This window comes from Pseudarthrobacter cellobiosi (assembly GCF_023913755.1).
GTDB classification, from domain to species: domain Bacteria; phylum Actinomycetota; class Actinomycetes; order Actinomycetales; family Micrococcaceae; genus Arthrobacter; species Arthrobacter cellobiosi.
Genome location: NZ_JAMXBJ010000049.1, coordinates 57,672 through 115,342 on the forward strand (window position 1 = coordinate 57,672; position 57,671 = coordinate 115,342).

A 57,671-nucleotide genomic window follows, 5' to 3' on the forward strand; every position below is an offset into this window, starting at 1 on the left:
TGGAGGAAGTGGGCGCGATTGCCGCGCTCACCCAGTGCCTGGTGGACGAGTTCTCCACCACGCTGGACAACGGCGGCACCATCCCCACGATGCCGCCGTGGCACGTCCAGGAGAACAAGTGGCGGGCCGCCCGCTACGGCATGGAGGCCATTATCATCCTCGACGCCGCCGGCAACGAACAGCTGGTCACCGACCACCTGCTGGAGACTTTGAACCGGCTTGAGCCGGTGGCCGCGAAACTCGGCTGCCCCGACGAACTGGCCGACGTCGAGAAGATCATCCGCCGCGGCGCCGGGTACCAGCGGCAGCGCCGCGTCGCTGCCGCTCACGGCGGCGACCTGCAGGCCGTGGTGCTGGACCTGGTCAAGCAGATGCGGAACGGGCCGACGGGGTAAATCCCCCCCGTTGCTCTATCAGTTCGAGTCGCTAAACCTGTGGGTTAGGGACCACAACTGATAGAGCAAGTGGGTTTCGACAGGCTCAACCACCGAAGGCGGGGAGGGACACCGCGGTGACCGGCATCGAGGAGTCCGGGGCGAAGCGGATGCCGCTGGGCCCGATCCCGGCCATCACCAGCTGCGCACCGAGGGCCGCCACCATGGCGCCGTTGTCCGTGCACAGGTCCAGCGGCGGCACGTGGAGTTTGATTCCAGCTGACGCACAGCGCTGACCGGTGAGTTCCCGCAACCTGGAGTTGGCCGCCACTCCCCCGCCCAAGAGAACGTCTTTGATGCCGTGCTCGCGGCAGGCCAGGACGGCCTTGGACGTGATCACGTCCACCACCGCTTCCTGGAAGGCTGCGGCAATGTCGGCCACCGGCACCTCTTCGCCACGGGCCTCGAACTGCTCGACGCACCGTGCCACTGCCGTCTTCAGGCCGCTGAAAGACCAGTCGTAGCGGTGTTTTCCCGGTTCCTCGGCGGTGCCCATGTACTTGGGCTGGCTGAGGCCGCGCGGGAACCGGATGGCTTTGGGGTTGCCGTTGCGGGCCAGCTTGTCGATGGCCGGGCCGCCCGGGTAGCCGAGGCCCAGGATGCGGGCCACTTTGTCGTAGGCTTCGCCGGCGGCGTCGTCGATGGTGGAGCCGAGGAGCTGGACGTCGCTGGTGATGCTGTTGATCTTCAGGATCTCGGTGTGCCCGCCGGAGACCAGCAGGGCACCCAGGTTTTCCGGGAGACGGCGGGCGTGGCCGAGCCCTGCGGCAAGCCCGGACGCAGCGCCGGCGGAACGGCCGGCCACGCGGCCGGCGGCAGCACCGCCGTCGGGGTTTCCGTCCAGCAGCCCGACGCCGACATGCGCCACAAGGTGGTTGATGGCATACAGCGGCTTGCCGGTGGCCACGGCAAGGGCTTTCGCGGCGCAGACCCCCACCATCAGGGCGCCCGCAAGCCCGGGCCCGGAGGTGACGGCAAGGGCATCCACGTCCTCCAGCGTTACGTCGGCGTCGGCCAGGGCCTGGCGCAGCGTGGGCACAAAGGCATCAAGGTGCGCGCGGGAGGCGATCTCGGGGATCACGCCGCCGAAGCGGACGTGCTCGTCCATCGAGGAGGACACCGTGTTGGTGAGCAGCGTGGTACCGCGGACGATGCCAACGCCGGTTTCGTCGCAGGAGGATTCGATGCCCAGCACCAGGGGCTGCGAGCGGTTCATGCCTGGCCTGCTTCTGTGGTGGCATCGGATTGGGTTATGGGATCGGCTTCGGGGGCCAGCTGCAGCCGCATGATGAGGGCGTCGACGCCGTCGCGGTAATACCCCCGGCGGACGTGGATCTGTTCGAAGCCGAACCGCACGTACAGCTGCTGCGCCCGGGGGTTGTCCGCGCGGACCTCGAGGAGGACGTCCGCGGCCCCGCGGAGCCGGGCTTCCGTGATCAGCCGGGTCAGGAGCGTTGAGCCGATCCCTTGGCCTTCGAATTCAGGCACGACGGCGATGGTCTGGACGTCCGCGATGGGCTCGATGCACATCAGGCCGGCGTAGCCCACGATGTCCCCGCCGCTTTCGGCCACCAGGTAGCGGCGCGTTTCCGGCTGGGACAGTTCGGACAGGAACATGTGCAGCGGCCACGCGTCCGCCGGGAACAGCCGCTGTTCGAGGGCGTCCACGGCGGGCACGTCCTCCAGGGTCATGTCCCGGAAAACCACTCCGTCAGCGCTGGTCGGCATGCTCACAGGGCCCGCTTCCGTGGGCCGGGGACCTGGGCGTCCGATTCCCGGAGGTACAGGGGCGTGGAGTCGAGCAGCTGCCCGCCGGCTGCGAGCCGGGCCAAGGCGAACTGTCCGAGGTAGAGGGCGTCGGGCTGTTCGTTGCTGAAGCCGGGGTCTGCGCGCAGCACGTCACTGTAGAGTCCGGCGCCGGCGCCGTAGGCCGGGAGGTCCGGCAGGTCGGCCGCGAAGCTGACGTGCGGGCCGTCCTCAAGCTGCGGCAACTGGCCGTCGGCGAGGCTGTACCGCGCCCAGTAGACCTCCTTGCGCCGGGCGTCCGTGACCACCAGGAATTCGGCCGCGGCATCGGTGGACTCAGCCACTTCCAGTGCCACGGCGTCCAGGCTCATCAGCCCGTACAGCGGTTTGTCCCAGACGAAGGCGAGCGTCCGGGCGGTTGCGATCCCCGAGCGCAGGCCGGTGAACGGGCCGGGGCCCACGCCTGTCACGATCGCGTCGATGTCCCCGCCGGTGACGCCCGCAGAGGCCAGCAGGTCCTCGATGCCGGGGGCCAGCACTTCGGCGTGGCTGCGCGTGTCCTCGGTGGAGAAGCTGGCCACCACGCCTTCGAGGGCGTCGTCCGAGACGAGTGCCGCACTGGCCACGGCGGAGGTGTCGATGGCGAGAATGAGCATCAGGGTGTCCCTTCGATGGCGCCGCCCAGGGCAGGCTTGGTGCTCCAGCGGGGACCAAACCCGCGCAGCACGATGGTGCGGGGTTCGTCGAAGTCCTCGGTGTCAAAGTCGAGGATTTCGGTGTGGCCGGGCATTGGTTCCGCAGCGCCTAGAGCGTCCAGCCCGATCGCCCGGTGCAGGTCCACTTCCAGCCGGCTCTCGCTAAGGCGCTCCACCCGGCCGCGTCCCCACTCCACCACGGTCACGGACGAGTCCAGCGTGTTTTCCAGGTCAATGTCGTCAATTTCCGACGCCGATCCCAGCCGGTACGCGTCCACGTGCACCAGATCAGGGCCACCGGGCCGCGGGCCGTCGGTCAGGTTGGGATGGATGCGGACCAGGACGAAGGTGGGCGAAATGATGCCCGCGCGCACGCCCAAGCCTTCGCCGAGGCCCTGCGTGAAGGTGGTTTTCCCGGCACCCAGCTCGCCGGTCAGCACCAACAGGTCCCCGGCCTGCAGCCCCGCCCCCAAAGCGGCGGCGAGCGCGTGAGTCTGGTCCGCCGTCGTGACTCTCAGCGTCTCTTCCCAGTGGGGCATCTCTGCCGCGGGCACGCTCACGGTGTTGCCTGCCCGGCGTCGGGATTGCCAACGGCAGAACGCCCGGCGCCAGGAGCGTCGCCGGCTGGGCGGCTGCCGGAAGGCTCGACGGCGGGACTGTCGTTGATGAACCGGCGCGGCACGCGCGGGCTGATCCGGGTCACGATCTCGTAGTTGTTGGTGCCGGCGGCGATCGCCCAGTCATCCGCCGTGGGCCCGCCGTCGTCCCCGTCGCCGAACAGCACCGCCTCGGCGCCGAAGAGCTCCGCGCCGGCGGGGCCGATGTTGCCGAGGTCGATGACCATCTGGTCCATGGCGATGCGGCCCACCACGGGGTAGGTCCGGCCAGCCACCCGGACGGGACCGCCGGTGGCAATGCGGGGCACACCGTCGGCGTAGCCCAGCGGGATCAGCGCCAGGGTGCTGGGGCCGCTGGTGCGGTAGCGCAGGCCGTAGGAGACGCCCTGCCCGTCGGGGACCTGCTTGCATTGGGACACCAGGGTGCGCAGGGTCATCGCAGGCCGGAGGCCCAGTTCGGCGGACGTCTGGCCTTCGAAGGGCGAGAGGCCGTAGATGCCCAGGCCCACGCGGACCAGGTCAAAGTGCGTATCGGGGCGGGACAGCGTGGCCGGGGTGTTGGCCAGGTGGCGGACTTCGGGGTCCACGCCCGCGTCCTCGGCCACGGCCAGCACCTCGCGGAAGGCGGCCAACTGTTCGTCGGTTTCCGGCCGTTCGGGTTCGTCCGCCACGGACAGGTGGGAGAAGATGCCCACCACGCGCAGGAGGCCCTGGTCCTGGTACTCCATGGCTTCGCCCAGCAGCTGGTCCCAGGCATCGAGCGCTACGCCGTTCCGGCCCAGGCCCGTGTCCACTTTCAGGTGGATCCGCGCGGGACGTTCCTGGTCACGCGCGGCGGCCACAATCCGGTCCAGTTCCCAGCCGGAGCAGCCGATGTCGACGCCGGCAGCCACCGCCGCCGCAAAGTTGCTTTCGGCCGTGTGCAGCCAGGCCAGCAAGGGGGCGTCGATGCCCGCGGCCCGCAGTGCCAGTGCTTCGGAGATGTGCGCGACGCCCAGCCAGGACGCGCCGGCTTCGAGGGCGGCCCGGGCCACCGGAACCGCGCCGTGTCCATACGCGTCGGCCTTAACCACGGCCATGACCTTGGCGGGTGAGGCCGCGTCCGCCAGCCGCCGCACGTTATGGCGGACGGCGTCCAGGTCGATGACGGCGGACCGCTCGGACAGAGGATCAGGTCCTGAGGCCGCGCGGAAGTCACCGGTTGTTACGGGATAAGTCACGTTAGTGATTCTAGTGCGGGCGCTCAGGTCGGGATAATCGCGCCGCGTTCCGGCTCAGGACGTCAGGCGTCGGAAAGGTGCGCGATGGTGGCGGTGGCGCGGCGCTGCGCCGCGAGTGGGACGTCGCTGATAATGTCCTCCAGAAAACCGAAGCGGCGAAGCCACTGGCTGCTCTGGCGTTCCGGCCGGGAGTTGGCCCGCTTCCACCAGTCGGCGATATCTCCCCAGCCGGGCGCTGCCAGCGATCCGCCCACTTCCTGTACGGCCAGGGAGGCGCAAAGGTTGGCGAAGCGGAGCCGGTTTCCCAGCGGCCAGCCGGCCAAGCTGCCCACGATGAACGCTGCATCAAAGCAGTCGCCGGCTCCGGTGGGATCAAAGGCAGTCACCGGCAACGACGGCACCCACTCCTCCTCACCGGTTTCCGAGTCCACGGCCATGGCACCCTGCGCACCGAGTGTCACCACGGCCACGGGCACGCGGTCCGCCAGCGCATACAGCGCGGACCACGGATTGTCCTTCCCCGTGAAGGCCATGGCCTCGCGCTGGTTGGGCAGGAAGGCGTGGAAATACTGCAGGTTCTCGAGCCGGACCGGTGACCACTTCCCGCTGGGGTCCCAGCCCACGTCCCCGAACAGTCTCACGCCGGCCTGGTGCGCGGCCACGGCCCAAGGTTCAATCTCCTCGTCGAGCGCGGCAATGCCGGCGAGCGCAGTGGGCGGCGAACCGATCAGTTCCGACGACGTCACGGGGGCCGGGTGGCCGTGAGTCACCAGGGAACGGTCGTTGTGGACGCTGAGCGAGACGGTGACCGGGGAATGCCACCCCGGGATGCGGCGGGACAGGCTCAGGTCCACGTGTTCCTGCCCGGCCAGGATTTTCCAGTTGTAGTCGCCGTAGCCGTCGTCCCCGAAGGCGGCAGCCAGTCCCGTGCGCAGTCCCAGCCTCGCCGCGGCAATGGCCTGGTTCGCGACGCCGCCGGGGCAGCTGCCCATGCCCTCGCTCCAGATTTCCGTGCCGGGCTCGGGCGCGTGCGGCAGCCCTGTGAAGATGATGTCCTGGAAAACCGTGCCGGCCAGCAGCAGGTCGAACCCGCCGTCGGACGGTGTGCGGACGGTTGAGAGCGGATCGAAGCGGCGGTCCGGGATGGCGTCCATGTCCGGCAGACTACGCCCTGCCGCGGCCCCACGGTAGGGGCGCGCCCGGCGGCCCCCTAGACTGCTGACTATGCGGCTTATGATTGCCGGCGGCGGCGGATTCCGCGTTCCGCTTGTCTACCGGGCGCTGGCGTCCGGCGCGTTTGCGGGGCTGGTCAGCGAACTGGTGCTGTTCGACGTCGATCCCGCCCGCCTGAGCGCCATCACCGCGGTTCTGCGCGCCATGCCGGAATCCGACGGCGGCCCTCACTCCGGCCCGAACGCAGGTGTCCAGCCGCCCGCCGTGCGCACCACGACGTCCCTGCCGGAGGCCCTGGCGGGTACAGACCTGGTGTTCGCGGCCATCCGTCCCGGCGGCACGGCCGGCCGGATCAACGACGAACGCGTGGCCCAGGACCTTGGCCTGCTCGGCCAGGAAACCACCGGCGCGGGCGGCATTTCCTACGCCCTGCGCACCATCCCCGAGATGCTGCACCTGGCGCGGCAGATGGGGGAGTTCTGCCCGGACGCCTGGCTAATCAACTTCACCAACCCGGCCGGCATGGTCACCGAAGCCTTGCTGCCGGTCCTTGGCCGGCGGGTCATCGGGATCTGCGATTCCGCGGGCGGGCTGGTGCACCGGGCGGCCCGGGCGGCCGGCCTGCCGCTGCCGGACGGAACGCTCGACGGCGTGGGCTACTACGGGCTGAACCACCTGGGCTGGCTCCACCGGCTGGAGTCCGGCGGCGGGGATCTGCTGCCCGCGCTGCTGTCAGACGCCGCTGCCCTCAGCACCTTCGAGGAAGGCCGGCTCTTCCCGCAGCCGTTCCTCCAGGACCTTGGCGCCCTGCCCAACGAGTACCTCTATTACTATTACCAGCGGGACGGCGCCGTCGCGGCCATGCGCGCCATGGCCCAGACGCGTGGCGAGTCCATCCACCACCAGCAGGCGGAGCTGTACCCGCTGCTCGCCTCAGCCGGGGCGGATGCCTACACATTGTGGGACGCCGCCCGCCGCTCGCGGGAGGAAGGCTACCTCGCCGAGGCGCGGACCCACGGTGAGCAGCGCGACGAGGACGACCTCGCCGGCGGCGGCTACGAACGCGTCGCCCTGGCCGTGATGCGCGCGTTGGCGGGGGCCGGGGACGCCCAACTCATCCTCAATACACCCAACATGCTTCCGACCGGTACTGGCGGGGCGCCCGCCTCCGGAAGTACCACGCCGGAACCGGCCATTCCGGGACTGCCGGCGGACGCCGTCGTCGAGGTCCCCTGCACCGTAACGCCCGACGGCGCCGTGCCGCTTGCGCAGTCAGCCCCGGGACCGGAGCAACTCACCCTCCTCCAAAGGGTCAAGGAGGTGGAGCGGCTCGCTGTCCGGGCAGCGACGCACGGAGACCGGGCGGCCGCCGTCGACGCTTTCAGCCGGCATCCCCTGGTGGACTCCCCCGCTCTCGGTGCCAAGTTGCTGGCCGGCTACGAGCACGCCTTCCCTAGGCTGCGCGGGCTTTGGCGCGGCTAGAGCTTACGGTACATCACGTGCAGACCCACGTATCCGAGGGTCGGGTGATTGAACGCTTCGGGGATGGTGCCGAGTATTTCGAAGCCCATCCCCTGCCAGGCGGCCACCGCGCGGACGTTGCTTTCCACCACGGCGTTGAACTGCATGGCCCGGAAGCCAGCATCCCGTGCCGCGTCCAGGGAGTAGGCGCACAGTGCCCGTGCCACGCCTTTGCCACCGTGGCCGCCGTGGACCATGTAGCCGGCGTTGGCCACATGGCTGCCGGCGCCGCCCTGGTTGGGGTGCAGCTCGCCGGTGCCGATCACGCCGCCGTCGGCCGTCACTGCCACAAACGCCTGGCCGGGGGCGTCCTTGAACCAGCGGGCCCGGGCGTCGGCCTCTGTTGTGTCCTGGTCCCAGGTGAATGTCTCGCCGGACCGGATGACCGGCTCCAGCACCGCCCACATGCCGGGCCAGTCGGCGGCCGTGGCGGGGCGGATCGAGAATTCTGCGGAACTGGGCGGATTTGTTGCTGCATTCACACGCGCCACGTTAGCAGCCGGCCAAGTACCGGGAGGCCGCCCGGGAGGGGCTGGAGTAGTGTTTTACCGAGTGGGCAACAGCGGGGCCCGCGCCGCGCCAGGGCTGGGAAGGAGAAGCCATGACATTGATCCGCAGGGTCGCTTTACTCTCCCTCCACACCTCCCCCATGGAGCAGCCAGGCTCCGGCGACGCCGGCGGGATGAACGTCTACATCCGGGAGCTGGCCTCGGCGCTGGCCGAGACCGGAGTGGAGGTGGAGATCTTCACGCGCTCCACGTCAGCCAAGCAGGCCGCCGTCGAACATCCGGACCCCGGCGTGTGCGTCCACAACGTTCTGGCCGGCCCGCCGCGGAAGATCCCCAAGGAAGAACTGCCGGCGCTGCTCCACAGCATGGTGGCGGAGATCGACCAGATCCGACAGCGCCAGCCGCACGGCCGCTACGACGTCATCCATTCGCACTACTGGGTGTCCGGGATCGCCGGCCTGGAGCTCTCGGAGCTCTGGGGTGTGCCGCTCGTCCACACCATGCACACGATGGCCAAGGTCAAGAACCTCCTGCTGGAGTCCGGCGAACAGCCCGAGCCGCGGCGGCGAGAGGAGGGCGAGCACCGGATCGTCGACGGCGCCGCCCGCCTGATCGCCAACACCACCGCCGAAGCCGAAGAGCTGGTGTCCCACTACGGTGCCGATTACGACCGCATCGATGTGGCACCGCCGGGCGTTGACCTCAGCACGTTCACACCCGCGTTCCGCGCGCGGTCCCGGGCAGAGCGGGGAGTTTCACCGGAGACGTTCCACCTGGTGTTCGCCGGCCGGATCCAGCGGCTTAAGGGCCCGCAGGTCCTGCTCAAGGCCGCGGCCCTGCTCCGCGCCCGGCGGCCCGAGATCGACCTCCGGCTCACCATCCTGGGCGCCCTCAGCGGCAACAAGGACTTCAACCTCCGGCACCTGATCGCAGAGTCCGGAATGGACGACGTCGTCACGCACCTTCCCCCGGTCATCGCGGCTGACCTGGCGTCCTGGTTCCGGGCGGCCGACGTTGTGGTGATGCCGTCCTACAGCGAATCGTTCGGGCTGGTGGCCATCGAGGCGCAGGCCTGCGGGACACCCGTGGTGGGCACCCGGGTGGGCGGACTGTCCCGCGCCATCTGCCATGGCCGGACCGGGCTGCTGGTGGACGGGCACCACGCCTCGGACTGGGCGGACGCGCTCGAAGCCATGTACGACGATCCGGACACCCGCGCCGATATGGGGCGGGCCGCGGCCATCCGGGCGGAGAACCTCGGGTGGAACCGCACTGCCGCCATCACGCTTGAGACCTACCACGCCGCTGTCGAACAGCAGCTGGCCAGCAGGCTGATCCCCGCTTCCCCAACCCTCTCTCACCTTTGAACCGTTTCCCCCCAACCCTCTCTCACCTTTGAACCGTCGGCTGATAGATTGTCGCGCACAGTGTTCCGCACAGAGCCAAAGGACATCGATGTCTGAAAACAAGGTCCTCACCGATCTTGAGATCGCGCAAAAGGCCGCCATCCTGCCCATCGGGGAGATCGCGGAGCAGGCCGGTATCAATGCCGATGCCGTGGAGCCGTACGGACGGTACAAGGCGAAAATCGACCCCGCCCGGCTGCGGCTCCCCGCGGGAAAGACCGCCGGGAAAGTGGTCCTCGTCTCGGCAATGTCCCCCACCCCGGCCGGCGAGGGGAAGTCCACCACCACGGTGGGTCTGGCCGATTCCCTGGCACGGGCGGGCCACAAGGTCATGATCGCGCTGCGCGAACCGTCCCTGGGCCCCATCCTGGGCATGAAGGGCGGTGCGGCGGGCGGCGGCTATTCCCAGGTCCTGCCCATGGACGAGATCAACCTGCACTTCACCGGCGACTTCCACGCGATCACCTCGGCTAACAACGCGCTCATGGCCCTCGTGGACAACCACATTTTCCAGGGGAATGAGCTCAACATCGATCCGCGGCGCATGACGTTCAAGCGGGTCCTGGACATGAACGACCGCTCGCTGCGCGAGGTGATCATCGGCCTCGGCGGACCGGCGCAGGGCGTGCCGCGCCAGGACAGTTTCGACATCACAGCGGCCTCCGAGATCATGGCCGTCTTCTGCCTGGCCACGGACCTGGACGATCTGCGCGAGCGCATGGGCCGCATCACTGTGGGCTACAGCTACGACCGCCAGCCGGTCACGGTGGCGGATCTGGGTGTCCATGGCGCGCTGACCATGCTGCTCAAGGATGCCCTCAAGCCCAACCTCGTCCAGTCCATCGCCGGAACGCCGGCCCTGGTCCACGGCGGCCCATTCGCGAACATCGCGCACGGCTGCAACTCCCTCATCGCCACCCGCACAGCGCAGCAGCTGGCCGACATCGTGGTCACGGAAGCCGGCTTCGGCGCGGACCTTGGCGCCGAAAAGTACATGGACATCAAGGCGCGCATCGCTGACGTGGCGCCATCCGCCGTCGTAGTTGTGGCAACCATCCGCGCGCTCAAGATGCACGGCGGCGTCCCGAAGGACCAGCTAAAGGAGCCGAACGTCGAGGCGCTCGCCGCCGGCGTCGGGAACCTGAAGCGGCACGTGCACAACGTCGAGAAGTTCGGCATCGTGCCGGTGGTGGCCATCAACAAGTTCGCCACAGACACGCCTGAGGAGCTGCAGTGGCTGCTCGCCTGGTGCGCCCAGGAGGGTGTGCAGGCCGCGGTCGCCGACGTCTGGGGCCGGGGCGGAGGTGGCGACGGCGGCGATAAGCTCGCGGCGAAGGTCGCCGCCGTCGTGGCAGCGCCGTCGGACTTCCGGCATCTGTATCCGCTGAACCTGTCGGTGGAGGACAAGATCCGGACGATCGTGCAGGAGATCTACGGGGCAGACGGCGTGGAATTCTCGGTGCCGGCACTCAAAAGGCTGGCCGACATTGAGAAGAACGGCTGGGGCGGAATGCCCGTGTGCATGGCGAAGACGCAGTATTCCTTCACCGACGACGCCTCGCAACTGGGCGCACCCAAGGGCTTCACCATCCACGTCCGCGACCTCATTCCCAAGACTGGCGCCGGCTTCATCGTGGCCCTGACCGGTGCCGTCATGACCATGCCCGGCCTGCCCAAAGAGCCCGCCGCGATGCGCATGGACGTCGACGCGCACGGCAACCCGGTCGGCCTCTTCTGACCTATCCCTCTCCCCCACCCCGGACGCTCTCTCACATATGGCGGGTTTCCATCGAACCCTCTCTCACCTTTGGGGCCTTTCCAGGCAACGCTCTCTCACCTGTGGATAACTTCTGCGGGCACCGGCCACTCTGAGGAACAATGCCGGTATGCACACGCAGACTGCGCTTCCCACCACATTGGCATCCGGCCCGTTCACACTCACGGACGCCACAGCAGAAGGCGTCCCTCGGAATCGTCTCCTCCGGCCCGACGTCGCGCATGTCAGCCGCGGACTGTACCGTCCCGCAGACTGGGATTTCGAACTTGAGGCTGCCGCCCGTGCGCTCTCGGCAGCCACTCCGGGTGCCTGGATCTCGCACGTGACGGCGGCACGCCTTCGCAGCTCGTGCCTTCCACCGTGGCTCTCCGACTCCACGGAACTGCATCTCAGCAAACCGCGGTCCTTGCCGAGCGTTCGCCGCAAAGGCGTGATCGGGCATACCGTGACCGCGGCTGATGACGAGGTCGAATCGGCTGACGGAATCCGCATCAGCACGCGGCCACGCACGTGGCTGGACATGGCCCGCGTGCTGCCGTTGAAGGACCTCGTCTGCCTCGGTGATGAGTTGATCCGGCTGCCCCGGCAGGAGTTTGAAGGCCGCGACGCACCATTTGCCACCGTTGAGAAGCTGCGCGCCCTGACGGATCTGCACAAAAACCTGCAGGGAATCGTCCGCGCCCGCGAAGCCCTGGAACTCATGCGCGTGGGAGCGGATTCCGGCCCGGAGACCCTGCTCCGGCTGGCAATGCTTGACGCCGGGGTCCCCGAGCCCCAGCTTCAGCTCAGGCTGCGCGAGGCAGACCCGCTGTCGCCGTCGGCGGATCTGGGATACCGCCATCGGCGCGTGGCCATCCAGTACGACGGCGGCCATCACCTCGTGCCCAAACAGCGGCTCAGCGATCGGCGACGGGACAAAGCCTTTGAAGCCGCTGGCTGGACGGTCCTCATTTTCGATAAGGATCATCTGGCCGACGGATTCGAACGCGCCGTCAGGATGATCAAAAGGGAGCTGCGGTCCGCCTGGGTGGATCCCGCCGTCGTGTCCGGCTTTTCGCGCTCGATGTAGTGAGAGAGCGTCCGTCAGAAACGCCCCAAAAGTGAGAGAGCGTCGCAAGGGGCGTTAAACGCCGGACGCTCCCCCACCAAAGTGAGAGAGCGTCCGCAATGCAGGGTGTCGCGGGGTCAGCGCTCGAGGTCTCCGCGGATGAAGGCCTCGACCTTTTCACGGGCGAGGTCGTCGTTGAACTGCTCCGGCGGGGACTTCATGAAGTAGCTCGAGGCGGAGAGCAGCGGGCCGCCGATGCCGCGGTCCAGGCCGATCTTGGCTGCGCGGATGGCGTCGATGATCACGCCTGCGGAGTTGGGTGAGTCCCAGACTTCGAGCTTGTATTCCAGCGACACGGGGGCGTCACCGAAGTTGCGGCCCTCAAGGCGGACGAAGGCCCATTTGCGGTCGTCGAGCCACTGGACGTAGTCGGACGGGCCGATGTGGACGTTGCGCGGCGCAATGTCGGCTTCGACGTTGGAGGTCACGGCCTGGGTCTTGGAGATCTTCTTGGACTCCAGGCGGTCGCGCTCCAGCATGTTCTTGAAGTCCATGTTGCCGCCGACGTTCAGCTGGTACGTGCGGTCCAGCGTGACGCCGCGGTCCTCGAAGAGCTTGGCCATAACGCGGTGCGTGATGGTTGCACCGATCTGGCTCTTGATGTCGTCGCCCACGATCGGGACACCGGCGGCGGTGAACTTGTCGGCCCATTCCTTGGTGCCGGCGATGAACACGGGGAGGGCGTTGACGAACGCCACGCCGGCGTCGATGGCAGCCTGCGCGTAGAAGTGCGCAGCATCCTCGGAACCAACCGGGAGGTAGCAGACCATAACGTCTGCCTTGGACTCGCGGAGCGCGGCGACGATGTCAACGGGCTCTTCAGCGGACTGTTCGATGGTCTCGAGGTAATACTTGCCGAGGCCGTCGAGGGTGTGGCCGCGCTGGACGGTCACGCCGGTCGGGGGAACCTCGGCGATCTTGATGGTGTTGTTCTCGCTGGCCAGAATGGCGTCGGCGAGGTCCACGCCCACCTTCTTGCCGTCAACATCAAAAGCGGCAACAAACTGGACATCGTTGACGTGGTACTTGCCGAACTCCACGTGCATCAGACCCGGGATCGTGGCCTGGGGATCGGCATCACGGTAATACTGCACGCCCTGGACGAGCGAGGCGGCGCAGTTACCCACACCAACGATGGCAACACGAATCGGATTTGCAGACACGGAACTCCTTTGAAGACAACTTCAGCCGCCAGAACGGTCAGTACCGGAAAGTACGACGGCGGCACGCTGGCAGTGCGCCATTCGGCGCCATTTCATCTTACCCAACCAAGCGGGGGCCGGGATTGTTCCCGGCCCCCACCAGAGAAGCATTACGTGGTTACTCTTGCTTCCACAGGTTGATGTCCGACTCGACGGCGAACTCGTCGATGGCAGTGACCTCGTCGGCGGTGAAGTCCAGGTTGTTGATGGCGGACAGGGTGTCTTCCAGCTGCCGGACGCTGGAAGCGCCGACGAGTGCAGAAGTCACCGAGGAGCCCTTGCCCTGCTCGCGGAGGATCCAGCCGATCGCCATTTGCGCCAGCGTCTGGCCCCGGCCCTCAGCGATCCGGTTGAGCCCGCGCACGCGGTCCAGGTTCTCCGGAGTGATCATGGCTTCGTCCAGTGACTTTTGCTGCGCTGCCCGGGAATCCGCGGGCACGCCGTTGAGGTAGCGTCCCGTGAGCATCCCCTGGGCCAGCGGCGAGAAGGCGATGCAGCCGGCGCCCACCTCCTCCAAGGCCTCGTAGAGGTTGGGGCTGCCGTTCTCGGTCCAGCGGTTAAGCATGGAGTAGCTTGGCTGGTGAATCAGCAGCGGCGTGCCCAGTTCCTTCAGGATCCGCGCGGCCTCGAGGGTCTGCTGCGGGGTGTAGGACGAGATGCCCGCATACAGTGCCTTGCCCGAGCGGACTGCGTGGTCCAGCGCGCCCATGGTCTCTTCCATCGGCGTTTCCGGGTCCGGGCGGTGGCTGTAGAAGATGTCCACGTAGTCCAGGCCCATGCGCTCCAGGGACTGGTCCAGGCTGGCCAGCAGGTACTTGCGGGAGCCAAAGTTGCCGTACGGGCCCGGCCACATGTCGTAGCCGGCCTTGCTGGAGATGATGAGTTCGTCGCGGTACGGCTTGAAGTCGTCCTTGAAGTGGCGGCCGAAGTTGGTCTCGGCGGCGCCGTAGGGCGGTCCGTAGTTGTTCGCGAGGTCGAAGTGGGTGACGCCCAGATCGAAGGCGCGGCGCAGGATGGCGCGCTGCACTTCGAAGGGCTTGTCGTCGCCGAAGTTGTGCCACAGTCCCAGGGAAATGGCCGGCAGTTTCAGTCCGCTGCGTCCGACGCGGCGGTAGGGCATGGATTCATAGCGGTCTTCCGCGGCTGAATAAGTCATACATACCATCCTGCCATCTGTGACGCGCGCTACAGACCGCAAGGCCCCGGGTTACGGCCTCGGGGCCGGCAGGGAATTGACGACGGCGGCAATCGCCTCGTCGTATTGGGGCGCCTGCAGGTAGTCGCTGTGGCTGACCACGAGGAACTGGTACGTGAACGGATCCATCTCCTGCGCGTAGCGGTCCGGAATGCTCCCCACGTTCTCGGCACCTCCCGGACCCTGATAGAGGACCGGGAAACCGAGGTAATCGGTCTTGCGGTAGAGGTTCACCCAGCGATTCGGGCCGGCCCCGAGGACGTGGCTGAGATTCACGTCGAACTGAACCGTCGGCTCGCCCGTGACAACGCGCTCATCGTCCGGACTTCCGGCGGCGGTGAGTTTTGTCCGGCCCACCGGTGCTGTGGCGAGCACGGCCGGCCCCAGGAGTTCCGGAAAGAACCGGCCAAAATAGGACCTCAGCTGCGTGCCGTAGGTCAGCAAGCCGATCCTGTTAAACGGCAGGTCAGGCCGCGTTGACTTTAGATGGAACAGCGCACTGACGGCGATCACCGCGCCCAGGCTGTGCGCCGAGATCGCCACCATGCCGGTTTTGGCGGCCGGCGCGCCGTCCATGCCATCCAGCCACGCCGCGATCCTGGCGGCAAATTCCGGGACCGCCCGCTCGCCGTAGCTGGGGGGACCGAACGGGTGGGCGGTCTTGGGCATAAAGCACATCAGATCCCAGAGGAGTGCCAGCGGCCGGGAGTTCGGTTTGGCCGACATCACGGCCAGCGCAACAATCGTGGCGCCAGCCGCAGCCAGGCCCAGGGCTCCCATGCTTTCGATCAGCCGGTAAAGTCCCGCCGCAGGGCCGGCATTCCACCAGTCCTTGAAGGTGCCCAGAATCAAGGCTGACAGCAGCCCCAGGAAAATGAGGATGGCCAGCAGCGACACCACGGCCTCCGCCCGGTGAGCCAGGGAAGCGGTCCGCCGGGCAGCCACCAGTTTGCGGCCCGCCGCTTCCTGCTGCGGCAAGGGCGGAGCGGCAGAGTAGGCGGAGAGCAACTCAGACACTGCGGCTTCCTGCGTGTTCCACGTCATCGAACGCACGGCCCGCCACGTGCACAATCCCCACGCGACAGCGCCCGCGACGATCACTCCCAGCAGCAGCCCGCTGAAGAGCGAAAACACCGACGGCGGCATCAGGACGTCACCGGCCATGGACCCGTATCGCCACATCCCGTCAGCCGTGGCAGCCCGCCGTTCGAGGTTGCGCTGGAGTACGGTGGCGGCAGCCCCCACAATTGCGCAGCTCAGAATGGTTGCCGCTCCCAGAGCAAGGGTGGAGAAGACCGCCGAGCCCTTGCCATGCCAGCCGAGAGTCCGTTTGTCGTAGCCCTCCCTTCGGAGCTGGCTCATGGTGAGGATCAGCACCAGCATCACGAACATGAGCCCGGCCGGGGCCGTGCCCAGGCCCAGCATTCGCGTCGCGCCCGGGACCTCGCCGTCGGGAGCACCTGAGAGAACGGCTGCCAGCCCGGCCGCAAGGACGCTGATGATGGCTCCGCCGGAAATCCAACCCATCAATGATGATCCGTCCCGGGACGGCATGTCCGGATTGTCCGGGGACTTCCGGACCGTCTCAATCCCCGCCAGCACCACCGCGCCGGCCGCGACCAGCCACGCGAAGGCCATCGCGATGCCAGTCAGGTCGATTCGCCCGGGCGCCATGCTAAGGGCGCACTCCGTGAAGAACGTGCCCAGGCTTCCACAGGCAATGCCGTCGATCCGTGTCCAGAGCCCGTCCCAGGCGATGATGGCGCCAACCGCGGCCAGCGCCGCCCACACGTGCAGCCACCCGTTATAGCGGATCTCCTTCCGCGCTTCCCACAGATTCCGGATCATCAGTGTGGGGAGCGCTGATATTTCCTCGGCACCCGCGCCGGCCGCCTCCTGGGCAGCGGTGCCCAGATTCGGTCTGGGGTGGAACCGGGTCCGCGCCAAGTAGGCGATGGCTGCCAGGACGGCCACCGACACAATGGGAATCAGGGCGAACACCACGATGCGCTGGCCGCGGGTCCAGCCGGCCAGCCCGTCCAGGAACGCCGGCAGCGCAGAGCAGACGCGGCGTTCCTGGCCCGGAACGTCGGCCGGAAAGCATTGGACGGCGATGAGGTCCATCGAGACCACGGCCGCCGTCACCACAAAGTAGAGGGTCAGAACCAGCGCGAAGAGCCTGATCCGTCCCGCGCCGTCGCGCCCGTGCCCTACTCCGTCGGCGTAGTCGATGCGCGGTTCCGCCTGCCCGGACGCCGGATCGGTAACCACCTGCTGCTTAACGGCCGGCAGGGGCCGGCTCCAGTACGCGGCGTTGGTCAGTCCGAACGGCATCAGCAGGAACCAGGCCGTCCGGACTGCGGCGTCGGCGACCTTCCCGGCCATTCCTACTCCAGTGAAGCGAGCCAGCCGCCCCCACGAATACGCCTCCACCACCCGAGGGCTGCCACCGTTTGCCGCGGCACCGGCACCGGAGTCCACGACGGCGCCCGCCCCGACTTTGGCCCGGTAGAAGCCGGCAAGCTCATCACCCCAGGACAGCTCGACGTCGTCGGGCTTGAGTGACCGCTTCCCCGATCGGAGGAGCTCATGGGGCGGGGTATTGCGGATGCCATGGATCCGGAGTTCGAGCGTGGCAGGAACCTTCGGCGCATTTTCCGCTGGGTCACCCATAACGGCCTCCATCGCCCGTACACCACCGAGCCGCCCATCACGGCTGGTCAGTACGCGAATAGTACGCCCGCGTCACTCCAGTGTCTACGTTAACTCGAGGCTACTTCTGCCCCTGTAGTAAGAACCGCCCCACTGTGTCCTGCCAGCACCAACGAATCGCCGTCGAGCAGGGTGGTCCCGTCCGTCGACAGCAGCACCGTGCCCCCCACACCGTCCAGCCGCACCGGCGATGCCGAGAAGTTCAGCAGCACCTCCACCGACCCGCGCCGGAAGCGCAACCAGCCGGCGTCGTCGTCGAACATCACGTCCATTTCCGCGAACCCCAGGCCGGCCAGTTCGGGGTAAGCGCGCCGCAACGCGGTCAGCGCGCGGTACAGCGACAGGAGTCGCGCGTGGTCACCGTCCGCGGCTTCGGCCCAGTTGAGCTTGGATCGCCGGAACGTTTCGGGATCCTGCGGATCGGGGACGACGGCGGGATCCCACCCCATGCGCTCGAACTCGCGGATCCTGCCCTCCGCCGTCGCCTTGCCCAGCTCCGGCTCGGGGTGCGAGGTGAAGAACTGCCACGGCGTGGAGGCACCGAATTCCTCGCCCATAAACAGCATGGGCGTAAACGGCGAGGTCAGCGTCAGCACAGCGGTCACGGCCAGCGGACCGTACGGCAGGGACTGGGACAGCCTGTCCCCGATGGCCCGGTTGCCGATCTGGTCGTGGTTCTGGCTGCACACCACCAGGGCCGCGGGGTGGACCAGCGAGGTGTTGATGGGCCGGCCATGATGGCGTCCGCGGAAGCTGGAGTAGCTGCCGTCGTGCAGGAATCCGTCCTTGAGGACCTTGGCCAGCACGCCGAGCGACGCGAAGTCGCCGTAATACCCCGCGGTCTCCCCGCTGACATTGACGTGCACCGCGTGGTGGAAGTCGTCGCTCCACTGCCCGGCGAGGCCGTAGCCGTTGGCATCGCGGGGGTAGATCAGCCGCGGATTGTTGAGGTCCGATTCGGCGATGAGGGTCTTGGGCAGCCCCGTCTCCGCGGAGATGGCATCGCCCAGCGCGCCGAGCTCCTCCAGGAGGTGCACGGCGCGCTCGTCACGGAGTGCATGGACGGCATCCAGGCGCAGCCCGTCCACGTGATAATCGCGCAGCCACAGCGCGGCGTTGTCCAGGATGTATTCACGGACGACGTCGGACCCCGGGCCATCGAGGTTGACCGAATCGCCCCACGTGTTGGCGTCGCCCTGCTTGAGGTACGGGCCGAACCTCGCCAGGTAGTTCCCGCTGGGCCCGAGGTGGTTGTAGACAACGTCCTGGATGACGCCCATCCCGGCTGCGTGGGCGGCGTCCACAAAACGCTGGTAGGCCGCAGGACCGCCGTAGCCTTCGTGGACCGCGAACCACTGGACACCGTCGTAGCCCCAGTTGTGGGTGCCGTTGAACCCGTTGACCGGCAGCAGCTCCACAAAATCGATGCCGAGGTCCGCGAGGTAGCCGAGTTTGTCCGTGGCTGCATCGAGTGTTCCCGCGGGCGTGAAGGTTCCCACGTGGAGTTCGTAGATGACCGAGCCGCGCAGTTCCTTCCCCTGCCAGCCGGCGTCCTGCCAGGCGTAGGAGGCGGGATCGTACGTGCGGGACAGCGCGTGGACGCCGTCCGGGAGGCGGCGGGACCGGGGGTCGGGCAACGGGTGGGCGTCGCCGTCGAGCAGGTAGCCGTAATCCACGTCGGCGTCAGCCGGCGCGTCCGGCGCGGACCACCAGCCATCCGCGCCGGGGGCTCCCGCCACCTGCTTCATGGGGTAGTGGTGCCCGTTGGCGAGCAGCGAGACGGCCGAGGCGTCCGGGGCCCATACGTCGAACCGGCCGGAACCGTGGTGCGTCAGGCTCATGCGTTGTCTCCGTTCACGGGCGCGAGCAGCGCCACAGGGTATTGCTGGAGGATGCCGGCCACCGGCACCGGGCCGGGGCCGTGCGTCCGTCCCGTGAGTTCGTCCCGCATGGCGGTGGAAAGTTCGACGGCGGTATCCCGCCACCCGCCAGCGCGTTCCAGTCCGACGGGAAGCCGCGTCGCAAGGGTCAACGCACCGGGCGCGCCGCCAGTTCTGCTGCCGTCCGCCCCGCGGTCGAAGGCCACCAGGTGGTCCGCCGCAGCGTGGGAAGCCAGAACGGGCCGGTAGCCCTGGAAGAGGTCCGGCCGGTTCCGGCGGAGCCGGAGCGCCCGGGAGGTCACCAGCAGTTTGGTGGCCTCGTCCCGAAAGTCCGCCGGACTCGTGCCGGCATCCAGTGCGGCCAGGGCGGTTTCGCGGCGTTCGAAGTCAAATGCCCGCCTATTGTCCGGATCCGCCAACGAGCGGTCCCAGAATTCGGTGCCCTGGTAGACGTCCGGCACTCCCGGCATGGTCAGCTGGAGCAGCTTCAGGGACAGCGAGTTGGCGGCGGCAAACCGATCCGTCCTGGCGACGAAGTCCTCGATCACCGTGGCGACCCGAGCGTCGTCGAACACTGCATCCACCGCTGCCTTGACCCGTGATTCGAACTCCTCGTCCGGATCCGTCCAGGTGGTGGAGTTGGCTGCTTCCCGCGCAGCCTTCTCAGCATAGGCCTGCAGGCGCTCCCGCGACGCTGGCCACGCACCGATGACCGCCTGCCACAGCAGGTTCTCGAACGGGCCGTCGGGCACCGGGGCTAGCCCGCGAAGGGTGTCCAAAGTCGCTGCCCACTGGTCCGGCAGCTCGGCGATGACGGAGATCCGTGCCCGCGTGTCCTCGCTGCGTTTGGTGTCGTGGGTGGTCAACGTGGTCATGGACAGCGGCAAAGACTCCTGGCGCTCGGCCATCCGCCGGTGGAATTCGTCCAGGGCGAGCGAGAAGTGGGACGGGTCCGCTCCCACTTCGGTCAGTGTCCCCAGCCGGGTGTAGCGGTAGAACGCCGTATCCTCAACGCCCTTGGCCATCACCATGCCGGACGTCTGCTGGAAACGTCGGCCCAGTTCAGTCTCGGGCTTCAGCAGCAGGGGCAGCAGCGCGTCCAGCACGTCGGCCAGGTCAGGGCGCTGGCGAGCCGCAGCCGCGCATGCCTCGCGCAGCACTTCCTCACCCGTGGGCAGGTACGTGCGGTACACGGGGAAGGCCGCGATGACCTGCGCCAGGGCATCCGCTGCGACGTCCTCGGACAGACTCGCGGAAGCGGGAACAAGGCGTGCCAGCCGCAGGATCTCGGACCGCAGCATGCCGTCCGCCACGGCACGCTTGGTCCCCAGGATCATGGCCGCATAGTCCGCAGGCTCGCCGGAGCGCAGCTGTGCATCAAGTGCGTCCAACGCAGCCTCGCCGGCCGGGTCCACCAGCAGGCGGTCCAGGTCGGCCAGGGCGTCGTAGCCGGTTGTGCCTTCGCAGGCGAATTCCGCCGGCAGCTCCTCCCCCGGCTCCAGGATCTTCTCCACCAGGACGTAGGCTCCGCCGCTGAGGTCCTTAAGCCAGCGAAGGTACCCGGCAGGATCCGCCAGGCCGTCCGGGTGGTCCACACGCAGCCCGTCAACCAAGCCGTCGTCGAACCAGCGCTTCACCTCGGCATGGGCCTGGTCGAAGACCCAGCGGTCCTCCACCCGGATGCCCGCCAGGGTGTTGACCGCGAAGAACCGCCGGTAGTTCAGCTCGCTGTCCGCCCGGCGCCAGGAGACGAGCTCGTAATGCTGCCGGTCATGCACAGCCCGCGGAGAGTCGCCGTCGGAGTATGAACCTGCGGCCAACGGAAAGCGGTGGCCGTAATAGCGGAGCTCGCCATCTGCAACCTCCAGAAGTCCAAGGTCATCGTCGCTGCCCAGGACGGGGATCCGGATCCGGCCGGCACCAAGGTCCCAGTCGACGTCGAACGCTTCCGCGTAAGGCGAGCCGCGCCCCTCCTGCAGCAGCGACCACCACCACGGGTTCTGCGCCGGCGAGGCCACGCCCACATGGTTGGGGACGATGTCCACCAGCACGCCCATGCCATGCTCCCGCGCGGCTGAAGAGAGTGCCAGCAGGCCTTCCGGGCCGCCCCGCTCCGGGTCCACCAACGACGGATCCGTCACGTCATAGCCGTGATCGGACCCACGCTCCGCCGTCAGGATCGGAGACAGGTAGACCCAATCAACACCTAATGACTTCAGGTAAGGAACGGTAGCAGCAGCATCAAAGAGCGTGAAACTGCTGCGGATCTGGAGCCGGTAGGTGGACGCCGGTGTCTTCACTTTGCCTGGTCTTTCGGTTTGCTGACCTTTTTCGTTTTCTTGGGCTCGGGCACGGTGGGCGTACTGAGGGCCTCAGTTTCACTGGTGCTGGTCTGCGTCAGGGCAGCCAGCGATGCAGCTACTGAGTGGTCCGGCTCCGCTTCCTGCATCATGTGCGCTCTGAGGACCACCAGTGACTTGGCATCCACAGGAAGGGTCTGGCCGGCTTTCACCGGAGCAGTGTCCGCGTTATGCCCGGCGGTGTCGATGATGATGTCCCACGCCGGTGCGTACTCGTCGTTTGGAAGGGTGAAGTCCACCATGTCGTCGTGCGCGTTGAAGTACAGCACGAAGTTCACGTCGGTAATCCGGCGGCCTCGGGCGTCCTTGCCCTGGATGCCGTCGCCGTTGAGGAATACACCTACCGAGCGGCCGAAACCGCTGTCCCAGTCCTCCGGCTTCATGGTGTCGCCGTCGAGGTCCAGCCATACGATGTCCGGCAGCCGCTCACCTTCGCCTCTGCGGACAGGGCGGCCGTCGAAGAACCTGCTCCGGCGGAAGGTGGGGTGCTTGGCGCGGAGCGCGTTGACGGCGGCGGTGAATTCGACGAGCGGCTGGTCGATGTTCTCCCAGTTGATCCAGGTCAGTTCCGAATCCTGGCAGTAGCCGTTGTTGTTGCCCTGCTGGGTGCGGCCCAGTTCGTCACCGTGCAGCAGCATGGGCACACCCTGGGACAGCAGCAGCGAGGCGATGAAGTTCCGCTGCTGGCGGGCGCGCAGCCCCAGGACAGCCGGATCGTCGGTGGGGCCTTCGGCGCCGCAGTTCCAGGACCGGTTGTGGGATTCGCCGTCGTTGTTGTCCTCGCCGTTGGCGTCGTTGTGCTTCTCGTTGTAGGACACCAGGTCCGCCAGGGTGAAGCCGTCATGGGCGGTGACAAAGTTGATCGATGCCACGGGCCGGCGGCCCGAGTGCTCGTACAGGTCAGCGGACCCGGTGATGCGGGAGGCGAATTCGCCCAGGGTGGCCGGTTCACCGCGCCAGAAGTCGCGGACGGTGTCGCGGTACTGGCCGTTCCACTCCGTCCACTGCGGCGGGAAGTTGCCCACCTGGTAGCCGCCGGGACCCACATCCCAGGGCTCGGCGATGAGCTTGACCTGGGAAACCACCGGGTCCTGCTGGATGAGTTCGAAGAAGGTGGAGAGTTTGTCCACATCGTAGAACTCGCGCGCCAGGGTGGACGCGAGGTCGAAGCGGAAGCCGTCGACGTGCATTTCGGTGACCCAGTACCGCAAGGAATCCATGAGCAGCTGCAGCGAGTGCGGCTGGCGGACATTGAGCGAGTTGCCCGTGCCCGTGTAGTCCATGTAATGCTTCTCGTCGCCCTCCATGAGCCGGTAATAGGAGGCGTTGTCGATGCCCTTGAAGGAGAGCGTGGGGCCCAGGTGGTTGCCCTCGGCGGTGTGGTTGTAGACCACGTCCAGGATTACCTCGATGCCCGCACGGTGCAGGCTGCGGACCATGGCCTTGAAGTCCTGGACCTGCTGGCCCGTGTCGCCGGTGGAACTATAGGTGTTCTGCGGCGCGAAGAAGCCGATGGTGTTGTAGCCCCAGTAGTTGCTCAGGCCCTTGTCTTTCAAGGTGCCCTCGTTGACGAACTGGTGCACGGGCATCAGTTCGATGGCGGTGACGCCCAGCTTCTGCAGGTGCGAGATAACCGATGGGTGCGCAACGCCGGCATAGGTGCCCCGCTGCTCCTCGGGGATCTCGGGGTGGAGTTGGGTCAGGCCCTTGACGTGGGCCTCGTAAATGACCGACTTGTGATATGGAATGCGCAGGTTATGGTCGCCGTCCCAGTCGAAGAACGGGTTGATCACCACGCCCATCATCATGTGCGGCGCGGAGTCCTCATTGTTGATAGAGTCCGGCTCGCCCAGGTTGTAGGAGAAAAGTGCCGGCTCCCAGTCCATCTGCCCGTGCACGGCCTTGGCGTACGGGTCCAGGAGCAGTTTGTTGGGGTTGAAGCGGTTGCCGGAGTCCGGGTCGTAGGGCCCGTGGACGCGGTAGCCGTATTTCTGGCCGGGCTGGACCTGCGGGACGTAGCCGTGCCACACATAGCCGTCCACCTCATCGAGCCTGAACCGGGTTTCCACGCCGTCGTCATCGAAGAGGCACAGCTCCACCTTTTCGGCGCGTTCGCTGAACAAAGCGAAGTTCGTGCCGGTCCCGTCAAAAGTGGCGCCAAGCGGATATGCCGTTCCGGGCCAGATTTCCATGCGTGCTCCTCATCGTTGTTCGACAGCGGGTGTGTGGACACAAAACCGCCCCTGCCGGTACAAAACCTATGCCCACGGTAGCGGGTGGGTGTGACTATTACGTTTCCGGCCCGCCGGTTTACTAAGCAGGCTGACTTTATACCAAACGTCTGGTATTGCGTCCGCAATCCGGCCGGCCGTTAGCGGCCCGCTGCCGGAGGCGGCCGCTCCCGCGCGGCCGTGGAGGCTGGCCCCGAGGGCGGCAATCGCCGCCCAGCGCTCGTCCGGATCGATGCCCGCATCACGGAAGCGCCCGACGTCGGACCCCAGTTGGGCGAGCAGCGCACCGATGATCCCGGCCAGGACGTCGCCGCTTCCGGCGGTGGCGAGCCACGCCGTGCCGTCCGCCTGGCTGTAGAAATCCTGGAAGGGCGACGCGACCAGGGTGGTGGCACCCTTCAGCAGGACGGTGGCCTCGGTGAGCACGGCGGCATGCCGGGCCGCGCCGAGGGTGGAGGACTCGACGGCGGTACGGCTCGGGGCGGGATCAAAGTCCGGGCTGTCCGGGGACGAGGCGAGCCGCTGGAGGAGGGCCGCCAGCTCGCCGGCGTGCGGCGTGAGCACCACCTGCGGCCCCAGGACCGCGGGCAGGGCAGGCAGCGCCCCGGCGTCGGCGATCACGGGCAGGCCGGATTCCACGGCATCGTGGGCGCGCTGGAGCTGTTCGGTGTCCCCGGGACCCATGCCGGAACCCACCAGCCACGCCTGGACGTGCGTCTCCGCGACAGAGCCCGTGCTGCACACAACCTCCGGGCACGACTGCCGCACCAGGTCGGCCACCTCGGGCGGGCCCACGTAGCGGACCATCCCCGCGCCGGCAGCCAGCGCACCCCGACAGGCCAGTACGGCGGCGCCCGGATAGTCGGCGGATCCGGCCACGACGCCCAGGACGCCGCGGGAATACTTGTGCGAGCGCCTCCCGGGCTGCGGCAGAAGCCGGGCCAGGTCCACCGGCTCAAACCTGCGCAGCGCCGGCCAGGGCAGCTCGTCTTCGATGCCGATAGGCACCACGTGGATGCGGCCGGCGTGATCGGCGCCCGGGTCCGCCAGCAGCCCCACCTTGGCTGCGGCGAAAGTGACAGTCACATCCGCGGACAGCACCGGCCCATAGGCTTCGCCGGTGTCGGCATCAACGCCGCTGGGGATATCGCAGGCCACCACAATGGCCCGCTCCCCGGCCGCCAGCCGCGAATCCGAAAGGCCGCTCACCAGGCCGGCTGCAGCTCCGCGAAGGCCGCCGCGGGCGCCAGTTCCCAACATTGCGTCCATCACGACGTCGGCACTCGCGAAGTGTGCCGCCAGCTGGCTGGCGTTGAATTCAGTGAGGAGGTGCACGCGCCCGCCGGCGCGCTCAAAAGCAGCCAGCGCCTCGGGGTGCGCCGCTCCGGCGGTGAGCACCGCCGTCGTACGCATCCCCCTGGCCGCCAGGAACGAGGCGGCGAAGAGGCCGTCTCCCCCGTTGTTACCCTTGCCTGCGAGGACGGCCACGCTGGCGCCGTAAAGCCGCCAGCTGCGTGCTTGAAGCTCGTGGACCACTGCGTTGGCGAGCCCGTAGGAGGCACGCTGCATCAGTACATCGCCCATCCCGGCAGCCAGGAACGGCTGTTCTGCCGCCCTGATCTGGGTTCCGGTATAGGCGCTGATCATGGTGTCAGGTCCGTCGTTGGGCGGAGCAGTAAGTGACTCAGCCTTCGGCCAGGACCGTGGCGGTGGCGATGCCGCCGTCGTGACTCATGGAGACGTGCCAGCGTTTGACGCCCTTGGACTCGGCCACCGCAAGGACGGTGCCTTTGACCTGGATGATGGGTCCGTGCTGGTCCAGGCCGATCCAGCAGTCCTGCCAGTTCATGCCGGCCGGCGCGCCGAGGACCTTGGCCACGGCTTCCTTGGCGGCGAACCTCGCGGCGAGCGAGCGGGTGTTCAGCTCGCGTTCCGCGGGCACGAACAGCCGGTCCCGGAGCCCCGGGGTCCGCTCAAGCTGGCGGCCGAACCGCTCGATGTCTACAACGTCTACGCCAATGCCAACGATCATGGCGCTATTCTACGGGGACGCTCACCGCCTGCCGTGCACACGGCGCCCCGCGATTACGTTTTCGTAATCACGCTGGTATGATTACGAAAAGGTAATCACCATGAACCTATTACGAGTAACTCATCAAGGAGGCCGCGTGCACGGCGTCATGAAGTCAGTGGCCGACCTGGGCCTGATGGTCTACGGCGTCCGCCAGCGCAGCGGGCTCTCCCAGCGCGAGCTGGCCAGCCGGCTCGGAGTCAGCCAGCGGTACCTCTCCGAACTGGAGACGGGCAAGCCCAAGGTGCTCAACGACCAGTTCTTCGCCGTCATGGAAAAACTCGGAATCGAACTGACGTTCCGGGAAGGCGCCGACCGTGGCTGAAGTGCAGGATGTCCACCTCTTCGGCACCGTCATCGGGCGCATGGTCCGCCACGGCGCGACCACAGTGACGTTCGCATCCTCCGACGCCGGGATGGCCCGGTTCGGGATCGGATCGCGGATCCTGTCCGCCAACCTGCCACTTGGGCCCCGCCCCTCGACCCCGGAGGCGGCCACTGCGTTCTTCGGTGGACTGCTGCCGGAAGGATCTGGCAGGTCGAACCTTGCCAAACAGGCACAGGCCAGCCGCGATGATGTCTTCGCGCTGGTGTCGTATGCCGGCCGCGACGTCGCCGGTGCGATCCGCGTCGGTGGGGACCCCGAAGAACCGGCCGAATCCTATGAGGCACTGACCGATGAGCAGGTCGCCGAGAGGTTAACCCTTATCAACGACTATGCGCTTGGTGCCGTGGGCGGCGGCGGCTCTCTGGCCGGATACCAGCCCAAAACCACGCTTGCCCTGCTGGACGGGGTGTGGCACGCGGGGGTCGACGGCGCCGCCTCCACCCACATCCTCAAGCCGGTGGCGGGCGGAAACGAAGGCGCCCTGCACGCCGAGGCGTTCTGCCTGGAGCTTGCGCGGCGGATCGGGCTGACCACGTTCGCCAGCGACGTGCGCACCTTTGCAGGCCGGACCGTCCTCGTCCTGGAACGCTACGACCGCCGCGTCTCTGGCCGGAGCGTGGAGCGTATCCACCAAGAGGACGGCGCCCAAGCCCTTGGCCTGGCTTGGGACACGGACAGCAAGTTCGAAGGTGTCAATGCCGCCGCAAACCTGAAGAACCTCGCCGGACTTCTGCGACGACGCCGGGACATCCTCGGCGCCGGGCCCGACGACCGCGAGACGCTGCTCGCGCACACGGCCTTCAACACCGCCATCGGCAACACCGACGCCCACGCCAAGAACTTTTCCACCCTCCGAAGCCCCGACGGTGCCGTCCGGCTGGCGCCGCTCTACGACGTGTCAACGCACGCCCTGGCGCCCAACGGCCAGCTGAACATGTCCCTCCGGATCAACTCCCGCGCCTATCAGCCGTCGTTAACAATGGAGGACCTGGTTGCAGAAGGCGTCTCCTGGGGACTCGATGAACGGCATGCATGGCGCGCAGTCACCGGAACGCTCGAAGAGCTGGCGCACGCCCTCGAACAGGTCGACGGATCGGCCGTCGGGGAAAAAGTGGCACGGTACATCGGGCACGGGACGAGGAATCTTCTGGACGGCAAAGCCGCCGGGATGGGCGGCGTACACCCGTCTTTGGTCACACTCGGTCCGGTTCCTGGCTCTAGCTGAGCCGGCGGTATTCATCGATCAGTGATGAAGGCACCGGCGTGACGCCAGGAAGTTCTTTGTCCCGGGTGAAATTCGGCTTGTGCAGGCGGAGCAGGGCCACGCCGTCGTGCTCCCAGCGGAATCCGGGGCTGGACAAGGCAGCCCGGTAGGCGGCGTCGACCGTGTCCGGGTATTTCGCTGCCAGGTCCTCAAGGACGTAACCGGGAACCGTCTTGTCCTCCACATAGCCACGCAGGACTTCCGCAGCGGGGTCCTCCGCATTGGCCGGCGGCGTACGGTGGGCTGCCTCGACCTGCCCGTAGCAGACGAGGAAGGACACACCCATCAGCGGATGATGGTAGAGCGCTACGTCGTCGGACTCTGCCAAATCCGGCGGGAAGGAATCATCCGGTGCGATCTGTTCGGCCGCGGTCACCAGAGCGGAAGCCTTGGGATTTGCAGCGACAGACGCCTCGCTGCAAGCATCCAGGAAACCGCGGTACGCCGCGATGATGTCGGCCCCGGTACCGCTCACCATATGCGCGTCAAAGAGGTTCAGGAACGTGGTGTGGTGCTCTCCGACGATCCTGCGTCCCTGCTCGACCTTCGCCGGATTATTGAATACCAAGGTGGGAAAGCGTTTGAGCAGGGACGCCGCAAGCGTCTTGACCCCGGGGAGGTCCCGCGGGCCGAACAGGCGCATGGTCCCGCTGATCGTCCAGAGATCCCCGATGGGCACCAGACGCGTCATGACGTAGCCGCCTCGCTGGACGAAGCTGATTGCCTCCGCCCCGGCGGTGGCGTAGGAATCGTAATCCATCTGATCGATGAGGTTATGCAGGCTAAGCCGGGCACCTTTGCGGGCATCGACGCGGAAGACGCCGATAACATTACGCTCCCGCCAACCCTCGTAGACGAGTCGCTCATCAGGCTCAATATTCTTGTTGGTGCGCAGATAGCGGTCGAGTAGCGGCTCGCGTCCGCCCTGGTCCGGGTCATAGAGCAGCGACTCGACGGCCTCCGCCTATTGATTCTGTTCCCCACCCCCAAGCCCAGAGAAGTCTGACATGGCCTGCGAAAGACGCCGGGCGAACCCCGGTGAGGATGCGTAGACGACCAGCGCTTCCTTGAGGTTCCCCGCCCGGTCCAACAGTTCGTCGATGCCCATCAGTCCGCGGCTACTCTACGGTGACGCTCTTGGCGAGGTTGCGGGGCTGGTCCACGTCGTAGCCCTTGGCCGAGGCCAGGGCCAGGGCGAAGATCTGCAGCGGGACCGTGCTGAGCAGCGGGGCCAGCAGCGTGGGGGTTTCCGGGATGTAGAAGACGTGCTCGGCGTACGCCTTGACTGCCTCGTCGCCTTCTTCGGCGATCACAATGGTCTTGGCGCCGCGCGCCCGGACTTCCTGGATGTTGGAGACAACCTTGGCGTGCAGCGAGTCGCGGCCGCGCGGGGACGGGACCACCACAAACACGGGCTGGCCTTCCTCGATCAGCGCGATCGGGCCGTGCTTGAGCTCACCGGCGGCGAAGCCCTCGGCGTGGATGTACGCGAGCTCCTTGAGCTTCAGCGCACCTTCCATGGCCACCGGGAAGCCGACGTGGCGGCCCAGGAACAGCACAGACTTCGCGTCCGCCATGGACACGCCGAGTTCCTTGATCTGGCCCTCGTTGTCCAGGATCCGCTGGATCTTGGCGGGGATCTTGTTCAGGTCCGCCAGGATGTCCTTGATCTCGCCCTGGAACTTGTTCCCGCGCAGCTGCGCCAGGTACAGGCCCAGCAGGTACGCCGCGGTGATCTGCGCCAGGAACGCCTTGGTGGAAGCGACGGCGATTTCCGGGCCGGCGTGCGTATAGAGCACGGCGTCGGATTCACGCGGGATGGTGGACCCGTTGGTGTTGCAGATGGACACGGTCTTGGCGCCCTGTTCCTTGGCGTAGCGGACGGCCATCAGGGTGTCCATGGTCTCCCCGGACTGGGAGATGGAGACGATCAGGGTGTTCTCGTCCACGATCGGGTCGCGGTAACGGAACTCGTGGGAGAGCTCCACCTCGGTGGCGATCCGGCACCAGTGCTCGATGGCGTACTTGGCCACCTGCCCGGCGTACGCGGACGTGCCGCAGGCCAGCACAATGATCTTGTCGATGTTCCTGAGCAGCTGCGGGTCAATGCGGAGCTCATCCAGGGTCAGTTTGCCGTTGACGTCCGAGCGGCCCAGCAGGGTCTGCAGCACGGCGTCGGGCTGGTCATGGATTTCCTTCTCCATGAAGGACGGGAAACCGCCCTTTTCCGCCGATTCCGGATCCCAGTCCACGTGGTATTCCTTGCCCTCGGCCGGGGCGCCGTAGAAATCGGTGATCTCCACCGTGTCCGCGGTGATGGTGACAATCTGGTCCTGGCCCAGCTCCACCGCGCGGCGGGTGTAATCGATGAACCCGGACACGTCCGAGCCCAGGAAGTTTTCGCCCTCGCCCAGGCCCACCACCAGGGGTGAGTTACGGCGGGCGGCAACCACAACGTCGGGCTGGTCCGCGTGGACCGCCAGCAGCGTGAAAGCACCCTCAAGGCGCTGGCAGGCGAGCTGCATGGCCTCCGTCAGGCCGCCGTCGGACGCCACACCACCCAGCTTGTTGCGGAAGATATCGCCCAGCAGCACGGCCGCGACCTCGGTGTCGGTCTCGGACTCGAAGGCGTAGCCCTTGGCCACGAGCTCCAGCTTGAGCTCGGCGAAGTTCTCGATGATGCCGTTGTGGATCAGGGCCAGCTTGCCGCCGTCGGCCAGGTGCGGGTGCGCGTTCTGGTCCGTGGGGCCGCCGTGCGTGGCCCAGCGGGTGTGGCCGATACCGGTGAACGTCTCCGGCAGCGGGTGCGCCTCCAACTCGGCGAGGAGGTTGCTCAGCTTGCCTGACTTCTTCCGGGACTCGATGGCACCTTGCGAGACCACCGCAACCCCCGCAGAGTCATAACCCCGGTACTCCAGACGGCGCAATCCTTCAAGGACTACATCCAACGCACTGTGACCGGCATTCACACGGCCAGCAGAATGGCCCACATATCCCACGATTCCACACATGGGCTCCAGCTTATCGGCAGCCGGGTTGAGATCTAAACTTAGCGTGCTCCATTTCGCTCTCAGCCGCGCGAGGGGCAGAATCTCTAAGGTGACTTTGCAACGCAATGAAGCGAACGGTGACGGTGTCTCCCCGTTCGTTGAGCTGGACCGCCAGACCTGGTCCCGGCTCGCCGCCCAGATGGAGCAGCCCCTTAACGAAGAGGACATTGTCCGTCTGCGTGGCCTCGGCGATCCCCTGGACATGAAGGAGATCCGCGAGGTCTACCTGCCCCTGTCGCGGCTCCTGCACCTTTACGTGGAGGCCGCGGGCCAGCTTCATTCGGCCACCACCACCTTCCTGGGAGAGCAGACCCAGCGCACTCCGTTTGTCATCGGCGTGGCCGGCTCGGTGGCCGTGGGAAAGTCCACCATCGCCCGCGTGCTCCGGGAGATGCTGCGGCGCTGGCCCGGCACGCCGAACGTTGAACTGATCACCACAGACGGATTCCTCTACCCCCTGGCCGAGCTCAAGCGGCGCCAGCTGCTGGAACGCAAGGGCTTCCCCGAGTCGTACGACCGCCGCGCGCTGCTGCGTTTTGTGAGCGAGATAAAGGGCGGCGCGGAGGAAGTCCGGGCACCCTGGTACTCCCACGTCACCTATGACATCGTGCCGGACAAGGAAGTGGTGGTCCGGCGCCCGGACGTGCTGATTGTGGAGGGCCTGAACGTGCTGGCCCCCGCCCGCCCGCGCCACGATGGCAAGCAGGGGCTGGCGCTGAGCGACTTCTTCGACTTCTCCATCTATGTGGACGCCAAAACCTCCTACATTGAGGAGTGGTACGTGGAGCGGTTCCGCAAGCTCCAGAGCACCGCGTTCGCGCAGCCGGAGTCCTACTTCCACCGCTATGCGACACTGTCCGAGGCCGAAGCGGAGACCACTGCCCGGGACATCTGGAAGCGCATCAACGAGCCCAACCTGGAGGAAAACGTCCTCCCCACCCGTGGCCGCGCCCAGCTGGTTCTGACCAAGGACGCGGACCACTCCATCCGCCGCATGCTCCTGAGGAAGGTTTAACACACGTGTGCCACAGCTGCGTGGCAGGCGGCGTCCACTCTGGGGCCAGCCGCCGGTCCTTCGCCCGCTTCCTCGCCGCCGGGGCCGGACTGACTGTCCTGGCAGCGTGCACGCCGGAGGCACCGGCCGGGGTGGCGCTGTCGTCGTCCTCCCTTGCCCCATCGGCGACCTCCGCGTCCCCCTCCCCTGTAGCGGTCCCCTCAGTGGAAAGCACGACGGCGGCCGCTGAGCCGCCCGCGCAGGTTCCCGCATCGCCGTCGGGAGCACTGCCCCGTCAGTTCTCGCTGACCGATCCGGCCAGCCCGTGGCTGGTGGTCAACAAACACCGTCCACTGGCGCCAGCGGACTACCTTCCGGCGGATCTGGTCCAGCCCAACGTCCCGCTGGCTGTTTCCGGCGAGGCAGCCCTGCTGAACAGCACGACGGCGGCTGCCGCGGAAGCGATGTTCGCCGCGGCCGCTCTGGACGGCGTGAGCATGACGCTGGCGAGCGGATACCGCTCTTATGGCACGCAGGTGGCAACGTACAACGGTTACGTGGCGGCCCGCGGCCTGGCCGATGCCGATACAGCCAGCGCCCGGCCCGGTTACTCGGAACACCAGACCGGCTGGTCGTTCGACATCGGCGACGGCGGCGGGGCGTGCGGCTTCCAGCCATGCTTCGCGGATCAGCCGGCGGCCGTATGGGCGAAGGCGAACGGCCACCGCTTCGGATTTGTGGTGCGGTATCCATGGATGTTCCACCCGATCACCGGCTACTACTACGAGCCGTGGCACCTGCGGTACATCGGAGTGGAGACCGCCGCCGACATGGCGAACCGGGGCATCAGCACCGTGGAGGAGTACTTCGGGGTGGAAGCCGCTCCCGGTTACCCCTGAACACCGTGCTGATGTGTTGCAGGGGCGTCATCCCCTGTTAACGGCGATGCGCTAGCTTGGTAATCATGCTGACAGGATTCAAGAATTTCATTATGAGGGGCAATGTCGTTGACCTTGCCGTAGCCGTTGTGATGGGTGCCGCATTCAGCTCCGTCGTGACCTCTATCGTCCAGGGCCTGCTGACGCCCCTGATCGGACGTCTGTTCAGTGCCAAGGGCGTTGAAGAGATGCAGTGGGAGGGATTCATGTATGGGTCCGTCATCTCCTCCATCATTTCTTTCGTGCTGGTGGCCGCCTCCATCTACTTCGTGGTGGTACTTCCCATGAACCACATGATCGAGCTCCGTAACCGCAAGCTGGGAATCAACAAGGACGTCAAGGAAGAGGCTGCGGAAGACCCGCAGATCGCCCTGCTTACCGAAATCCGGGATGCGCTGAAGGTCAGCGACCGCTGACCAAGGAGAATGGCCAGTCTCCCTGCGGAGGCCGGCCATTCTTTTTTGGTGCTTTCCGGGTCAGTCCGCCACGAGCTCGAGGGCAAGTTGGGTCCTGACCACCTGGGCAAGGCGCTCGGCGACGGACTGGGCCGTGGCTTCGTCGCCGGCCTCCACCATGACCCGGACAACGGGTTCGGTGCCGGAGGGCCGCAGCAGGACCCGTCCGGTGTCGCCAAGCTCCGCCTCGGCTAGGGCCACGGCCGCCGTCAGTGCCTCAGAGCTGCCCACGCGGGTGCGGTCCACGCCCCTGACGTTGATCAATGTCTGAGGAAGCTTGGTCATCACGGTGGCCAGTTCCTTGAGCGGCCGGCCTGTCAGGGCGACCTGCGCAGCCAGTTGGAGCCCGGTGAGGACGCCGTCGCCTGTAGTGGCGTAGTCAGCGAAGATCACGTGGCCGGACTGCTCGCCGCCGAGGTTGTATCCGCCGTCGCGCATCTCCTCAAGGACATAGCGGTCCCCGACGCCCGTTTCGCGGATGGTGATGCCTGCCTCGCGCAGTGCGATCTTGAGGCCGAGGTTGCTCATGACAGTGGCCACCAGGACGTCGTCGATGAGTTTGCCTGAGGCTTTGAGGGCGACGGCCAGGATTGCCATGATCTGGTCGCCGTCCACTTCGGTGCCTTCGTGGTCCACGGCGAGGCAGCGGTCGGCGTCGCCGTCGTGGGCGATGCCGAGGTCGGCTCCGTGCTTCAGGACCGCGGCCTTGAGCGGGCCCAGGTGTGTGGACCCGACGCCGTCGTTGATGTTGTGGCCGTCCGGCTCGGCGCCGATCACGATGACGTCAGCGCCGGCGTCCTTGAAGACCTGGGGTGAGCAGCCGCTGGCGGCGCCGTGGGCGCAGTCCAGCACTACCTTCAGCCCGTCCAGTCGGTGCGGGAGGGTGCGCAGGAGGTGCACAATGTAGCGGTCCTCGGCGTCCGAGAAGCGCTGGATCCTGCCCACGTCGCTGCCGACCGGCCGCACGGGTTCCTTGCTCATCTGTTCTTCGATGGCGTTCTCGACATCGTCGGGGAGCTTCTGGCCGCCGCGGGCGAAGAACTTAATGCCGTTGTCCGGTGCCGGATTGTGAGAGGCCGAGATCATGACGCCGAAGTCAGCGTCTAGGTCTGCCACGAGGTAGGCCGCGGCCGGCGTCGGGAGAACACCGGCGTCATAAACATCAATACCGGAACTGGACAGCCCTGCCTCGACGGCGGCGGCGATGAATTCCCCGCTGGCACGGGGGTCGCGCGCCACCACGGCGCGGGGCCGCGTGCCGTTGGTATTGCGGTCATGACCAAGCACGACGGCGGCCGCCTGGGCCAGGTTCATCGCCAGCTCGGCAGTCAACAGGCCGTTAGCAAGGCCCCGGACACCATCTGTTCCAAATAATCTAGACATCGTGGACAAGTCTAGAGGATGGGGCGAAGGGAGCTTGAACCGGCTGGTCAGCGGGCCGCCAGCTTTGCTGAGCGGAGCGACGTATTAAAGGCAGAAGCCCGCCCCACCAACGGTGGGACGGGCTCCTGTGTAAGCGGATTTAGCGCTTGGAGTACTGCTGAGCCTTACGGGCCTTCTTGAGACCGGCCTTCTTACGCTCGATGACGCGTGCGTCACGGCGCAGGTAACCGGCCTTCTTCAGGGTGGCTCGGTTGTTCTCGGTGTCGATCTCGTTCAGTGAACGGGCGATGCCGAGGCGCAGGGCACCGGCCTGGCCGGAGATGCCGCCACCGTGGATGCGGGCAATAACGTCGTAGGCGCCATCAAGATCAAGGATCTTGAAGGGCTCGTTGACGTCCTGCTGGTGCAGCTTGTTCGGGAAGTAGTTGTCCAGCGCGCGGCCGTTGATGGTCCACTTGCCTGTACCGGGCACGATGCGTACGCGGGCAACAGCTTCCTTGCGACGGCCAACTGCGGCGCCGGCAACGGTCAGTGCCGGGCGTTCCTTCTTCGGCGCTTCTGCTTCCGCAGGACCGCTCTCCGAGGTGTAGCTGGTCGGGTTTTCCTCAGCCACAACGGCCTCGGTGGTCTCTTCGTTCTGAGCCACGATTCTCCTTGTATAGATAAGTTGTTTGGTGGCCAGGACTACTGGGCGACCTGGGAAATTTCGAACGTCTTGGGCTGCTGGGCGGCGTGCGGGTGCTCTGCACCGCGGTACACCTTCAGCTTGCCCAGCTGCTGTGCAGCGAGGGAGTTCTTAGGGAGCATGCCCTTGATGGCCTTCTCAACGGCGCGGACCGGGTTGGATTCCAGGAGTTCCGCGTAGTTGACGGAAGTCAGGCCGCCCGGGTAACCAGAGTGGCGGTATGCGCGCTTCTGCTCCAGCTTGGCGCCGGTCAGGGCTACCTTCTCAGCGTTGATGATGATGACGAAATCGCCCATGTCCATGTGGGACGCAAAGGTGGCCTTGTGCTTGCCGCGCAGCAGGATTGCGGTCTGGCTCGCGAGACGACCAAGGACAACGTCTGTGGCGTCAATGACGTGCCACTGGCGGTTGATATCGCCGGGCTTCGGGGTGTACGTACGCACGGTTTTTGCCTCGTTCTTGTTCTGGCGTTCTTGTTTAGGTGTCACTCAAGCGTGTGCACCTACTATCTATGCGCTACCGGAACAGAGGTGAGGGCTCCATGTAACCAGTCATCCTGAAGTCCCGAATGTGCTCGTTGAGTAGTTATCCTGCAACCGGATTCTCAAGCGGGCACGCATCATCGAGAAAGGACACGCACAACGACTACCAATGTTAGCTTGAACCGGGCCTCAGGGTCAAAATGGGGTAGCCGGACACTCATCCATCAATCCGCCGGCCCGACGTAAGCAGGGGATGCAGTGACTTCTTGGGGCGACGCTGGCTCAGCAGGACCGCTGTTAGTGGCCGCCATTGGCCTCTTGGGACTCATTCTCTCACCGTTGGCCGAGCTGCTCATTGCCAGACTTCTCCCCCGCGTTGGCCCGATGCCTGGCATGCGCGCAAGGATCACGACGGCGGCGATCACCGCCACCCTCTTCGCTGCCTTCGCATTCCGGTTCGGCGTCGCCCCAGGATTGCCGGCATTCCTCCTCCTCGCTGTTCTTGGTGTGCAGCTGGCGAGAATTGACGTCTCGCTCCATTTGCTGCCGAACCCTTTGGTTCTTTCCCTCTTAGTAGGCGGTCTTGGGTGCCTTCTTGCGGCAACGTTGGGTGGGCATCTCTGGGCTGACCTCGTTCGCGGAATGGCCGGCGCTGCAATTCTCTTTGTCATCTACCTGATTTTGGCGTTAATTTCGCCTGCGGGCTTGGGAATGGGCGACGTCAAGCTCGCTGCTCCAGTTGGCCTCTACTTGGGGTACCTAGGTTGGAGCCAACTCCTATATGGAGGACTGCTGGGGTTCATTCTGAACGGCCTTGTTACCGTGCTTGTGGTGGCACGAAACCGCAAAGAACGCACGTCAGAGGTGGCTCATGGGCCGTCGATGATCGGCGCCGCCATCGGTAGCGGGCTTTTGTTTTTCTAGTCCTGGGATCGGACAAAACCGCAATCCTAAGCTGCCCGCGCAGCAGTAATCCAAGTAGCCGCGCATGGATGCGTCCACCTAGCTGAGTACTCGCACATAGGTTCCGAGTACCCGCTGAAAAGGCCCCTGAAAAATTCGAGTACCACTACGCATTGTTGCCTAGAACCGCCAGTGACAATCTCTTCTTAGCGAAGTCCAGCCGCTAAGAATTATGGGGGCAGCTGGAAATTCGTTGAAACATCACAAAAATCACTTTCATCGAATTAAGGAAAATACAATGACTTCTCTTATGGTCTCCATGATGGCTTTTGTTGCCGGCGTGAAGGATCGCCTCTCTTCCGAAAAGGGCGCAACAGCAACTGAGTATTCGCTGCTGATTGCGTTTATTGCTTTCATCATCATCGTCGGCGTCACGGTCTTCGGCAACGCTCTCAGTGCCTGGTTCACCGCTCTGGGCACCGAAGTGGGCACCTGGGTCGCTCCGTAGCCAGCACACAGCTGTCCGCAGCCGGGCGCAAAGGCCGGCGGGTCTTTACAACACGGGGTGTGCCGCGTCCGCCGAACGCGGGCGCGGCTCACCTCTTCGTCATTCAACCCTCATTACTTCGTTTCTTCGAGCTGCAACCGTCCCATGGGGAGATCCAGTGAAACGCAGCAATTCAAATGCCAGCGAGCGTGCCCGCGGCGCCGTCGCCGTCGAGTTTGCCCTCGTTGCGCCCATACTTTTGGCTCTGGTTGCCGGCATCGTCGAATTCTCACACGCGTACAACCTGCAGATTTCCGTTACACAGGCTGCGCGTGAAGCGGCTAGGACCATGGCCATCACTAACAGCCAGGCTGAAGCGCAGATTGCCGCGGCCGATGGTGCTCCCGGCCTCAACACAGCCGCGTTCGTATACGATTTCGACCCGGCAACGTGTGCTGCAGGGGAGAACGCAGGCGTGACTATTTCTTATACGACAGGGACGATGACCGGCCTCTTTGGCACGACGGTCACGCTCACAGGAGTAGGAGCCATGCGATGTGGCGGCTGACGCAACCCAAGACTGACAATCAACGTGGGGCGGCCGGCGTTACGGTAGCAGTCACGATGCTGGTGCTCATCGGAGCAGGCGCCATGGCTGTGGATGTTGGGCAAATCTATTCAGAGCGAGCTCAACTCCAGAACGGTGCGGATGCGGGAGCGATCGCAGTGGTCCAAGCCTGCTACAAGACGGGCTGCAGCCAGGCAGAGGCCGACTCGATTGCCGCAACGTTAGCAGACGCCAACGCCAATGACGCCGGATCCAACGTACTGGAAGTCGATCTGTCGGTTCCGAACCAAGTCACCGTTAGAACATCCACCAGGAACGGAGCCACCGGCGCTGGTTTCCTCACTCAGATGTTCTCCAGCGCACTCAATACAACGCCTGCAACGGTGGGCGCCTACGCCGTCGCAACCGCCGAACCGCCGTCGTCAGGGAGCGCTTTTCCGCTGGCCTTGTCCGAATGCCAATACGACCTATCGGAGGGCGAGCTAGAAGGGGAGGTCCAGCTCGTCCGCTATAAGCCAGGAATGGACGACTGCACGTCAACCTCGGGTCACGTTATTCCTGGCGGGTTCGGCTGGCTGGATCAATCCAATCCGTGCGTGGCTACCACCGATGCTGATGCCATTGTCTCCTCCGACACCGGAGCCGACTATGCCGCAGAGTGCGATGCGATTCTCAATTCCTGGATTGCGGAGATCAACAGTGGAGGTCAGGCGCTGGCTACCTTTCCTGTCTATGACGAGGCAGGTGGTTCAGGCACCGGCGGTTGGTTCCACATTCGCGGCTACGCCACCTTTGACATCCAGGGCTGGAAATTCGGCGGAGGCTCGAATGCACCGCGTTCCTTCCACAATAAGGCCCCCTACGTTACTGACCCAGCTGACGCGTGCACAGGATCTTGCCTCGGAATTATCGGGCAATTCATTAGGTACGAGTCCATCGAAACCTACGGGGGAGGTGGGGGTGTCGGAGACGACATGGGAACAGTTGAAATTCGGCTCATCGATTAGGAGCACTCCGCACATTCAGTTGATATTAGTCAATTTCTAAGGGGAATATACAGTGAAAACTCGCCTACTGGGAGGCATCGCTGCACTACTTGTGGCGATTATTGGAACCGTGTTACTCATCTCGTACGTCCAAACTGCAGATAAACGAGCCTTTGCGAATACCGAAACAGAAACGATCTACATCGTTGAGAAGGCCATCGCGGCCGGTACCAGCGTGGACAAATTGGCAGACTACGTTGTCAAGAAGGATGTTCCGAAGCTGGCCTTGGCCTCGGACAGCGTGACCGATCTTAACGACCTAGGCGACAAGGTCACTGCCGTCTCTCTGATGGCAGGAGAACAATTGCTCTCAACGCGGATGGTGGAACCCAACGCCTTCCTAGGTTCAGCGAGGGTCCAGGTTCCCGAGGGCTTGCAGGAGATCACGCTGAAACTGCCCATTGAGCGCGTTGTGGGCGGAACTATCAAAGCCGGCGACACCGTTGGAGTATTTGTCTCCGTGGAGAACGCAACAGCCAATGCTGCGACCGGCGAAACCTTATCTACATCGGCCGGGACGCAGTTGACCTTCCACAAGGTCCTGGTCACGGCTGCCCAATACAGCAACGGCAGCGCTGCCAAGTCGCAGACCAACCCTGTTGAGGAGAACCCAGCCGAGGGATCATTGTCTGCCAAGAAGGACACTGCCAGCGACGGCACCTACCTCATCACTTTGGCCCGCAACTCCGCAGACGCCGAACGGATCGTCTTTGCCACAGAGTTCGGCAACGTCTATCTCTCGAAGGAACCTGAGAATGCGGTGGAGAACACCAGTGGCGTCGTAGACAAGTCACGGCTATTCCGATGAGCCGCTTCGTACTCATCACGCCAAATAGTGATTTCGAGCACCGTGCCCGCATGGCCACGTCGGGGATGCACGGTTCCCTCCAGACCTTCCAGGCCGATTACCTCCCGGAAGGCCCGCAGGACTTCCTCCGGCAGCTCGTGGGCGAACCCCCAGAGGTGCTCATTCTCGGCCCTGGTCTACCTGTCGAGGACAGCCTGAAGCTAGCCTCGTTGATGGACCTACAGTATCCCGAGATCAGCGTAGTACTGGTGGTCTCGGAATCATCCGAAGTGGTTATCAAGGCCATGCGGTCCGGGGTCCGGGACTTGTTGGACCCCTCAGCCGATCCAGACGCCATCCGGATAATGCTTGAACGGGCCAGTCTTGCCGCTGCCAGCCGTCGTCGTGGCCTCGCCCCCGGCACCTCCGAGCACGCGGATCATGGCGAACGTGGCCGCGTAATCGCTGTAATGTCACCGAAAGGTGGTGTCGGCAAGACAACCGTGGCGACCAACCTCGCTATCGGCCTAGGTCACGCGTCACCAATGAAAGTTGTCATTGTCGACCTTGACCTCCAATTCGGTGATGTCGCTAGCGGGCTGATGCTTGAGCCCGAACACACGATTACTGATGCCGTCGTGGGAGCGGCAAGTCAGGATTCCATGGTTCTGAAGACGTATCTCACAGTCCATCCCGCAGGCATCTACGCCCTGTGTGCCCCGCGCAATCCCGTGGAGATGGACAAGATCACCGGCGAACATGTCTCACGGCTGCTCACGCAGCTCCGTGAGGAGTTCCATTACATCATCGTGGACACGGCGCCCGGGCTGGGGGAACACGTCCTAGCAACTCTGGAACACGCTACCGATGCGGTATGGATCTGCGGGATGGATATTCCCAGCATCCGAGGTCTCCGCACCGGATTCCAAATCCTGAACGAATTGAACCTCATGCCGGCCCAGCGCCATGTTGTCCTGAATATGGCAGACCGCAGGGGAGGGCTAACACTCCAGGATGTCGAGGCAACCATCAATGCACCGGTTGATGTCGTTCTTCCCAGGTCCAAGTCGCTACCGTACTCAACCAACAAGGGGATTCCCGTCCTTCAGGACGGCAGCCGCGACCCGGCTGCCAAGGGGCTGCGAAAACTCGTGGACCGCTTCAAACCCGATTGGGAAGAAAGAACCCATAAGCAGCTGCACAGAAGGGCGGTAGTACAGTGAGCCTCACCGATCGGTTCCAGCAGCTTCGAGGCGAGGTCAAGCCAGATCCGGAGCTCAAGCAGCACAATCCGTACGAGGGCGCGTATCAAACACCGCCGGCGCCAACCACTTTGGGTAGGATCCAGGAAGCCAAGACAGCTGAAGCGGCCGCAAGTGCAGTAGTGACCTTGGACATGCCGCAGACTGCGGCGGTGGCTAGTGAGGCACTCAACGCGTTGAAGGAACGAGCAAGCCAGGCACTCTATGAGCGGCTTGGTTCCCGCATCACTGATTCTTCCCTAGAAGAGGCCGAACTCCACCAGTACGTGCGGGATGAACTTAAAATCGTCGTCGACGAAGAACAGGTTCCGCTCTCCGGCCCTGAGCGGCAACGGCTTATTAGAGAGATCATTGATGACGTCCTGGGCCACGGCCCCATTCAGCGTTTCCTTGATGATCCCTCGATCACAGAAGTGATGGTCAACCGCTTTGATCAGGTCTACGTGGAACGCGAAGGCCGGCTCTTTCTGACCGACACCAAGTTCAGTTCTGACGAAGCCCTACGACGCGTCATAGAGCGGATAGTTTCCAAAGTGGGAAGGCGCATCGATGAATCGTCGCCGCTCGTGGATGCTAGGCTCGCGGACGGTTCCCGAGTCAACGCAATTATCCCTCCGCTTGCCGTCAACGGACCAGCCCTCACCATCCGGAAATTCGGCAGGGACCCGCTGACTGTCCATAACCTCATCGCTCTCGGCAGCCTCTCCCCCGAGATGGCTGAACTCCTCCAGGCGTGTGTGCTGGCCAGAATGAACATCATAGTGTCTGGCGGTACCGGCACCGGCAAAACAACGCTACTCAACGTTCTGTCCTCGTTCATTCCTGCCGATGACAGGATCGTCACGATTGAGGATGCCGTGGAGCTTCAACTCCAGCAGGACCATGTGGTTCGTCTGGAGAGCCGTCCTCACAATATTGAGGGTAAGGGTGAAGTTTCCATTCGCGACTTGGTGCGGAACTCGCTCCGCATGAGGCCGGACCGAATTGTGGTTGGCGAAGTTCGTGGCGGCGAGTGCCTTGACATGCTGCAGGCTATGAACACCGGCCACGATGGATCAATCTCTACGGTCCACGCGAATACGCCGCGGGACGCAATCGCAAGGCTGGAAACCCTCGTGTTGATGGCGGGCATGGACATTCCGCTGCGGGCGGTCCGCGAGCAGGTGGCATCCGCCGTCAACCTGATAGTGCACATCTCCAGGCTCCGCGATGGGACCCGCCGCGTCACCCACATAACCGAGGTCCAGGGCATGGAAGGCGACGTCGTCACTCTTCAAGACGCCTTTGTCTTCGATTACTCCGCCGGAGTGGACGCTAATGGCCGCTTCTTAGGCAAACCCGTGCCGACTGGAGTGCGGCCGCGCTTTACCGATCGCTTTGCCGAATTGGGCATTCAAATCTCGCCATCGGTGTTCGGCGCCCAAATGGCCGGTTCTCCCAGATCGAGGGGGCGGTAGCCGTGCTTGAGAAAGACTCCCCCTCGATCCTTGTGATTGGGCTGTTCCTAGTCTATCTTGCGCTATTTTTGATCGGATGGGTTGCATTCAAGACTAGTTCCGGCATACCACTCTCACGGCGCCGCCCGGATGCCATGGTCCACGCCTCTGGGCTGACCCGGTTGACAGAACATGCGGTCGGTGCCCTGAACAAGAGCGTGAGGGAGCGCGGTAACCGCTTCCTCAGTCGAGACCGCCTCGACGAGTGCGGACTCAAGAAGGACCCGGGCGACTATCTCCTAATGGCCGGCGTCGCTACTCTTCTAGCCGCAGTTTTCGGGTTCTTCCTCGGCGGATTGGTCCCAGCAATTTTGCTCTCTTTGGTATCACCGCTCATCTTTCATCTGGTACTGAATATGCTCGCCGCTCGACGAAGGCGGCAGTTTGATGAACAAGTTCCGGACACCCTCCAGATGCTGGCCGGCGGTTTGCGTGCCGGCCATAGCCTACTGCGGGCAGTCGATGCGGCCGCTCAGGAAAGTCAACCTCCAATGGCCGAAGAACTGAGCCGCATCGTAAATGAGACCAGGATTGGCCGAGACTTGGGCGAGTCCTTGGCTGAAGTGGCCCGGCGAACCGAGAGCGAAGACTTTATGGCGATTGCCCAGGCAATCGAGATTCACAGGGAGGTAGGCGGTGACTTGGCCGAGGTTCTGGACCACCTCGGCGACACCGTGCGGGACCGAAATCAGGTGCGTGGACAGATCCGTGCCCTGAGCGCGGAGGGACGGATGTCAGCGATCGTACTGATGGCCTTGCCTGTAGTTATGTTCATCGGCTTGACACTGTTCAACGATCTGTACTCCCGCGTTTTCCTAACCACTGTCTCCGGCTTCGTCTTGATTGCCGTCGCCATTGTCCTCCTCACTGTAGGCGGCTTGTGGCTTAGGCAGCTCGTCAAGCCCAAGTTCTAGAAAGCAGGTGATTCTCGATGCAAGTGATCGCATACGCCGGAATTCTGGCCATCGTGGCCCCGGTTAGCGTCCTGACCTTCCTCGTCTTCACCGGCGACAGGGCTGGTCTCCGCAACATACAAGCCAACCTCGGCCGGAAGACCAGCTCGGACCCCCGAGGCGGGGACTTCAAGGAGAGACTGACGTACGTGAGTCAGCGCCTCACGCCTAAGGGCTATGCCGGTTGGCTGGACAAACAGCTGGCAGGGGCCGGACGCCCAAAGGAATGGCCGCTGGGACGGATTATCATGATCAAACCCATGCTTGCACTCGTGGGTGCTGGCCTCGGATTCCTGTTCTTCATGAGTTCTCCCAAGGCCGCCAACTTCCTGATCCTGATAGCCGTCACGGCTCTGAGCTACTTCATACCCGATCTCCTTATCAGAAGTAGTGCACAGAAACGTCGGGAAGCCATCCGGACAGAGTTGCCGAATGCCCTGGACCAGATGCTGATCTCCGTACAGGCCGGCTTGGGCTTTGAAATGGCCATGGGACGGGCCGGAACCAATGGAACAGGGCCTCTGGCCGACGAGCTCATACGCACGCTGCAGGATATTCAAGTGGGCCGGTCCCGGAAGGATGCCTACCTGGCGATGTCCGAGCGGATCGACGTTCCTGATGTTCGCAGTTTCATCCGGGCTGTTGTCCAAGCTGATGCCTATGGCATTGCCATCGCTGGTGTTCTCAAGGCCCAGGCCCGGGACATGCGTGTTAAGCGGAAGCAACGGGCTGAAGAACACGCCATGAAGATGCCCGTCAAGATGCTCTTCCCGCTGATCTTCTTCATCTTGCCCACACTTTTCGTAGTGGTTCTCGGGCCAACAGTACTGAGCATCATGGAGATGTTTTCGCAGGGGGCGACATGATCTGGTTCAAAAGGCTTGCCGATGAGGAACACGGAGCCACCGCCACTGAGTATGGAATTCTCATGGCGTTCATCGTGATGATCACTATGGCAGCGGTGACCCTCTTCGGGCTCGAGTTGCTTGGCTGGTACGACGAGTTGGCTGTCCACCTGAAACTGCTGCTGGGCATCCCCTGACCTCTGCACTGCGCACCAGGCACTTTGTATAGACGTCGCTCGCCCCGCGCCAACCGGCGCCCTAAATACCGGACCCCCTCGGCACCCAGAACCGAGGGGGTCCGTTGCGTGAAGCGCAGCCCTTCCGCAGGATTCACACATCTTGCCAAGACTTACCACAGGATGTCGCAAAGCCCGGATTGGCGGGGACTTAGGGCTGTTATCTTTCTTGAGGGCTGGTGCTGGGCCAGCTTCCCCCCACTCACCAGGAGTTCACAGTGCTTTCCAGCTTCAACGACCTTGCCACACGCTTTCGCCGCGACCAGCGGGGCGCCACCGCCGTGGAGTACGGCATCATGGTTTCCCTCATCGCAGTTGTCATCATCGTCGCCGTGACACTCCTCGGCGGGAATCTCAAGGTCACGTTCGATAAAACCGCCTGCAGTGTCAGCGGAAAGACCTACACAGCGGCCACACCCGCCAGCGGTACCACTGCCGCTACGCTCGCCAGCTGCGCATAGACCCCGGTCTACTCAAGTCACACTCAATGGGTGGTGGCAACGTAGGTTGCCACCACCCATTCTGGTTGCATTGCAGCCCACGCACGCCCCGGATCGGGACCAACCCTGGAAGGGCGTCGGTTCCTGCCTGTGATTAAGTGGAGTCCGCTCAAGTTGGAACAGGCCATTCAGTGTGGTCAAGACAGCGCGTCATTGGTTGTATCTGTGCAGCCAGGCATTAGCGGACGCTTGGCTGGTCGCTGCGTGGCGCGGCTGGCGGGTTCACTGGGCCGTGGATGCGGTCCTCGAATCTCTGCGTAACTAAAGCCTCCAACTTGCGCCACACCGGCACGGATGAGCCACTGTCGTTACGGGACCACCGCCGCCGGCGCGGTCCAGCCCCACGCCCCGTTTCACTGTCAGCCAGCGGCACTTCGACTAGTCAATGCCCAACGACCCCGGCGGCAAAAGCGCAGGAAACCCACACCAAAAGCGCACTTTGTGAAGGCTTGGCACAGGAAGTCCGAAGATACGTACCAATCCTCAAACGGGGTTGGTACGTTTCTTACAGAGCTGGTGCTGGACCAGCTTCCCCCACTCGCTCAGGAGTTCAAAATGCTTTCTCTCTTCTCCAACCTCTCCGCCCGCCTTCGCCGTGATGAAAAGGGCGCAACCGCCGTTGAATACGGCATCATGGTGTCACTTATCGCGGTCGTCATCATCGTCGCCGTCACCCTCCTCGGCGGCAACCTGAAGACCACCTTCGACAAGACTGCCTGCAACGTCAAGGGCGGCACCTACACGGCTTCTACAACCGCGGCGGCCGGTACCTGCTCCGTCTGATCCTGGTCCTGATTTGGAACTGCGCCTGGGTGGTGGCGGTCTTCGGGCCGCCGCCACCCAGGCTTTTGTCACTCACCTACTCAAAGGAAAGGGCCGGGGAATGCGCCGAAATTCCGAACGGGGCGCTGTCGCCGTCGAATTCGCCATCCTGGCTCCGGTCCTGATCATGATCCTCCTCGGCATCGTTGAATTTGGCCGCGCCTACAACACTCAGTTGTCCCTTTCCAACGCGGCACGAGAAGGCGTGCGGGTCATGGCAATTTCCAAAAATGAGAGCAGCGCACGTACAGCGGCGAAGGCCGCCGCGGTGTCACTGAATCCGCCGCTGGCGGATTCCAACATCACGTTCAGCGCTGCTCCGGTGTCTGCGTCCTCGCCCTGTCCGGCAGGATCCCAAATGACCGTAACCATCAGCTACACGCTGAGTACGATCACCGGAATCGCAGGGCCGTTTCCCATGAGCGGTAAAGGAGTGATGGTATGTGGAGGTTAAGGGCGGCTGGCAAGGACGAACGCGGCGGCATCAGCATAATTGTTGCGATCATGATGGTTGCGCTACTGGGCTTCGCTGCTATCGCCATGGATGCCGGCATGCTGTATTCGGAGCGTGCTCAGCTCCAGAACGGTGCCGATGCGGCGGCGCTCGGCGTTGCCCAGAAGTGTGCGAGCAGTGAAACTGATCCGCAGTGCACGGACACCTCCGCCCTTGCCGCGGACCTGCTGAACAAGAATGCCGGCGACGGGCTCAGCAACATGAAATCGCTGACGGTGGACAAACCCAACCGTAAGGTCACAGCTATAGGCGGCGCCCAGGAGCCGGGTAAACCCGCCAACCAGGTATCGCTTTTCCTCGGCGGCGTCCTTGGCACCACCATGACGGAAGTGAATGCAAAGACCACCGTTGAATGGGGCAGTCCAAGCAAGGGGACAACACCGTTTCCGCTGGCGATTTCGGTGTGCCAGGTTCAGGGCATGGTCGACGGCGCCGCCCAGCTTCTGAAAAGCCATTCCGATACTACATCTGACGATTGCCGTCCCGCCGGCCCCTCTGGGGCGCTCGTGGCCGGCGGCTTCGGCTGGATCGTTCAGGATCCTAGTTCCTGCGGTGGGTACATCGACGTCGACCTCAACGAAGGCGGCAGTAACACGGGCAACGACGGACCGTCCAACTGTGATGCAATCCTCAATGGTTGGGCGGCCGAGCTTACCGCCGGACGCGACGTGATAGTACTGCTCCCGGTCTTTGTTTCCGTGACAGGCACGGGGTCCGGCGCGTCTTATGATGTTGAGTCTTTTGCCGCCTTCAAAGTGAAAGGCTGGAAGTTCAGTGGAGGAACGAGCCTTCCGCTCAACTTCCGGAACACATCCACAGAGGCCGGGATCTTGGCCTGCACCGGCGACTGCCGCGGGATCATCGGCCAGTTCATCAAATACGTTTCCTTGGCCGACGGCTACGTGTTAGGGGCAGTAGGCCCCTATGGCGCAACAGTCGTCCAACTCAAGAGCTAGTTTTAACCAGCACAGGAGCAGTCCGTGAAGTCACGTTTGTTGGCAGGAACCGCCGCAGCAGTCCTGGCCCTCATCGGCGCCATAGTTATTTTGGTCTATGCGCAGGGGGCTGATGAACGGGCGGTCGAAGGCCTGGAACCGGTGGATGTGCTGGTGGTACAGCAGGCCGTTCCTGCCGGAACACCCGTGGATTCGCTGGCCGCCGCCGTGGCCGTGCAGAAGCTGCCGGGGGCGGCAGTGGCCCAGAGCGCCCTCGGCTCCTTGGACGAATCGGCAGGTAAGGTTACCGCCGTCGAAATGCACCCGGGCGAGCAACTGCTTGCCGAACGCCTCATTGCTCCGGAGGACCTCAAAAGTCAGGGCTCGGTACAGATACCTAAGGGCCTCCAAGAGATTTCCTTCCAGTTGGAGCCCCAGCGCGTTGTGGGCGGGCGGATTGCTCCCGGCGACCTCGTTGGAATCTTCATTTCCCTGGATAACGGCGGCATTGAAGCCAAATCGGACAAGGAAACCACGGAGCTTGCGATTCATAAGGTTTTGGTCACGGCAGTACAGCGTGCCCCGCAAGGAGCTGCCGGCGCCGCACCCTCTCCTTCCGCCAGCGCCTACCCGAACAGCCCTGACCCCAAAGACACGGAACTGCCTCAGGGCTCGTTGCTGTTGACTGTTGCAGTCAGTGACATTGATGCATCCAAAATTGTCTTTGCTGCGGAGTATGCCAAGCTCTGGCTGAGCAAAGAACCCGCTGATGCGAAGGACAGCGGCGGAGCGATCATGCAGCGAAATGAGGTGTACCGATGAGCCGGTTTGTCCTTATCACCCCCAACACCGATTTCGACCACCGCCTACGTGCGGCTGCGGACGGGATGCCCGGAAGCGTCCAAACGTTCTTTTCCAGCGTGTTGCCTGCCGATCCCCATGAATTGTTTGCGCAGATGGACCAGGAGCATCCGGAGGTCCTGATTTTGGGGCCGGAAGTACCCATTGAGGACGCACTCCGGCTGGCGACGGTGATTGATGTCCAGTTTCCGGAGCTAAGCGTCATCCTGGTCAGCGATCCGGACCCGGCTTTCGTGCTTCAGGCAATGCGCTCCGGTATCCGGGACATTCTCAGTCCGACGGCGGACGCGGCCCAGATCCGAGTGCTGCTGGAACGCGCCTGCCGTTCCTTCGCCAGCCGCCACCGCAATCATGAACCTAAACAGGGTGAATCGGGCAAAGGCCTGGTTATCGGCGTTTTTTCGCCCAAGGGCGGAGTAGGCAAGACCACCATCGCGACCAACCTCGCCGTAGGCCTGGGAAAAATAGCGCCAATGAGCGTGGTGATAGTAGATCTCGACCTGCAGTTCGGCGATGTGGCATCGGGCCTCTATCTGAAACCAGAGCACACGGTCACAGACGCTGTGTCTGTGTCTGCCAGTCAGGACTCCTTAGTGCTTAAGGCCTTCCTCACAGTTCATCCAGCGAGCATTTATGCACTTTGTGCTCCTACGAATCCTGTGGAGGCCGATCACATCACACCAGAGAATGTCAGTCGACTGCTCGAGCAGTTGGCGGATGAATTCCAGTTTGTGGTCGTGGACACCGCCCCTGGCTTGCCCGAAATCGGCCTGGCAGCACTCGAGCGATGCACGGACGTGGTCTGGGTCAGCGGTATGGACGTGCCCAGCGTGCGCGGCCTCCGGTCCGGTTTGGATGTCCTGCGCCAACTGGACCTACTTCCTGAGAGCCGTCATGTAGTTCTTAATATGGCCGACAACAAGTTGGGACTCACGGTCCAGGATGTCGAATCAACTATCGGCGCACCGGTGGATGTAAGCATTCCCCGTTCACGGGCAGTGGCCGTTTCTACTAACCGCGGCATTCCCCTGCTTCAGGAATCACGGAGGGACCCGGCGGTGAAGGGGCTGAAGCAGCTCGTCGACCGCTTCACCCCCTCATGGCGGGAGAAGGCACAACGCAAACTTCACCGACGGGTGGTCATCTAGATGAAACTTTCTGAGCGCATCAGCGCCGTGCAAAGCAAAGACGCCCCGGCGCCGTCTCCCAAGCCGGCTGCCGCGCCGGCATCCCTGCGGCCCGGCGGGAGCACAACAGCCCCCACTCCTGCCCCAGCGCGCGAAGCCGGTGCTGGCCATGAAAAGGCCTCAGCCGCTGGAACGGAGGTGGTCAAGCCGAAGACGCAGCAGCCTGTGGACGTGTTCGCGGCGCTGAAGCAGCGTGCCGCTACGGCCCTATTTGAACGGCTGGGTGCACGGTTCAACGATTCTGCGATAACGGAGCTGGAGCTTCGCACCACTGCCCGTGAGGAATTGACCCGCATCGTGGATGCTGAACAAGTCCCGCTGACCGCCGATGAACGCGGGCGGCTCGTGCGCGACGTCGCCGACGACGTGCTCGGCTACGGCCCTCTTCAGCGTCTTCTTGACGACCCTGCAGTAACAGAGATCATGGTCAACCGGATGGACCAGATCTACGTGGAACGAAAGGGCAAGCTAACGCTGACGGACTCCAGATTCAGCTCGGAAGCACACCTCCGGAAGGTAATCGAACGCATTGTGTCCAAGGTGGGCCGGCGTATCGACGAGTCTTCCCCTTTGGTAGATGCGCGGCTTGAGGACGGATCCCGTGTCAACGCGGTCATCCCTCCGTTGGCTGTTGGCGGTTCTTCGCTGACAATCCGTAAGTTCAGCAAAGTTCCGCTGACGGTGAGGAACCTCATCGATTTCGGTACGTTGACCCCCGAAATGGCGGAGCTCCTGAACGCCTGCGTCAAAGCTAAGCTAAACATTATTGTCTCGGGCGGCACCGGTACGGGCAAGACCACCTTGCTGAATGTTCTCTCGTCATTCCTGCCAGAGAACGAGCGGATCGTCACCATCGAGGATGCCGTGGAACTCCAGATACAACAAGACCATGTGGTGCGGTTGGAAAGCAGGCCGCCCAACACGGAAGGTAAAGGCGAGATCACCATCCGGGAGCTTCTCCGGAACTCCCTTCGTATGCGCCCGGACCGGATCGTCGTCGGTGAGGTCCGTGGTGGCGAATCGCTGGACATGCTGCAAGCCATGAACACAGGACACGACGGATCACTTTCGACAGTCCACTCCAACTCCCCGAGGGACGCCGTCGCTCGGCTCGAAACGCTTGTCCTGATGGCAGGGATGGACTTGCCCCTGCGGGCTATCCGGGAACAGATCGCATCCGCCGTCCACCTGATTGTCCAGATCTCCCGCCTCCGTGACGGTACCCGCCGCATCACTCACGTAACTGAAGTGCAAGGCATGGAAGGCGACGTTGTCACTCTCCAGGATGCCTTCGTATTTGACTACTCTGCGGGTGTCGACGCCCACGGCCGATTCCTTGGAAAGCCGATCCCTACAGGCATCCGTCCACGGTTCATCGACCGCTTTGAGGACATGGGCATCCATGTCTCGGCTGGGGTGTTTGCTGCACCCCCGGCGCCGTCCGGAAAGGCCTAAGAAGTGATGCTTATAGTCGGAGCCACCTTCTTCGCTTCTGCCGCTCTCCTGCTCGGCGTTGCCCTGTTGATGCCCCGCAGCCCGGTGGTACCCTTGGACCGGCGTCGGCCGTTCGAGGCTGACCCTGGCTCCCAACTCTCACGATTTACCGGATCAGCCGTAGGCGCGCTTGAGCGCTACCTCGCGGGCAGGAAAATTCGGCTGTACAACATAGAGTCGATCGAGGATGCCGGGCTGCGGTTAACCCAGGCAGATTTTTTCGTCTTGGTGATGGCAGGAGGCTTTGTTAGCGCCCTCGCTGGCTTCATCATAGGCGGGCCCCTGGTAGCCATCCTGTTCATCATTCCGGCGCCATTCATCGGGAAATTCGTCCTGGGTCACCTTGCCGGCAAGAGACGAGCAAAGTTCGATGAACAACTTGGCGACACACTCCAACTGCTGTCCGGTGGACTGCGCGCCGGGCACAGCATACTGCGGGCTGTCGATGCAGCAGCGCAAGAGTCACAAAGTCCTACCTCGGAGGAGATGCGGCGCGTAATCACTGAGACCAGCCTGGGCCGCGACCTTCTTGATTCTCTGAATGACACTTCGGAACGAATGAAGAATGAGGACTTTGTCTGGATTGCCCAAGCCATCCAGATCAACCGCGAGGTGGGTGGAAATCTGGCGGAGGTTCTCGATCAGGTGGGCGAAACCATTCGGGAACGCAGTGAAATCAAAGGGCACATCAGGGCATTGGCAGCAGAAGGCAAATTCTCAGCCTACATCCTGATGGCGATGCCTATCGGCATCGTCTCCATGCTCATGCTGGTCAACCCCAGTTACATGAACAAAATGTTCACCGACCCACTCGGCTGGGGCATGATCGCGGCCTCCTGTGTGCTCATGACCATCGGCGGTCTCTGGATGCGCAAGATCATTGACCTGAAGTTTTGAGCTCGAATATGGATCCCCTGGTATTTCTTTCGCTGCTGTTGGTACCCCTGCCTACGGCATATCTTGCCTGGTCACTGCTGTCCGTGGACAAAAAGACCCGCTCGACTATTCAGGAGCTCCTGGCCCGCGACAACGAACCGAGCTCGGTCGAGGAATCCAAAGACAGCAACGTCCTCGAAAGGATCGCCTACCGGCTTACTCCGCCCGCCTACCAGCGCAAGCTTGACAGGCTATTGTCGTTGGCCGGTCGACCCGAATCCCTGCCTTTATCCCGCCTGCTGACCGCTAAGACTGTGCTAGGTCTCGTGGGGGCACTGCTTGGATCGTACATGAGCATGAGTGGCCCGACCACAATCATTAAACTGCTCGGGCTTTTCATCGTAGTTCTCGGTTACTTCATCCCCGACCTGCTTCTCTACAGCAAAGGCCAAGAGCGGCAAAAGGCCATGCAACTGGAGCTGGCGAATACCTTGGACCAGATGCTGATCTCGGTCGAGGCAGGCCTGGGCTTTGAAGGCGCTATGGCCCGTGCCGGAGAGAACGGTAAGGGACCGCTCGCAGAGGAGCTTGTTCGCACCTTGCAGGACATGCAGGTCGGACGGGGCCGCAAGGAGTCCTACCTTGCCTTGGCTGAACGAACGAACATTCCGGAATTGCGGAGCTTTGTCCAGGCCGTTGTCCAAGCTGACACTTACGGAATCGCGATCAGTCGGGTTTTGAGGGTACAAGCAAAAGTCATGAGGGTTAAACGCCGGCAGCGTGCCGAGGAGAAGGCCATGAAGTTGCCCGTGAGTATTCTCTTTCCGCTTCTGTTTTTCATCTTTCCGGTTCTTTTCATAGCCATCTTAGGCCCGGCCGTCATCAACGCCATGGAGACTTTCAGCGGCCAGTAACGGCAAAAAAGACGCACATCCTAAAGCTCCCCTCAAGGTTTCCACAGGATCTACCGAAGTCCGGCCCCGCAGCAAAATCAGGAAGTAGCCTCAAAACATGTACATTCCAGATCCGCAGTCCAGCGGCGAGGGCACGCCCACAGCCGCTGTTCCGGCGCGGTCAGCGGTAGCAGAGGCCGCTGGAATGACGTCTGATTATGATGAGCTCCTCCCCCTGGTCGACGGCGCGACTCTTCAGGAACTCGAAGAGCAGCTGGACGGATCGGAATTGGCGCTCCGCTTCGCCCGCGACTACGCGGCCATGTGGGACCAGCGCTGCGCGAAACTGGCCGCTGCAATACAGAACCAGGACCCGGACGCCGCGCTGGACGCCGTCATCAGTCTACGGATCACGTCAGCCATGGTGGGCGGGCTCCGCCTGGCGCGTCTGGCCGAAATTCTGGAAGACGTGATCCGGCAGGGCGACTTCAGTGACGGGCTGGCAATCATGGAACGGGTGGCGGAAAACGGCGAGCAGACCGTTTCAGAACTCCAGTCCAGTTACATCGTCAAGAACGGCTAATTTCCTTCCGGAAGGCCAAGCCCCTCCCTCAGCCGTGTTCCGGTCTCTTGGGCGCCAGCCGGTACCCCACACCGCGCACAGTCTGCAGCCACCGCGGGGACTGGGAGTCCTCCTGGAGCTTGCGGCGCAGGTTGCCGACGTGGACTTCCACGGCACGCTCATCGGCTTCACTGATGTAGGCGTCGGCTTCGTAAAGATCCCCTCGGACAGCACGCACCAGGTGGGACCTGGTACAGACAGCCCCTGCGCCGTTCAACAGAGTGTGGAGCAGGTCAAACTCGCTGCGGGTGAGACCGAGATTTTCACCATCCATCGTGACGGTGCGGGTCCGAGGATTAAGTGCGAGTCCGTTGTGGCGCAACACGCCGGTTTCCGTCAGCTGTGCCGGCGCAGCAGGCGGTGCTGCCCATACGGCTGGCGCTGGCGGTTCAAGACCGATGTCGTGACGCGGCCGGCGCATCATCGCTGCCACCCTTGCACGGAGCTCACGCGGCCGGAAGGGTTTGGCGATGTAATCATCGGCACCGGCGTTGAGCGCCGACAAGAGGTCCGGCTCTTCGGTCCTGCCGGTCAGCATGACCACGTAGGCGTCGCTGAAACCGCGGATCCGCCTGAGCACTTCAAAACCGTCAATGTCCGGAAGGCCGATGTCGAGCGTGACCACGCTGGCCTGCCGATGGCGCACGACTTCGACGCCTTCCCTTCCGTCCGCAGCCGTGTGGACCTCGAACCCCGCCTGGGTCAAGACCCCCTCCAGGAGGTTCCTCACATCCACGTCGTCCTCGATTACTACTGCTACCCCAAGATCATCCATCGCTATCCCCAACGCCAGGTGTATTTGGCCCCCCATCAGCCCAGCGCCGATGCCAAATCCACTCCAACTCTCTCTACGGTACAAGCATGAACGGCAGATGACACTCCTCTTCACAATCCCGTTCTGAAAAGTCAATTACTATGACAGCCCATACACAATAGGATTCAGAGGGTGAAGTGCGTCGCCCTGAGAGAATTTGGGCGCGTGAATTGGTTGGGGACGGAATTGGGGCCGTCAAGAACGTTGGAGAGTCCGTATGGCTGTACGTCCCTCATCCAGGGGTGTGGCCCCCTATTTCAGAAATCTTGGTCCCCGCACCCAGGTCGCATTGTGCCAGCTTCCGCTGACTCTGATTGTCACTATCCTGGGCGTGATGACGCCCTTTGCCTGGCCTTCGCTCCTGGGCAGTCTCCTCTATCTGGCAGGAATCGCCATACAGGGCATTCTTTTCCTGGCCTGTTTCCTGACCCCTTGGGAGCGTCTGCGTCGTAGCGCCTATCTGGTAATTCCGATTCTTGACTTTCTCGCGATTGGGATCCTGCGAAACGGCGCCTCGCCGCTCCTCCCGGGATTGGCAATCCTGGTCATATTTCCCGTCATTTGGCTCGCCGCTTCCGGCATGCTGGTGCGGACAAGCCTTGTGCTCAGCGCAGTGGGGACTCTGCTCATCATGCTCCCGTCGATGGCCGGAAGATTCCCAAATCTCACGGCAGCGGACATCACATCGCTGATCCTTTTCCCGCTCATGATGCTCGCCGTTTCGCTCGCAATCCGCTTCGCCAGTGTCAATATGCGCATCCAGCAGCGGCAGCTGCAGGCCATGGGCGAGGAACTCCGGGAACTGCTCGCCGCGAGCCGGGAGCGCGAAAAGCTGTTGATGACCATCCTGGACGCCACCGACGTCGGCATTATCGCCGTGGATTCGAACGGTGACCAGCTGCTGACGAATAACCGGCAGCGGGGGTTCCAGCAGACGGCCATCCCTGCGGGGGTAGCCGTCGGTGACGAAAGTCAGTACCTGGTCTTCGCCCAAGACAAGATGACTCCTCTGCCGGCGGAGAAACGTCCCCTCCGACGCGCCATCGAGGGCGAGTCCTTCGCGGACTACCTCGTCTGGATCGGCGATGGCCCGCAGCAGCGCGCGGTTTCCACCGCGGCGAGGCCCTTGAAGGACGACGTCGGCCACCTCACCGGGGCGGTGGTGGTCTTCAACGACGTCACGGGCCTGGTCGAGGCCATGGCTGCGAACGAAGAGCTGGTCGCGAATGTCTCCCACGAGTTCAGGTCCCCGCTCAATTCCATCCTCGGCAACATCGACCTGGTGCTGGAGGACCGCGAGGGGATGTCCGACCTCACGGTCCGGCGCCTGGACGTGGTGCAGCGCAACTCCGAACGGCTGCTGGCCCTGGTCTCGGACCTGACGCTCGAAGCCTCCGCCGCCCTGAACGTTCACCCGAAACGCACGGACATTTCCGGCCTAGTGGAGACAAGCATCGGCTCGGCCCAGGCGCACGCGGAGCGGTCAGCGGTAGCCCTGGTGGCCAACGTTCCCTCCCCGCTCTGGGCCTACGCCGACCCGCTGCGGATCGGCCAGGCACTGGACAACCTGGTGTCGAACGCCATCAAGTACTCCCCGGACGGCGGGACAGTGACCATCAGCGCAGCCGGCACCGATGACTGGGTCAAGCTTGTTGTTCGGGACACCGGGATGGGCATGGCGCCCGAGGATGCGGCCAAGGTTTTCAGCCGGTTCTTCCGCGCCGAGTCGGCCCGGGACGCTGCCATTCCGGGAGCCGGACTGGGCCTGTCGATCACCAAGACCATCCTGGAACGCCACGGCGGTGCCATCGCCTGCGCCAGTGCCCTGGGCGGCGGCAGCACATTCACCATGACCCTGCCCACCCCTTCATCGATTGCTCCGTAGAAGCCCTTTTCGAGGCCCAAAAGGGCGCTGACGGAGCAGTCGATGGGGTCCACGGCTTAGTGCTTGCGGACTGCCCTTGTCAGCTCGGCGCGGGCCAGCATCTCGTCGTCTGACGGGTAGGCAACCTCTTCAAGGACCAGCGGGTGCGGGGCGGCCAGGACAGATTTGGCGTCCCGTTTCTTGGCCAGCAGCCGCTCATGCAGCCATCCCGGCTCCTCGATGCCCTCGCCCACGAACAGGGCCGAGCCAACCAGGGACCGCACCATGTTGTGACAGAACGCGTCAGCCTGGACGGTCGCCACAATAACGCCGTCCTCGCCGCGGTGGAACTCGAAACGCTGCAGCTCACGGATAGTGGTGGCACCCTCCCGCGGCTTGCAGTAGGACAGGAAGTTCTGCAGCCCCAGCAGCTGCACGGCACCCGCGTTCAGCAGGTCCACGTCCAGCGGGCTTTGGTGCCACAGCGTGAAGTACCGTTCGAGCGGATCCCACAGGGCGGGTCCGTCCGCGATGCGGTAGCTGTAGCGCCGCCAGAGTGCAGAGAACCTGGCATCGAAGCCCACGGGCGCCAGGGACACCAGGTGGACCTCGATAGCCCCGCTCAGGTCCCCCAACCCCCTGCTGAGGGCGCCCCGAATTCGCCGAAGGAACGCGACGGCGGGATCCAGTTCGTGCCCGCGCGGCAGTTTCAGCCACTCGGCCTCGGTCAGGTCCAGGTGGACCACCTGGCCGCGGGCGTGCACGCCGGCGTCGGTACGTCCCGCCACGGTGACCCGGATGGGCCGGCGGATCAACAACGCCAGCGCCTCTTCCAGGATGCCCTGGACGGTCCGCAATCCCGGCTGCACGGCCCACCCGTTGAAGGGGCCGCCGTCGTACGATAAATCAAACCGGACACGCAAAAACCCGCCGCCCCCCGAAACGGGGGCAGCGGGTTTTTGGTCGTTCATAGACATAAGTCTACTGGAGCGTCAGAGCCTGATTACTCAGCTTCGACGGCCTGTGCAGCTTCGCCACCGGCAGGCACGAAGCCTGCGGCTGCGGCGGACTCTGCAGAGTCGAACCAGACTTCAGCAACCGTGGCGTCGTACCAGCGTGAGCCGGGAACGTGGTACTTCATGGAGTCCTCGTTGCCCTTGACCTCGAAGCCCTCAGGGGCAACGTTGTCAGCCGTAGCAGGCTTGGAGCCGGCGTACTTGGCTTCAGCAGCTTCGGTCTCGACAGGCTCAGCAACCGGAGCAGCCTTGGCGGCAGCCTGAGTAGCCTCGGCCACAACGGCCTGCTTGGCGGAAACCGGCTCGAGAACCAGTTCGATGACAGCCATGGGAGCGTTGTCGCCCTTACGGTTGCCGATCTTGGTGATGCGGGTGTAGCCGCCGTCGCGGTTCTCCACCGCCTGTGCAATGTCGGTGAACAGCTCGTGGACGATGCCCTTGTTGCTGATCAGGCCGAGTACACGGCGGCGGGAAGCCAGGTCGCCACGCTTGGCGAAAGTCACCAGGCGCTCGGCGTACGGCTTCAGTCGCTTGGCCTTGGTCACCGTGGTGGTGATCCGCTTGTGCTCGAACAGTGCGGCGGACAGGTTCGCGAGCATAAGACGCTCGTGAGCCGCTCCGCCTCCGAGGCGCGGACCCTTAGCGGGGGTAGGCATAATAGTTTCTCCTCATATGGAAGCCAGTGGGCTGCGCACACCGTGGTGCATCCAGCCAGCCGGCCAAGATCTGTTTGTTAGAGTTCGTCGTCGCCGAAAGCGGCGTCGTCCTCTTCAATTGCTGCGGCGCGTGCTGCGAGGTCAAAACCGGGAGGCGAGTCCTTGAGGGACAGGCCCAGTTCAACCAGCTTTGCCTTGACCTCGTCAATGGACTTCGCACCGAAGTTACGGATGTCCATGAGGTCAGCCTCGGAGCGTGCAACGAGTTCACCCACGGTGTGGATGCCCTCACGCTTGAGGCAGTTGTAGGAACGGACGGTGAGGTCCAGATCCTCGATCGGCAGTGCCATGTCTGCTGCCAGGGCAGCATCCGTCGGCGACGGGCCAATCTCGATACCTTCAGCTGCGGTGTTCAGCTCGCGGGCCAGACCGAAGAGTTCCACCAGGGTGGTACCTGCGGAAGCAACAGCATCGCGCGGGGCGATGGCCTGCTTGGTCTCGACGTCGACAATGAGCTTGTCGAAGTCGGTGCGCTGCT

General features: G+C 64.2%; 55 protein-coding genes (2 of these 55 cut by a window edge). 31 read left to right on the top strand and 24 right to left on the bottom strand.

The features are described from left to right. On the top strand, positions 1–395 hold the 3' portion of the coding sequence (locus NG696_RS16150) for a glutamate--cysteine ligase (protein ID WP_252567552.1). 757 nt of this gene lie to the left of the window's left edge; only the last 395 of its 1,152 coding nucleotides appear in the window; the start codon falls outside the window, past its left edge; the stop codon is at positions 393–395. Between the two features lie 85 nt (positions 396–480). Here NG696_RS16150 and NG696_RS16155 read toward each other — a convergent pair whose 3' ends face one another. The 6 genes from NG696_RS16155 to NG696_RS16180 form a co-directional block, all read right to left on the bottom strand. Beyond that, on the bottom strand, positions 481–1,650 hold the full coding sequence (locus tag NG696_RS16155; RefSeq protein ID WP_252567555.1) for a tRNA (adenosine(37)-N6)-threonylcarbamoyltransferase complex transferase subunit TsaD: 1,170 nt from the start codon (positions 1,648–1,650) through the stop codon (positions 481–483). Beyond that, a complete protein-coding gene (gene rimI, locus NG696_RS16160; RefSeq protein WP_252567675.1) occupies positions 1,647–2,162 on the bottom strand; it encodes a ribosomal protein S18-alanine N-acetyltransferase in 516 nt (171 codons plus the stop codon). Before rimI ends, NG696_RS16155 begins: the two co-directional genes overlap by 4 nt. 2 nt (positions 2,163–2,164) lie before the next feature. After that, positions 2,165–2,836: a tRNA (adenosine(37)-N6)-threonylcarbamoyltransferase complex dimerization subunit type 1 TsaB gene (tsaB, locus tag NG696_RS16165; RefSeq protein WP_056344197.1), complete on the bottom strand. Its 672-nt coding sequence runs from the start codon at positions 2,834–2,836 to the stop codon at positions 2,165–2,167. Next, complete coding sequence (gene tsaE, locus NG696_RS16170; protein ID WP_252576257.1) at positions 2,836–3,414, bottom strand: tRNA (adenosine(37)-N6)-threonylcarbamoyltransferase complex ATPase subunit type 1 TsaE; 579 nt, start codon at positions 3,412–3,414, stop codon at positions 2,836–2,838. The genes tsaB and tsaE overlap by 1 nt, the downstream gene beginning before the upstream one ends. Before the next feature lie 17 nt (positions 3,415–3,431). Beyond that, positions 3,432–4,712, bottom strand: a complete 1,281-nt coding sequence (gene alr, locus NG696_RS16175) for an alanine racemase (protein ID WP_252567557.1) — start codon at positions 4,710–4,712, stop codon at positions 3,432–3,434. A 62-nt stretch (positions 4,713–4,774) separates the two neighbouring features. After that, positions 4,775–5,866, bottom strand: coding sequence for a carbohydrate kinase family protein (locus tag NG696_RS16180; protein ID WP_252576146.1), 1,092 nt, complete (start codon positions 5,864–5,866; stop codon positions 4,775–4,777). A 70-nt stretch (positions 5,867–5,936) separates the two neighbouring features. Here NG696_RS16180 and NG696_RS16185 point away from each other — a divergent pair, with 70 nt between their 5' ends. Next, entirely contained in the window at positions 5,937–7,367 is a 1,431-nt protein-coding gene (locus tag NG696_RS16185) for a family 4 glycosyl hydrolase (RefSeq protein ID WP_252576147.1), read from the top strand. Here NG696_RS16185 and NG696_RS16190 read toward each other — a convergent pair. Further along, positions 7,364–7,888, bottom strand: a complete 525-nt coding sequence (locus NG696_RS16190; RefSeq protein ID WP_308291982.1) for a GNAT family N-acetyltransferase — start codon at positions 7,886–7,888, stop codon at positions 7,364–7,366. The two genes, NG696_RS16185 and NG696_RS16190, sit on opposite strands and share 4 nt — an antisense overlap. Positions 7,889–8,007: 119 nt before the next feature. On the opposite strand from NG696_RS16190, the gene mshA reads away from it, so the two are divergent. From mshA to NG696_RS16205, 3 genes are all read left to right on the top strand, one after another. Next, positions 8,008–9,282, top strand: coding sequence for a D-inositol-3-phosphate glycosyltransferase (mshA, locus tag NG696_RS16195; protein ID WP_252567561.1), 1,275 nt, complete (start codon positions 8,008–8,010; stop codon positions 9,280–9,282). An 88-nt stretch (positions 9,283–9,370) separates the two neighbouring features. Then, complete coding sequence (locus NG696_RS16200) at positions 9,371–11,059, top strand: formate--tetrahydrofolate ligase (RefSeq protein ID WP_252576148.1); 1,689 nt, start codon at positions 9,371–9,373, stop codon at positions 11,057–11,059. Positions 11,060–11,207: 148 nt separating this feature from the next. Then, complete coding sequence (locus NG696_RS16205) at positions 11,208–12,167, top strand: DUF559 domain-containing protein (RefSeq protein WP_252567565.1); 960 nt, start codon at positions 11,208–11,210, stop codon at positions 12,165–12,167. Positions 12,168–12,283: 116 nt separating this feature from the next. Here the strand turns inward: NG696_RS16205 and NG696_RS16210 are convergent, their stop codons facing one another. The 8 genes from NG696_RS16210 to NG696_RS16245 all read right to left on the bottom strand — a co-directional run bounded on the left by NG696_RS16210 (position 12,284) and on the right by NG696_RS16245 (position 25,818). Further along, positions 12,284–13,369, bottom strand: coding sequence for an inositol-3-phosphate synthase (locus NG696_RS16210; protein ID WP_104062587.1), 1,086 nt, complete (start codon positions 13,367–13,369; stop codon positions 12,284–12,286). A gap of 157 nt (positions 13,370–13,526) precedes the next feature. After that, positions 13,527–14,564: an L-glyceraldehyde 3-phosphate reductase gene (gene mgrA / locus NG696_RS16215; RefSeq protein ID WP_252567567.1), complete on the bottom strand. Its 1,038-nt coding sequence runs from the start codon at positions 14,562–14,564 to the stop codon at positions 13,527–13,529. A gap of 51 nt (positions 14,565–14,615) precedes the next feature. Further along, on the bottom strand, positions 14,616–17,276 hold the full coding sequence (locus NG696_RS16220) for a hypothetical protein (RefSeq protein ID WP_252567569.1): 2,661 nt from the start codon (positions 17,274–17,276) through the stop codon (positions 14,616–14,618). 89 nt (positions 17,277–17,365) lie between these two features. Beyond that, positions 17,366–19,156: a malto-oligosyltrehalose trehalohydrolase gene (gene treZ, locus NG696_RS16225; protein ID WP_252576149.1), complete on the bottom strand. Its 1,791-nt coding sequence runs from the start codon at positions 19,154–19,156 to the stop codon at positions 17,366–17,368. Further along, positions 19,153–21,495, bottom strand: coding sequence for a malto-oligosyltrehalose synthase (gene treY / locus NG696_RS16230; RefSeq protein ID WP_252576150.1), 2,343 nt, complete (start codon positions 21,493–21,495; stop codon positions 19,153–19,155). Before treY ends, treZ begins: the two co-directional genes overlap by 4 nt. Beyond that, positions 21,492–23,747, bottom strand: a complete 2,256-nt coding sequence (gene glgX, locus NG696_RS16235) for a glycogen debranching protein GlgX (RefSeq protein ID WP_252576151.1) — start codon at positions 23,745–23,747, stop codon at positions 21,492–21,494. Before glgX ends, treY begins: the two co-directional genes overlap by 4 nt. A 66-nt stretch (positions 23,748–23,813) precedes the next feature. Next, a complete protein-coding gene (locus NG696_RS16240; RefSeq protein WP_252576152.1) occupies positions 23,814–25,433 on the bottom strand; it encodes an NAD(P)H-hydrate epimerase in 1,620 nt (539 codons plus the stop codon). A gap of 37 nt (positions 25,434–25,470) precedes the next feature. After that, positions 25,471–25,818 (bottom strand): holo-ACP synthase, encoded by a 348-nt coding sequence (locus tag NG696_RS16245; RefSeq protein WP_252567578.1) that lies wholly within the window; start codon positions 25,816–25,818, stop codon positions 25,471–25,473. 136 nt (positions 25,819–25,954) lie between these two features. Here NG696_RS16245 and NG696_RS16250 point away from each other — a divergent pair, with 136 nt between their 5' ends. Both NG696_RS16250 and NG696_RS16255 read left to right on the top strand, forming a co-directional pair. Then, entirely contained in the window at positions 25,955–26,182 is a 228-nt protein-coding gene (locus tag NG696_RS16250) for a helix-turn-helix domain-containing protein (RefSeq protein WP_200950725.1), read from the top strand. Next, on the top strand, positions 26,175–27,470 hold the full coding sequence (locus NG696_RS16255; protein ID WP_252576153.1) for a type II toxin-antitoxin system HipA family toxin: 1,296 nt from the start codon (positions 26,175–26,177) through the stop codon (positions 27,468–27,470). The genes NG696_RS16250 and NG696_RS16255 overlap by 8 nt, the downstream gene beginning before the upstream one ends. Here the strand turns inward: NG696_RS16255 and NG696_RS16260 are convergent. Then, positions 27,463–28,269, bottom strand: a complete 807-nt coding sequence (locus tag NG696_RS16260; protein ID WP_252576154.1) for a hypothetical protein — start codon at positions 28,267–28,269, stop codon at positions 27,463–27,465. The two genes, NG696_RS16255 and NG696_RS16260, sit on opposite strands and share 8 nt — an antisense overlap. Positions 28,270–28,627: 358 nt before the next feature. Then, on the bottom strand, positions 28,628–30,520 hold the full coding sequence (gene glmS, locus NG696_RS16265) for a glutamine--fructose-6-phosphate transaminase (isomerizing) (protein WP_252576155.1): 1,893 nt from the start codon (positions 30,518–30,520) through the stop codon (positions 28,628–28,630). An 88-nt stretch (positions 30,521–30,608) separates the two neighbouring features. Here glmS and coaA point away from each other — a divergent pair, with 88 nt between their 5' ends. The 3 genes from coaA to mscL all read left to right on the top strand — a co-directional run bounded on the left by coaA (position 30,609) and on the right by mscL (position 32,907). Continuing rightward, positions 30,609–31,574 carry a type I pantothenate kinase gene (gene coaA, locus NG696_RS16270; RefSeq protein WP_252576156.1) on the top strand — a complete coding sequence of 322 codons (966 nt, stop codon included), beginning with the start codon at positions 30,609–30,611 and terminating at the stop codon, positions 31,572–31,574. 5 nt (positions 31,575–31,579) lie between these two features. Continuing rightward, positions 31,580–32,452 (top strand): M15 family metallopeptidase, encoded by an 873-nt coding sequence (locus tag NG696_RS16275; protein ID WP_252576157.1) that lies wholly within the window; start codon positions 31,580–31,582, stop codon positions 32,450–32,452. Positions 32,453–32,517: 65 nt separating this feature from the next. After that, entirely contained in the window at positions 32,518–32,907 is a 390-nt protein-coding gene (mscL, locus tag NG696_RS16280) for a large conductance mechanosensitive channel protein MscL (protein WP_252576158.1), read from the top strand. Positions 32,908–32,967: 60 nt separating this feature from the next. On the opposite strand, the gene glmM is transcribed toward mscL, so the two are convergent. The 3 genes from glmM to rplM all read right to left on the bottom strand — a co-directional run bounded on the left by glmM (position 32,968) and on the right by rplM (position 35,457). Further along, a complete protein-coding gene (gene glmM, locus NG696_RS16285; protein WP_252576159.1) occupies positions 32,968–34,329 on the bottom strand; it encodes a phosphoglucosamine mutase in 1,362 nt (453 codons plus the stop codon). Between the two features lie 139 nt (positions 34,330–34,468). Next, positions 34,469–34,975, bottom strand: coding sequence for a 30S ribosomal protein S9 (gene rpsI / locus NG696_RS16290; protein WP_056344277.1), 507 nt, complete (start codon positions 34,973–34,975; stop codon positions 34,469–34,471). Between the two features lie 38 nt (positions 34,976–35,013). Next, positions 35,014–35,457 (bottom strand): 50S ribosomal protein L13, encoded by a 444-nt coding sequence (gene rplM, locus NG696_RS16295; protein ID WP_058931751.1) that lies wholly within the window; start codon positions 35,455–35,457, stop codon positions 35,014–35,016. Between the two features lie 339 nt (positions 35,458–35,796). Between rplM and NG696_RS16300 the strand changes: the two genes are divergently transcribed. The 20 genes from NG696_RS16300 (at position 35,797) to NG696_RS16395 (ending at position 52,744) form a co-directional block, all read left to right on the top strand. After that, positions 35,797–36,420 carry a prepilin peptidase gene (locus tag NG696_RS16300; RefSeq protein ID WP_252576160.1) on the top strand — a complete coding sequence of 208 codons (624 nt, stop codon included), beginning with the start codon at positions 35,797–35,799 and terminating at the stop codon, positions 36,418–36,420. A gap of 277 nt (positions 36,421–36,697) precedes the next feature. Beyond that, positions 36,698–36,907: a Flp family type IVb pilin gene (locus NG696_RS16305; RefSeq protein ID WP_252567593.1), complete on the top strand. Its 210-nt coding sequence runs from the start codon at positions 36,698–36,700 to the stop codon at positions 36,905–36,907. A 157-nt stretch (positions 36,908–37,064) separates the two neighbouring features. Further along, on the top strand, positions 37,065–37,454 hold the full coding sequence (locus tag NG696_RS16310) for a TadE/TadG family type IV pilus assembly protein (protein WP_252567595.1): 390 nt from the start codon (positions 37,065–37,067) through the stop codon (positions 37,452–37,454). Continuing rightward, entirely contained in the window at positions 37,442–38,461 is a 1,020-nt protein-coding gene (locus NG696_RS16315; protein ID WP_252576161.1) for a pilus assembly protein TadG-related protein, read from the top strand. The genes NG696_RS16310 and NG696_RS16315 overlap by 13 nt, the downstream gene beginning before the upstream one ends. Before the next feature lie 109 nt (positions 38,462–38,570). Further along, the gene (cpaB, locus tag NG696_RS16320; RefSeq protein WP_252576162.1) at positions 38,571–39,308 is read left to right on the top strand and encodes a Flp pilus assembly protein CpaB; all 738 of its coding nucleotides are present in this window, start codon (positions 38,571–38,573) and stop codon (positions 39,306–39,308) included. Then, the gene (locus NG696_RS16325) at positions 39,305–40,510 is read left to right on the top strand and encodes a CpaE/TadZ family protein (protein ID WP_252576163.1); all 1,206 of its coding nucleotides are present in this window, start codon (positions 39,305–39,307) and stop codon (positions 40,508–40,510) included. Before cpaB (NG696_RS16320) ends, NG696_RS16325 begins: the two co-directional genes overlap by 4 nt. Beyond that, positions 40,507–42,006, top strand: coding sequence for a TadA family conjugal transfer-associated ATPase (locus NG696_RS16330; RefSeq protein WP_374211247.1), 1,500 nt, complete (start codon positions 40,507–40,509; stop codon positions 42,004–42,006). Before NG696_RS16325 ends, NG696_RS16330 begins: the two co-directional genes overlap by 4 nt. 2 nt (positions 42,007–42,008) lie before the next feature. After that, positions 42,009–42,959, top strand: coding sequence for a type II secretion system F family protein (locus NG696_RS16335; RefSeq protein ID WP_252576164.1), 951 nt, complete (start codon positions 42,009–42,011; stop codon positions 42,957–42,959). Positions 42,960–42,976: 17 nt separating this feature from the next. Beyond that, entirely contained in the window at positions 42,977–43,864 is an 888-nt protein-coding gene (locus NG696_RS16340) for a type II secretion system F family protein (protein ID WP_252567604.1), read from the top strand. After that, on the top strand, positions 43,861–44,040 hold the full coding sequence (locus NG696_RS16345) for a Flp family type IVb pilin (RefSeq protein ID WP_252576165.1): 180 nt from the start codon (positions 43,861–43,863) through the stop codon (positions 44,038–44,040). Before NG696_RS16340 ends, NG696_RS16345 begins: the two co-directional genes overlap by 4 nt. A 257-nt stretch (positions 44,041–44,297) precedes the next feature. Beyond that, entirely contained in the window at positions 44,298–44,540 is a 243-nt protein-coding gene (locus NG696_RS16350) for a Flp family type IVb pilin (RefSeq protein ID WP_252576166.1), read from the top strand. Between the two features lie 594 nt (positions 44,541–45,134). After that, entirely contained in the window at positions 45,135–45,362 is a 228-nt protein-coding gene (locus NG696_RS16355) for a Flp family type IVb pilin (RefSeq protein ID WP_252576167.1), read from the top strand. 100 nt (positions 45,363–45,462) lie between these two features. Beyond that, positions 45,463–45,855 carry a TadE/TadG family type IV pilus assembly protein gene (locus NG696_RS16360; RefSeq protein WP_252576259.1) on the top strand — a complete coding sequence of 131 codons (393 nt, stop codon included), beginning with the start codon at positions 45,463–45,465 and terminating at the stop codon, positions 45,853–45,855. Further along, positions 45,843–46,871, top strand: a complete 1,029-nt coding sequence (locus tag NG696_RS16365; protein WP_252576168.1) for a pilus assembly protein TadG-related protein — start codon at positions 45,843–45,845, stop codon at positions 46,869–46,871. The genes NG696_RS16360 and NG696_RS16365 overlap by 13 nt, the downstream gene beginning before the upstream one ends. 24 nt (positions 46,872–46,895) lie before the next feature. Continuing rightward, the gene (gene cpaB / locus NG696_RS16370; RefSeq protein ID WP_252576169.1) at positions 46,896–47,672 is read left to right on the top strand and encodes a Flp pilus assembly protein CpaB; all 777 of its coding nucleotides are present in this window, start codon (positions 46,896–46,898) and stop codon (positions 47,670–47,672) included. Then, positions 47,669–48,859, top strand: coding sequence for a CpaE/TadZ family protein (locus NG696_RS16375; RefSeq protein WP_252576170.1), 1,191 nt, complete (start codon positions 47,669–47,671; stop codon positions 48,857–48,859). Before cpaB (NG696_RS16370) ends, NG696_RS16375 begins: the two co-directional genes overlap by 4 nt. After that, a complete protein-coding gene (locus NG696_RS16380; protein WP_252576171.1) occupies positions 48,860–50,353 on the top strand; it encodes a TadA family conjugal transfer-associated ATPase in 1,494 nt (497 codons plus the stop codon). Positions 50,354–50,356: 3 nt separating this feature from the next. Further along, complete coding sequence (locus NG696_RS16385) at positions 50,357–51,289, top strand: type II secretion system F family protein (RefSeq protein ID WP_374211248.1); 933 nt, start codon at positions 50,357–50,359, stop codon at positions 51,287–51,289. 8 nt (positions 51,290–51,297) lie between these two features. Then, the gene (locus NG696_RS16390; protein WP_252576172.1) at positions 51,298–52,182 is read left to right on the top strand and encodes a type II secretion system F family protein; all 885 of its coding nucleotides are present in this window, start codon (positions 51,298–51,300) and stop codon (positions 52,180–52,182) included. A gap of 97 nt (positions 52,183–52,279) precedes the next feature. Further along, a complete protein-coding gene (locus NG696_RS16395) occupies positions 52,280–52,744 on the top strand; it encodes an Hpt domain-containing protein (protein WP_252576173.1) in 465 nt (154 codons plus the stop codon). 28 nt (positions 52,745–52,772) lie between these two features. Here the strand turns inward: NG696_RS16395 and NG696_RS16400 are convergent, their stop codons facing one another. Next, the gene (locus NG696_RS16400) at positions 52,773–53,558 is read right to left on the bottom strand and encodes a response regulator transcription factor (RefSeq protein WP_252576174.1); all 786 of its coding nucleotides are present in this window, start codon (positions 53,556–53,558) and stop codon (positions 52,773–52,775) included. Between the two features lie 373 nt (positions 53,559–53,931). On the opposite strand from NG696_RS16400, the gene NG696_RS16405 reads away from it, so the two are divergent. After that, positions 53,932–55,482 carry a sensor histidine kinase gene (locus NG696_RS16405; RefSeq protein WP_252576175.1) on the top strand — a complete coding sequence of 517 codons (1,551 nt, stop codon included), beginning with the start codon at positions 53,932–53,934 and terminating at the stop codon, positions 55,480–55,482. A 56-nt stretch (positions 55,483–55,538) separates the two neighbouring features. Here NG696_RS16405 and NG696_RS16410 read toward each other — a convergent pair whose 3' ends face one another. The 3 genes from NG696_RS16410 to NG696_RS16420 all read right to left on the bottom strand — a co-directional run. Beyond that, positions 55,539–56,432: a tRNA pseudouridine synthase A gene (locus NG696_RS16410; protein WP_252576176.1), complete on the bottom strand. Its 894-nt coding sequence runs from the start codon at positions 56,430–56,432 to the stop codon at positions 55,539–55,541. A 32-nt stretch (positions 56,433–56,464) separates the two neighbouring features. Then, entirely contained in the window at positions 56,465–57,133 is a 669-nt protein-coding gene (gene rplQ, locus NG696_RS16415) for a 50S ribosomal protein L17, sunset domain variant (RefSeq protein WP_252567630.1), read from the bottom strand. A gap of 77 nt (positions 57,134–57,210) precedes the next feature. Continuing rightward, positions 57,211–57,671: the 3' portion of a DNA-directed RNA polymerase subunit alpha gene (locus NG696_RS16420; protein WP_056344331.1), read on the bottom strand. Its footprint extends 550 nt past the window's final position; only the last 461 of its 1,011 coding nucleotides appear in the window; its start codon lies beyond the right edge, outside the window — the gene reads right to left on this strand; the stop codon is at positions 57,211–57,213.

Bases quoted from the DNA above. Each gene is read 5' to 3' on its own strand.
- NG696_RS16325 (WP_252576163.1), top strand. From the start codon at position 39,305: ATGAGCCGCTTCGTACTCATCACGCCAAATAGTGATTTCGAGCACCGT.
- glmS (WP_252576155.1), bottom strand. From the start codon at position 30,520: ATGTGTGGAATCGTGGGATATGTGGGCCATTCTGCTGGCCGTGTGAAT.
- NG696_RS16410 (WP_252576176.1), bottom strand. From the start codon at position 56,432: ATGAACGACCAAAAACCCGCTGCCCCCGTTTCGGGGGGCGGCGGGTTT.
- NG696_RS16345 (WP_252576165.1), top strand. From the start codon at position 43,861: ATGATCTGGTTCAAAAGGCTTGCCGATGAGGAACACGGAGCCACCGCC.
- NG696_RS16155 (WP_252567555.1), bottom strand. From the start codon at position 1,650: ATGAACCGCTCGCAGCCCCTGGTGCTGGGCATCGAATCCTCCTGCGAC.
- NG696_RS16260 (WP_252576154.1), bottom strand. From the start codon at position 28,269: ATGGATTACGATTCCTACGCCACCGCCGGGGCGGAGGCAATCAGCTTC.
- NG696_RS16245 (WP_252567578.1), bottom strand. From the start codon at position 25,818: ATGATCGTTGGCATTGGCGTAGACGTTGTAGACATCGAGCGGTTCGGC.
- NG696_RS16240 (WP_252576152.1), bottom strand. From the start codon at position 25,433: ATGATCAGCGCCTATACCGGAACCCAGATCAGGGCGGCAGAACAGCCG.
- NG696_RS16395 (WP_252576173.1), top strand. From the start codon at position 52,280: ATGTACATTCCAGATCCGCAGTCCAGCGGCGAGGGCACGCCCACAGCC.
- NG696_RS16220 (WP_252567569.1), bottom strand. From the start codon at position 17,276: ATGGGTGACCCAGCGGAAAATGCGCCGAAGGTTCCTGCCACGCTCGAA.
- tsaB (WP_056344197.1), bottom strand. From the start codon at position 2,836: ATGCTCATTCTCGCCATCGACACCTCCGCCGTGGCCAGTGCGGCACTC.
- NG696_RS16305 (WP_252567593.1), top strand. From the start codon at position 36,698: ATGACTTCTCTTATGGTCTCCATGATGGCTTTTGTTGCCGGCGTGAAG.
- NG696_RS16200 (WP_252576148.1), top strand. From the start codon at position 9,371: ATGTCTGAAAACAAGGTCCTCACCGATCTTGAGATCGCGCAAAAGGCC.
- NG696_RS16360 (WP_252576259.1), top strand. From the start codon at position 45,463: ATGCGCCGAAATTCCGAACGGGGCGCTGTCGCCGTCGAATTCGCCATC.
- NG696_RS16405 (WP_252576175.1), top strand. From the start codon at position 53,932: ATGACGCCCTTTGCCTGGCCTTCGCTCCTGGGCAGTCTCCTCTATCTG.
- NG696_RS16390 (WP_252576172.1), top strand. From the start codon at position 51,298: ATGGATCCCCTGGTATTTCTTTCGCTGCTGTTGGTACCCCTGCCTACG.
- mshA (WP_252567561.1), top strand. From the start codon at position 8,008: ATGACATTGATCCGCAGGGTCGCTTTACTCTCCCTCCACACCTCCCCC.
- NG696_RS16380 (WP_252576171.1), top strand. From the start codon at position 48,860: ATGAAACTTTCTGAGCGCATCAGCGCCGTGCAAAGCAAAGACGCCCCG.
- NG696_RS16400 (WP_252576174.1), bottom strand. From the start codon at position 53,558: ATGGATGATCTTGGGGTAGCAGTAGTAATCGAGGACGACGTGGATGTG.
- rimI (WP_252567675.1), bottom strand. From the start codon at position 2,162: ATGCCGACCAGCGCTGACGGAGTGGTTTTCCGGGACATGACCCTGGAG.
- mscL (WP_252576158.1), top strand. From the start codon at position 32,518: ATGCTGACAGGATTCAAGAATTTCATTATGAGGGGCAATGTCGTTGAC.
- tsaE (WP_252576257.1), bottom strand. From the start codon at position 3,414: ATGCCCCACTGGGAAGAGACGCTGAGAGTCACGACGGCGGACCAGACT.
- NG696_RS16375 (WP_252576170.1), top strand. From the start codon at position 47,669: ATGAGCCGGTTTGTCCTTATCACCCCCAACACCGATTTCGACCACCGC.
- glgX (WP_252576151.1), bottom strand. From the start codon at position 23,747: ATGGAAATCTGGCCCGGAACGGCATATCCGCTTGGCGCCACTTTTGAC.
- NG696_RS16340 (WP_252567604.1), top strand. From the start codon at position 42,977: ATGCAAGTGATCGCATACGCCGGAATTCTGGCCATCGTGGCCCCGGTT.
- NG696_RS16365 (WP_252576168.1), top strand. From the start codon at position 45,843: ATGTGGAGGTTAAGGGCGGCTGGCAAGGACGAACGCGGCGGCATCAGC.
- NG696_RS16185 (WP_252576147.1), top strand. From the start codon at position 5,937: ATGCGGCTTATGATTGCCGGCGGCGGCGGATTCCGCGTTCCGCTTGTC.
- NG696_RS16205 (WP_252567565.1), top strand. From the start codon at position 11,208: ATGCACACGCAGACTGCGCTTCCCACCACATTGGCATCCGGCCCGTTC.
- rplQ (WP_252567630.1), bottom strand. From the start codon at position 57,133: ATGCCTACCCCCGCTAAGGGTCCGCGCCTCGGAGGCGGAGCGGCTCAC.
- NG696_RS16355 (WP_252576167.1), top strand. From the start codon at position 45,135: ATGCTTTCTCTCTTCTCCAACCTCTCCGCCCGCCTTCGCCGTGATGAA.
- mgrA (WP_252567567.1), bottom strand. From the start codon at position 14,564: ATGACTTATTCAGCCGCGGAAGACCGCTATGAATCCATGCCCTACCGC.
- NG696_RS16315 (WP_252576161.1), top strand. From the start codon at position 37,442: ATGTGGCGGCTGACGCAACCCAAGACTGACAATCAACGTGGGGCGGCC.
- NG696_RS16180 (WP_252576146.1), bottom strand. From the start codon at position 5,866: ATGGACGCCATCCCGGACCGCCGCTTCGATCCGCTCTCAACCGTCCGC.
- treZ (WP_252576149.1), bottom strand. From the start codon at position 19,156: ATGAGCCTGACGCACCACGGTTCCGGCCGGTTCGACGTATGGGCCCCG.
- glmM (WP_252576159.1), bottom strand. From the start codon at position 34,329: ATGTCTAGATTATTTGGAACAGATGGTGTCCGGGGCCTTGCTAACGGC.